Origin of the sequence: Rhizobium sp. YS-1r (genome assembly GCF_000757525.1) — a bacterium.
In the GTDB taxonomy this organism is placed as follows: Bacteria; Pseudomonadota; Alphaproteobacteria; order Rhizobiales; family Rhizobiaceae; genus Neorhizobium; species Neorhizobium petrolearium.
In genome coordinates this window covers 470,060-524,802 of sequence record NZ_JPYQ01000055.1, presented here as the reverse complement: position 1 = coordinate 524,802, position 54,743 = coordinate 470,060, and the positions used below count along the sequence as shown (strand labels likewise).

Genomic DNA, 54,743 nt, shown 5'->3' with positions numbered 1-54,743 from the left:
CAGGAGAAGCGCGATCCGGTCGCCACGCTTCAAACCGAGCGACAGGAAGGCGTTGGCGAGCGACGCAGACCGCCCCGAAAGCGCGCCATAGGTCAGCGCCAGATGTCGGCCGTTCGGGCTGAAATGCTCAAGACAGATGCTGTCTGGATGCTCCGCGGCCCAGGCGTCGCTGACCACTTCGCCCATATTGAACCTGGACGGAATCTCCCAGGCGAAATCGCGGATGAGGTCCTCATAGGAGGCGCCGGCAGGCAGTTTCATGGGCAATGTTTCTCATTTTGCTGCACCAGCTAACATGTTCGAAACTTGAAGCACAAGAGGACCGCCGGGGGGACCTAAGGGTGCGGAAGCCTGTTAACGCAATGGGCTATCGGGAACATGCTGCAAGGCAGTATCGGACTTGTCACAGTCTTTCGACATGGTAACCGGCACTTCATTCTTGCATCGGCTTGCAGCCCCGTGCTAGAGCGCTTGCCGTTACCAAAGTGCCCCGTTGGCGGAATTGGTAGACGCGCCTGACTCAAAATCAGGTTCCGAAAGGAGTGCTGGTTCGATTCCGGCACGGGGCACCATTTTCTGTTTTTTGAGCTTTGTCTTCAGAAAATCCGGGTTGGATCGGCCATTTATGGCAACAGGCCCCAGTCATTGTCTATCGTGGCTAGCCAAGCTGGGTAGACATGCGGGCCTTCAAATCTGAAATGATGATCCTGGCTTCATTCAAGTCCGCCTCCCACCAGCGGCTATCAAGTATCATCCCTCTTTGAGCTTCCTCGAACCGATAGCGGATAAGTTTTGCAGGGGAGCCGGCAACGATCCCAAAATCGGGGACATCTGAGTTGACAAAAGAATTTGCGCCGACAACTGCGCCGATACCAATCTTAACTCCCCTGCGGACTATTGCGTCGACGCCAATCCAAGCGTCGTGTCCTATGGAACATTCTCCGCTGGTCAGCTCGGCATAGGGATTGCGATAAAAAATACTATTTGTAGAAATCTCGTAAACATAGTGTTCTCCCGCACCTACAGTTACGTTATTTGCTATCGAGACATAGTTTCCAATTTCGCTCTTCGTGATGTCGCATCGCTCCCCTATGTAGCAATACCTGCCGACAGTCGAGTCTCGACTGACGCGACTGGATGGGCGAACCTCAGTCGTAACATCGAACCGTCGGTCGTTTCTTCTCTTAAAAAGTCGAATCTTCATCTTTAGCCTTTGTAGATGTCTGCCTGAGACGGCAGCGATCTTGTCGCTCTCAAAGTCGACATCGCAACGGATTTCTGCTGCCGGCAAGAAGTCAGAAGCGATCACGATTCAGAAAACTGAAAATCTTACGCGCTTGTTTTTTTGCCGAATTTGCGAGTTTAGCTCCGCGGGAAGACGTATAGACCTGTTCAGCCTCGAGAAAAGCGCCATGACTTCCTCTCTGGAGCACACCCATCTTTGCCACGTCCTTGGCGACCTCCGCGAGGATCGCAAAGAGGTTGTTCTCGTACAACACCAGACGACGAGCTTCTTCCAGGATGGGAATTGCGCGCTCAGCCAGATCCGATTCGATGATCTTCTTTATTTTGCCGATCGCACCCTCAATGTCCAAGATATTAATCGACGTCAAAGCACCGGTTGGAAAGTAATCAATAATATTCGGCGCGCCATAATAAATTGGATAAGTCATCGCCAAGAATGGATCTGACAATTTTTCTGTCCAATAGTGATTATATGTCGAATTCTCAATGGCGATATGATATCGATAGGGCGCCAGGACTTCGAATTTATCCGCAAAGCTGTTAACTCCACGCCCATAAAAATCTATCTCGTTGCCAAAATATTCTCTGACACGCTGTACGAATGTTAGCCTGCTACGATGCCCTTCTGCATAAGCTTTATTGGAGGAAACGATGGACGCAAGTTTTGTTTTGGCTGGGCGCCAGTTCTCAAATTCGTCAAAACACATCCCCCTTTGACGAATGGAACCATCGGAATTCCAGCCGCCGACGAGCCACGGCAATCCGATTTGAGAAAGTCTGAAATTCGGATGGACTGTCTGCGGATCAGTGGTCAGCACCATGTCGAACTGCGAGAGGAAACGCGGATCATAAGCCTTGATGGCCCGCGGCTCGGAAGCAACGAACACTCGATATCCGGCAGCCGCAGTGATGACCTTCGTCGGCAAGCCATCATAGACGAATATGACATCGCAGGCTTCAGTATTGCCGGAAAAGTCGAACCGGACTCCATCCCACTCGGGAACTGAATCGGGAAACTGACGTAGCCAGTCCCAATTTGGAGAACTTGAGATAAATCCGACACGTATCATGGAGCACCCGCCTGCAAAACGCAGCCCGTTCCAGCCAGTATACGGCGCATCATAAACGCTCCCAGTCCGCAGGCACGAGGTCCTTTTCGATATGAGCCGCGGATTTGAACCAGTTCAAAGGTGCTATCACGTGCTTTGCAGGCTCGGGATTGAGCCATGCCCCCCACCAGCTGAAGGTGCTGTTGGCAATGATGTGGTTGCGGCAGGCAGCCATCAAATGCATGTCCTGCGCATCCAGATCATCATCCTGGGGCTCAATGAATATGACCGGCCAGGTTTCAGGCAAATTGGCCCGCGCCCAGACCGGGTCATCCGAAAAGACAAAAAAAGTCGCATCGCCCACCCGATCCGCCACGCGTGACATCGCACTTTGATACCATGAAGGCTCCAACGTTCCATGCACTGCATTTGCATGAGGGTTGGTGAGATAATCGCCCCGCCGGACATGGACGGACACCGAATTTGTACTCTTGATCCTGTTGAGAACGGCCGCCCGTGGAGGAGTAAATGGAGAGGCAAGGTTGAAGTCGCGGCGGATCGTGTTCGAGATGGCGGAAAAGTATTTTTCGCTTTGCCAATACCCCTCTAGATAAACCGGACCCGTCAGGCCCAGCACCTCAGGATCAAAAGCCTGCCCTTTTTCCACGACATGCCGAACCGGGCTTCGAGATCTCCATATTTGCTGCATCCGGCGGACGACGCTCGACCGCTTGCGAGTTGCAGGCAGATCCCGAGAAGCGGCTGCAGTCGCCTTGATATCGAATTGGCCGAGCGCAAACCGCCGACGGGTGTATTTTTCCATCGAGGTAAGATCGAGTTTCAGTTCCTGATTGGTCGCGATGGATAGCGATCGGCCCACGGCATACTGGAACATCTGGTTGCCAAGTCCACCGACGATATGTGCGATAACGGCCATGGGCATAGATCTCGTCGTTTGGTTTGCCCGCCTGCAGCGCCGGCATGTCGTTGAACCCGCAGTCAGAAGGATTTGCGCCACGAATAGGGCAGGTTGGCAAGAAACCGCCCAACGTCGTCCCGCGCGCGATACAAGGCCCTCCAGCGACGAAAGCGCCGCGACTTCGGCGCCCGTTTTGTACCCTGCCAGATCTCAGACTGCTCCTCCGTGTCCGCAGCATGCCTTACCGGATACGGAAAGATTGCAAGAGAATTGACGCCATGTGTCCAGAACCGATCGAGATGGCAATCGACCGGCTCGAACCAGACGGAAGCTGTTGCGATCAACCGCGCCGCGGCCTTCGGTGAAACCGCATAGCAGGAGGTGCCATGCGGCCCCTTGAAGAAGCGCACGATGCTCCACTGATCGTCAATCGTTTCTTGGAGCGTGTAGGCTCTCTCTTTGTGCCCGGAAAAGCGAATGAGGCCGCAACGGCTGATCCGTTCCGAAGCCAACCTGTAGGCTTCAAGGAAGCCGTCGTTGATCGCGACATCATCCTCGAAAATAAGCAGCGGTCGATTGTCTTGAACACAGCGCTGCCAGAGAAGGTAATGGCTGGCGAAACATCCAAGTTCACCGGGGTTCAGGGTGAACCCTCTGCGGATTTCAGCAAGCTTCTGATCGGCCCGGTCAAAAAGAGGATGGTGGGCAGCTTTACCATCAACCGCTTGAAAAAAGCTGAATGGAAGGCCGAGCGGCGTTAAGAGGGCCGTCATTTGCTGGCGCCGCTCCCATGACCGCTCCAGGTTCACAACCACCACTTCCAAAGGGACTGCATCTCTCTTCAACTAGCACTCCGATACCTATTCCCGCCTTACGCAAGCGGTTCTGACTATTTTCCCTCTGTTGTCAATCTGCGCTACGGCGAAGATCAATGATGCAACAATATCAACAAATACTTGGTTGCCGTATTTCAGGTCATGCACTCGAAAACAGAAAGGCCGGACGTATCGATTAGCTGGCTTCCCAGAAAGAGCTGGAGTCCCTGATGATCTTTTTGATCCCTTTTTCCTCTCTCCAGTTCCGGCCGATGTCCTTGATCACCGGTTTGGTCTGAGGGGAAAAAATATAGTTGTCGTATTTGCAGACATAGGCCTGAAGGGGCAGGTTGACATCTGAATAGAATTGCTTTTCCGGATCTTTTGTCCCGTCCATAAGCCCCGCACATGCGCGGGCAAAGGGACCTCTCAGGATCGACGGCGAGGTCGTAAAGATCGGCCTGCGCGTAAATTTCGGAAGCTTCACGCCGGCGAGCCTGAAGTATTCGTTCTTCCGGTGAAGATGTCCGTTTTTCTTGACGTCCCAATTCTTCTCCTCCGTATGGAAGGAGACCTGCGCGACAGTAGGGTCGGAAAAGGGTTCGAAGGCTTCCTCACCGATGTCAGTCAAGGCAACCCAATCGTCCTCGAAATGCATGACGAAATCGGCAGTTGTCGCCAGCCACAGTCTCCGGACTGCATTGGCGAATCCGGGAGCCTCCGGCTCAAAAAGCACGCCCGTCGGAAAATGGCCCCGGAACAGCGAAACACAGGCCTCGTGATCCTTGGCATCGCCGAAGATCGGGTCAAGGTTCATGTAGACGTTGACAAGATCGAGGTTGCTGAAAATCCGTTGTGACAGGCTCGAAAGGGTATCGGAGAGCAGATCCGGCCGTCGGGCTGAAACTATGCAGACATCCGTCTTGAACATGAATTTTATCTTTACCGAGTGCATGGCTGCGGCTTGCAGCCGGGAACCGATCGCCGATCGTCGCGCTATTTCCGGATAGCCTTCTTTTGGAGAAATAACACCACAAATCCTCCGCAAACTCACGAAAAAGTGCCGGAATGGAGACGATGTGTCTCGCCCACAATCATTTACAGCCCTGCTTGATCTGCTCTAAGTGAGCCAGGAATGAAACAGGAGAAGAGCGCAATGGCGCTGACAGCTTCCACCCCTCGCTCCCGCGCCGGTATCGGCTACGCCGTTCTCGTCACGCTCGGCATGGCCGCGACCGTGGGTGGCGCGCTCGCCTTCCAGTATATCGGCGGCTATATTCCCTGTGCACTCTGCCTGCTGCAGCGCGACCCCTACTATTACGGGATTCCGGTCGGCATTCTGGCCATTGTCGCCGCCGCAATCGGCCTGCCCGCCTGGGTCACCCGTGCGCTGCTGGTCGTCATCGGCGTGATGATGCTCGTCGGCGCCGGCATGGGCGTCTATCACTCGGGCGTCGAATGGGGCTTCTGGGAGGGCCCGGCGAGCTGCGGAGGCGGCGCCGGCGTGACCACCAATGCCGGCAACCTGTTGTCGGATCTCAACGCGGTGCATGGCCCCTCCTGCACGGAAGCGGCGCTCCGCGTTCTGGGCTTGTCCTTCGCGGGCTGGAACGTCATCGCCAGCGTGATGCTGGCAGCCATAGCCTTTATCGGTGCGAAAAAGGCCGCCTGAACAGCCTTCGACGATGCCTGGGTTACGGCTGCAGTTCCGTATCCCAGTAGAGATAGTCCATCCAGCTTTCATGCAGGTAGTTCGGCGGGAAGAGCCTGCCGTTGTTGTGCAGGTCCTGCACCGTCGGCTGATAGGGCTTCTGGTGCGGGAACATGCCGGCCTGCTTCGGCAGCTTGCTGCCCTTCCTGAGGTTGCAGGGCGAACAGGCCGCCACGACATTCTCCCAGGTCGTTTCGCCGCCATGGGCGCGCGGGATGACGTGATCGAAAGTCAGGTCATCATGCTCGCCGCAATACTGGCACTCGAACTTGTCGCGCAGGAAGACGTTGAACCGGGTAAAGGCCGGGTTGCGGGTCGGCTGGACGTAAGTCTTGAGGCTGACGACGCTCGGCAGTCTCATCGAGAAACTCGGCGAGCAGACCGACTGTTCGTACTCCGCGATGATGTTCACCCGGTCGAGGAAAACCGCCTTGATCGCGTCCTGCCAGGACCACAGCGACAAGGGATAATAACTCAGCGGCCGGTAGTCAGCGTTCAGCACGAGCGCCGGCAGGGCCTGCGGGGAGACTGCAATCGTCAAGTGACGCTCCTACCCGATTCGGCATCTGTACTTTCTATATTAGGTCTGTTGTTACAGGATTGTGAAGCCCAATAAATGCAGTGAGATAACTCGACCCCGCCTTCATACCAGAGGCGTGACGGTGCGACGCATTTTCGCTGCGTAGTAAGCCCAGAAAAGTCGCGCCGCGACTGATCGCCACGGGCTCCAGATTTCCGCCATGGACGCCAGGCTTTTGGCCAAGGGACGAGCCTCCAGGCCAAAGGCATGCGCGACCGCCGCCTGCAACGCCACGTCACCGGCAGGAAAGATATCCCGATGACCGCTGCAGAACATCAGGTAGACTTCCGCCGTCCAAGGGCCGATGCCGGGAAGCGCGGTTATCCGCCGGATCGCTTCCGCCGTTTCGAACTTGCCGATGGAATCGAGATTGAAACGCCCTTCCGAAATAGCTGTGGAAAGATTGAGAAGTGTCGCCGCCTTTGCCCGCGAGAGGCCGAATGTCGCAACAACATCCGGGGAAAGCGCTGCATAATCGGCCGCCGTTACGGGCCCCGCCGCAGTGATTCGTCTCCAGATCGCTTCCGCGCTCGCTCTCGATACCATTTGGGATACGATGATCGAGGCAAGGCCTTCGAAACCGGGCCTGCTGAGACGCAGCGGCACCGGACCCGAGGCTTCGACGACCGCCCCAAGCCGCGGGTCGAGACGGACAAGCGCATCGAGGCCTGCCTCGATGTCCGAATGATCGCGGATGGCATTCATCAGTCCGTTCAACCTCTCCCATGGCCGTTTGTCGAAAAGCATGGCAGAAGAAGCCATGCCCGCCATGTCCTTTGATAAACCGGCCTATCGTTTTGCGCCAAGCCCGAACGGGCTGCTTCATCTCGGCCACGCGCTGTCGGCGATCCTCAACCACGACATGGCGAAGAAGACGAACGGGCGCTTCCTGCTGCGCATCGAGGACATCGACCTCGCCCGCTGTACGCCGGAATTCGAGGAGGCCGCCTATCGCGATCTTTCCTGGCTCGGGCTGGACTGGGAAAAACCGGTATGGAGGCAATCGGAGCATTTCGACGACTATCGCGCCGCGCTGGACCGGCTGATGGAAATGGGCCTTGTCTATCCCGCCTTCCTGACCCGCGGAGAGGTGAAGGCCAGGGTCGCGGAGCATGAGGAGAGCGGGAAGATCTGGCCTCGCGATCCCGACGGGTCGCCGCTCTATCCCGAGGACGACAGGCATCGCAGCGAAACGGAACGGCAGTTACTGATTGCAAAGGGCGTGCGGCACGCTTTCCGGCTCGATATGCACAAGGCGCTCCGGTTGACGGGCGATGCGTTGAAATGGACGGAGACGGGTGACGACGCACGCGGCGAAATCACTGCGCACCCCACGGCTTGGGGCGACGTGGTGCTTTCCCGCTCCGATGCGCCGTCGAGCTATCATCTTTCGGTAACGGTGGACGATGCGGCCCAGGGCATTACCCATGTGGTGCGCGGGCTGGACCTTTTCGAAGCGACCGCCGTGCATCGGTTATTGCAGGAATTGCTTGAGCTTCCGCAACCCGTCTATCACCACCACAGGCTGATCCTTGGGCCGGACGGCAAGAAACTCTCAAAAAGCGAGGGCTCAACGGGGCTCGCGGCGCTCCGCGACCAGGGGTTCGCTCCCCACGACATCCGCCGCCTCGTCGGTCTTTGAGAGCGCTTCCTCGCGCCGGCGACGCTCATTCCTCAACCGGGAGAATACCGAATAAACCCGGTACTTCATCAGGGCGGCGTTGAGTTCGGCCCCCAGCATGAAAATCACGCCGACCATGTAGAGAAAAATCAGCACGATCATGATCGACGCCAGACCCGCATAGGTCGCGGCGTAATTGGCGAAGGTCGAGAGATAGGCAGCAAAGCCGAGGCCGAAGCCGATCCACAAGGCGATCGTCATCAGCACGCCCGGCAGGATGTCGATGATCCGCCGATGCCCCGCCGGAAGCCATTTATGCGACAGCAGGAGACCGATCATCAAAAGCAGCCCCGTGCCGTAAAGGCCCCAGTTGGCGGCCCTTGCCAGATCGCTGATCAGCCAGGGAAAGCGCGTTTCAGCGAACCGCATTGCAACAGGCACGGCAAGCAGAAGGATACTGATCACGGCAAAGATCACGACCGCGATCACCACATAGCCGAGGCTGGCGAGGCGCGTCACATACCAGGGTCGGGTTTCGGTGACGCGGTAGGCTCGATTGAGTGAAATCCGCAGCGCCTCGACCCCATTCGAAGCGAAATAGGCTGCCGCCAGCACGGATACGGTCAGAAGGCCGCCGCGAGGCATGGTCAGGACGCGCTGGATTTCGGATGCGATAGGTGCCGCGATATCCGCCGGCCAGGTATCGAAAAGCAGATGTATCGCCGTTTCGGAAAAACCGCCCGCCCCGAGGAAACCGGCCAGCGCCGTGCCGAAGATCAGGAATGGAAAGAGAGCCAGCAGGCCCGAGAGTGCCACATGACTCGCCATCGCCCAACCATCGTCGTCGGAAAAGTGGCAATAGGCATCCCAAAGCACCTTGAAGGCGAGTTTGTACCACCTGTAGGGCCGGTTCTCTTCGGACAAGGGCAACTCCGTTGTGGCTTGGCGCAAAATATGTGAGGAACCCTTTCGATTGTGCAAGGGATGAGATCAAATGGATGACAGGAGAACGATCATCGTCACCGGCTGTTCCTCCGGCATCGGTGCCCATTGCGCCCGTGCCCTGAAGGCGGATGGCTGGCGGGTTTTCGCGACCGTGCGCAAGGAGAGCGATCTGGCTCCGCTCGAAGCCGACGGCATCGAGGCTCTGCTAATGGACTATACGAAGCCCGAAACGATTGCCGCACTTGTGGAAACCGTGAAGGAGCGCACCGGCGGCCGGATCGACGCCCTCTTCAACAATGGTGCCTATGGCCAGGCGGGCGCCGTGGAGGATTTATCGACCGACGTGCTGCGCGAACAGTTCGAAACGAATGTCTTCGGCTGGCACGAGCTGACGCGGCGGGTGATCCCGATCATGCGCGCAAAGGGCCACGGCCGCATCGTCAACTGCTCGTCGATCCTCGGCCTGCTGCCCTATCGCTATCGCGGCGCCTATACGGCTTCGAAACATGCGCTCGAAGGGCTCACCATTACGATGCGCATGGAGCTGGAAGGAAGTGGCATCCATGTGAGCCTCATCGAACCGGGGCCGATCGCCTCCCGTTTTACTGCCAACGCACTCGCCAAGATCAAAGAGAATATCGATCTCGAAGGCTCGGTGCATGCCCAGCAATACAAGCGGCAGCTCAAGCGCCTCGACGGGAGAGGTCCGATCAGCCGCCACAAACTCGGACCCGAAGCGGTTTATGATGTCTTGACGCACGCCTTGACCGCGCCTCGCCCGAGGCCACATTATCTGGTAACGAAGCCCGCCAGGCAGGGCGCCTTCCTGAAAAGAATACTTCCGGCCGACCTCTTCTACAAACTCATGCGCCGGCTCGACTGAACGAAAGCAATCCTAGAATGTCCACTTTCACCACCGTCCTTACCGTGATCGTCATGGGGCTTGTCGTGATCGTCCTGATCCGCGGGCTGTTCAACATGATGAAGGGTACGGATGCGAACAAATCCAACAAGCTGATGCAATTGCGTATCCTCTTGCAGGCAATCGCAATCGTCCTCATCATGCTCACACTGTGGATCACGGGCGGCGGTCGCCCGAGCTGATTCTGATGATGGCGGGATGGTAAAGCTCAACAAGATTTACACGCGCACGGGTGACAAGGGCACGACGTCGCTGGTTTCCGGCCCCCGGCGGGAGAAATACGATCTCCGGGTCGAGGCTTACGGCACTGTCGACGAAACGAATTCGGCTGTCGGTCTGGCCCGGCTCCATACCGCAGGCATGGCCGAGCTCGATGCCATGCTCTTCCGCATCCAGAACGACCTCTTCGATCTCGGCGCCGATCTTGCAGCACCCGATACGGGCGAAGCACTCGACTACGAGCCGCTGCGCATCATCGAAGCCCAGGCAACCCGCCTGGAGACTGAGATCGATGCCCTGAATGCCCACCTCGATCCGCTCACGTCCTTCGTGTTGCCGGGCGGATCCCCTGCTGCTGCCCATCTGCATCTCGCCCGCACGGTCGCGCGTCGGGCCGAAAGGCTGATGGTGGAGCTTTCACGCGGTGAAACCGTCGGTGCGGCGGCGCTGAAATACATCAACCGGCTTTCCGACTTCCTGTTCGTGGCGGCGCGCTTCGCCAACGATCATGGCAAGGCGGATATCCTTTGGGTTCCGGGAAAAAACCGCTGAAAGAGAAAGCGGGAGGGATTAAAGGCAAATGTTCATCCCGCTGCACGACGCCGTCGAACTGAAATATATCCGCGTCCAGTATGTGACGATCAGCATCATCGCCATCAACGTGCTGGTCTGGCTGTTCACGACCGTCGCCAGCCCGGCAATCGTCGAACACGCCTCGCTGGGCCTCGGCTTCATTCCGGCGGTGATATTCGATTACGCAGTGCTCGACCCGTCGCTCATCATTGTGCCGGACGATGCGACCTTCATCACCTACGCCTTCCTGCATCTGGATTTCTGGCACCTTGCCTCCAACATGCTGTTCCTCTGGGTCTTCGGCGACAATGTCGAGGACGCGCTGGGGCATGTCAGGTTCCTGATCTTCTACCTGGTTTGCGCTGCAGCCGGTGCCGCCCTTCACGGCCTCGTTGTGCCCTCATCAGAGGGCCCGTTGATCGGTGCTTCTGGCGCGATCTCCGGTGTCGTCGCGGCCTATTTCCTGCTTCATCCACGCGTCAGGGTCTGGGTGCTGGTTCTTTTCCGTATCCCGCTGCCGCTGCCCGCCTTCATTCCGCTGGCGCTCTGGATCGTGCAGCAATTCGCCATGCTGGCCCTGGACCTTGATGGCGCCGTTTCCTGGGGCGCACATGTCGGCGGCATCATCGCCGGCGCAGTCCTCGTCCTCTTCATGCGCCGCAAAGGCGTGCCGCTTTTCGACCGCGCCATCGTGACGCCGAAAGCGGTCGAACGGAAGTCGGGCGTGCCGCAGGTAATGGCCGTTCGCGAATAGATGTATGAGAAAACGGCAAGCTTTGACTGCAAATCCGCGTTGCAGTCGCGCGAAAAATGCGTATCCATGTCGCCCACTGACAAATGAGGAAGCGGTGAATGTCGCAATTTGCCGCCGGTGAGAAGTCGAGGAAGGACCCCATGAAGATCCTGGTGCCTGTGAAGCGAGTTGTCGATTACAACGTGAAGATCCGCGTGAAGGCGGACGGCACGGGTGTCGAGCTTCAGAACGTGAAGATGTCGATGAACCCGTTCGACGAGATTTCCGTCGAAGAGGCTCTGCGACTGAAGGAAGCGGGCAAGGCGGAAGAAGTGGTGGTCGTGTCGATCGGCCCGGCCAAGGCGGAAGAGACTTTGCGCACCGCGCTCGCCATGGGCGCCGACCGGGCGATCCTGGTGGAGACCGACGACGTGGTCGAACCGCTCGCCGTCGCCAAGATCCTGAAGGGTGTCGTGGAAGCCGAACAGCCGGGCCTGATCATCGTCGGCAAGCAGGCGATCGACGACGATTCCAACCAGACCGGCCAGATGCTGGCGGCCCTCCTCGGTTCGGCGCAAGCGACGTTTGCCTCGAAGATCGAGCTTTCCGAAGGCTCCGCAAAGGTGACCCGCGAAGTCGACGGCGGACTCCAGACGATCGAGGTCAAGCTGCCGGCGGTCATCACCACCGACCTTCGCCTCAACGAACCGCGTTATGCCTCGCTGCCGAACATCATGAAGGCAAAGAAGAAGCCGCTCGACAAGAAGACTCCGGGCGATTTCGGCGTCGATACCGCGCCGCGGCTGAAGGTCCTGAAGACGGAAGAGCCGGGCGGCCGCAAGGCGGGCGTCAAGGTAAAGTCGGTCGAGGAACTGGTCGCCAGCCTCAAGACCGCCGGCGTGCTCTAAGGGACGGATAGGGAGTAAACATCATGGCCATTCTTCTTCTGGCAGAACACGACAATTCGAGCCTGTCCGACCAGACCGCCAAGGCGCTGAGCGCTGCCTCCAGGATCGGCGGCGACGTGCATGTGCTGGTCGCCGGCTCCGGTGCCAGTGCGGCAGCCGATGCGGCGGCCAAACTTGCCGGCGTTTCCAAGGTCCTGCTCGCCGACAGCGCCGATTACGCCAACAAGCTCGCCGAACCGCTGGCGGCATTGGTCGTCTCGCTGGCTGGTGCCTATGACACGATTATCGCTCCGGCAACCGCTTCGGCCAAGAACATCATGCCGCGCGTCGCAGCGCTGCTCGACGTCTGCCAAGTCTCGGAAATCATCGAAGTGATCTCCGCCGATACGTTCAAACGGCCGATCTACGCCGGCAACGCGATCCAGACGGTGCAGACGACCGACGCCAAGAAGGTCATCACGGTGCGCACCGCCTCTTTCCAGGCGACTGGCGAGGGCGGCTCCGCTCCGGTCGAAACCGTATCGGCAGCGGCGAACCCGGGCGTTTCAAGCTTCGTATCGGATGCGCTCTCGTCGTCGGAGCGTCCGGAACTCACCTCGGCGAAAATCATCATCTCAGGCGGTCGGGCTCTCGGTTCGGCGGAAAAGTTCAAGGAAGTCATCCTTCCCGTGGCCGACAAGCTGGGTGCCGCCGTCGGCGCCTCCCGTGCCGCCGTCGATGCGGGCTATGCCCCGAACGACTGGCAGGTCGGTCAGACCGGCAAGGTGGTCGCTCCCGACCTCTACATCGCGGCCGGTATCTCGGGCGCCATCCAGCATCTCGCCGGCATGAAGGATTCCAAGGTCATCGTCGCCATCAACAAGGACGAGGAAGCACCGATCTTCCAGGTCGCCGACTACGGCATCGTCGGTGACCTTTTCGAGATCCTGCCGCAGCTTGAAAAGGCGCTGTGAGCGATTTGAAGGCCTGTTCATTTCGCAAGCGCGAAAAATGCTGGCAAAACCGCAAATAGCGGAATAACAATCTGCCGGACTGCATCCATGTAGTCCGGCATTTTCATAAGATCGGCGCACGCGAACGTTAGCGTCAGCGCCTCGGGAGCAGAAACCCAGGAACGGAACAATGAGTTCGGCCATGAAGAATATCGGCGTCATCGGAGCGGGCCAGATGGGCTGCGGCATTGCACATGTTTCGGCGCTGGCCGGCTACAGGGTGCAGATGTACGACCTTTCCAAGGACCGGATCGAAGCGGCACTTGCCACCATCAACGGCAATCTCGCCCGCCAGGTAAGCAGCGGAAAACTGAGTGACGAGGAGCGGAAGGCTGCGCTTTCCCTCATTTCCGGCTCCGCCGATCTGAACGACTTAGCCCCCATGGACATGGTAATCGAGGCCGCGACCGAAGATGAAAGCGTCAAGCGCAAGATCTACGCTCAGGTCTGTCCGGTCCTGAAACCGGATGCCCTGCTTGCCACCAACACCTCGTCGCTCTCCATCACGCGGCTCGCCTCCGCCACCGACCGCCCGGAACGGTTCATGGGCATCCATTTTATGAACCCGGTGCCGGTGATGAAGCTTGTGGAACTGGTGCGCGGCATCGCTACAGACGAGCCGACCTTCAGGGCCGCCAAGGACTACGTGGCCTCGCTGGACAAGACCGCGACGGTCGCGGAAGATTTCCCGGCCTTCATCGTCAACCGCATCCTGCTGCCGATGATCAACGAGGCGATCTATACGCTTTACGAGGGCGTCGGCTCGGTGGAAGCCATCGATACGGCGATGAAGCTCGGCGCCAACCATCCGATGGGTCCGCTCCAACTCGCCGACTTCATCGGTCTCGACACCTGCCTGTCGATCATGCAGGTGCTGCACGACGGCCTGGCGGATTCGAAATACCGCCCCTGCCCGCTTCTCGTAAAATATGTCGAGGCCGGCTGGCTCGGCCGCAAATCCGGCCGCGGCTTCTACGACTATCGCGGCGAGACGCCGGTGCCGACGCGCTGAAATGGGCATTGCCGGCCTTTGCCGGCGACAACCTGATGCCTCGCCGAATGCAACTTTAGGATTTATTCGGTAAGTAGACACTCGATGCATGTGATCCCTACATTGTCGCCATCGACTCGGGGGATCATCAATGCACAAATGCTCAATTCTCGTTCTGGCCGCTGCCTTGATCTGCGGGTGCACTTCCGAAAACCCAAGGACCATCGTCAGAAAGGCGGGCTACCTGACGACGGTCCCGCCCAGCACCAATTATGGCCCGGGTAACATTGTCTGGAAACGGGCGAACGCCTACAACGACAGGCAGGATGTCTCTCTTGGCTACATCTGCTCGCCGGAATTCGTGAAGTTTCCCGGAAACCCCGAAAAATCCGGTGCCGAGATCACCGACTTCGGCAGCGCGAAAAATTTTTCCTTCAGCGCGGACAATCTCAAGGCGCTGGGGCTCGGCGTCAGCGCCAGCTATGTCAGCAACCTGACGATGAAGTTCAGCAATATCGAATATCAGGAATACGGGCTGGACAAGCTCGAGATGATCGAGAGCAGCCTTGGGCCCGAATGCAGGAATATACTCAGGAAGCAGCGCGAGAAAGGCAATGCCCATATCGTCCGGGCTGTCTTCAAAGCGGATCTCGACTACAAGCTGACCTACAAGGCCAGTGCGGACGCCAATATCAAAGCCGCAATCGTCAGGGAGATCGCAGCCGAATTCGGCATCTCGGTCGAACGGAGCGAAGGCCGGGTTGGCCGCGGCCTCTTCTATGGAGTGGATCTGGCGCCGCTTTATTGAGCGGTGCCCGAAGACAGGATTATTTCGCGGCGGTGATCAGCGCCTTGGCGTCCGGGCTGTCCCAGGCGGCGGGACCGTTCATCGCCGAGATCAGGCAGCCCTTTTTGTCCATGATCAGCGTCACCGGCAGGCCGAAGGCGAGGCCCTCCTTCTTCAAGCTATTGAAGACGCCCATCGAACTGTCGCGATAATAGCCAAGCTGGTCGACACCATATTCGGCGAGGAACGCCTTCGGCTTTTCGTCACCGCCCGTGTCGATATTGACGGCCACCACCTCGAAATCCGCACCGCCCATCTCCTTCTGCAGTGCGTTCAGCGCCGGCATTTCTTCGCGGCAGGGACCGCACCAGGTGGCCCAGAGATTGAGAAGCACCGTCTTGCCGGCGAAATCGGCGGTCTTGAGGTCCCTTCCGTCAGGGCCTTTGAAAGCAAGATCGAGCGGCCGAGGCGGCTGTGCGGCGACCATGGCGGCAACCTGGCCCTTGGAGAACTGCGAGACGGACTTAACCTTCTCGACCGCGCCCTCGCAGGCGCCGGATGATCCCGCCAACAGGGCATCCTCACCATTGCCAGACCCCGTATTCCTCACGTATACCGCCACGGCGCCGGCAAGAATTCCGAGAACGGCGGCAATCACGATCAACCGGGCGGAAGGAAGGCCGAAAGGTCTTTTGGTCGTCATCAACTACTCCAGGACTTAGGCATCATGACCGAGGGCACGAAGGACGCGGCATCTTCCAACCAGATGTGGGGCGGGCGCTTCGCTTCGGGACCGGACGCGATCATGGAGGAGATAAATGCCTCGATCGGTTTCGACAAGAAGCTCTATGCCCAGGATATCCGCGGCTCTATAGCGCATGCGACCATGCTGGCGGAGAAAGGCATCATTTCCCGCGAAGATAAAGACAAGATCTTGTCCGGCCTGAACACGATCATGTCAGAGATCGAGAGCGGAAAGTTCGAATTCTCCAGAAAGCTCGAAGACATCCACATGAACATCGAGGCGCGGCTGGCCACCTTGATCGGTCCTGCCGCCGGCCGCCTGCATACCGCCCGCTCCCGCAACGACCAGGTGGCGCTCGATTTCCGCCTGTGGGTCAAGGAAGAGCTCGCCAAGACCGAGCGGATGCTGACTGACCTCATCGCCGCCTTTTTGGATCGCGCGGAAGAGCATGCCGAAACGGTCATGCCGGGCTTCACGCATCTGCAGACCGCCCAACCGGTCACCTTCGGCCATCACTGCATGGCCTATGTGGAAATGTTCGGCCGTGACCGCGCCCGCGTGCGCCACGCGATCGACCATCTCGATGAAAGCCCGATCGGTGCCGCGGCGCTTGCCGGCACGCCCTACCCGATCGACCGCCACATGACGGCAAAGGCGCTCGGCTTCCGCGAGCCGACCCGCAACTCGATCGACACCGTCTCCGACCGCGATTTCGCGCTGGAATTCCTGTCCGTCGCAGCGATCTGCGCCGTGCACCTGTCGCGCCTTGCCGAAGAAATCGTCATCTGGTCGACGCCGCAATTCGGCTTCGTGCGCCTCTCGGACGCGTTTTCGACCGGCTCCTCGATCATGCCGCAGAAGAAGAACCCGGATGCGGCCGAACTGGTGCGTGCCAAGACCGGCCGTATCAACGGCTCGCTGGTCGCGTTGCTGACCGTCATGAAAGGCCTGCCGCTCGCCTATTCCAAGGATATGCAGGAAGACAAGGAACAGGTCTTCGACTGCGCCGAAAACTTGGAATTGGCGATCGCCGCTATGACCGGCATGATGCGCGACATGACGATCCGTGCCGACAAGATGCGCGCCGCCGCCGGTGCCGGTTATTCGACAGCGACCGACCTTGCCGACTGGCTGGTGCGTGAAGTCGGCCTGCCCTTCCGCGACGCCCATCATGTGACCGGCCGCGTCGTGGCGCTTGCCGAAGAGAAGGGCTGCGACCTTTCCGAACTGTCGCTGGAAGAACTGCAGTCGATCAATCCTGCGATCACCGACAAGGTCTTCAACGTCCTGTCGGTCGATGCCTCTGTCGCCAGCCGCACCAGCTTCGGCGGCACCGCGCCGGCGGAGGTGAGGAAGCAGATCGCCTGGTGGCGCGCCCGCAACTGAGATCAATTGATGCCGGAATGACACTGCACAAGCGAGTGGAACTTCGCTATGACAGTTCCCTCAAGCCGTGCCGAAGAAGGTCAAGAGAATGTCGAAATCCCTGGTGAATATTGCCCGCATAGCGTTTGTGCTGAGCCTTGCCGGCATCGTCGTCGCGGGCTGCGGCCGCAAGGGCGATCTCGACCGCCCGAGCACGCCGGTGGAACAGCAGAACATCCGCAAGGTCACCAGGCCGGGTGAGCAGAAGAAACCGGAGCCTGTCGCCGACAAGCCCTTCGTGCTCGACCCGCTTCTTTAATTTTTTCGAGTTTTGACGTGAACCATTTTCACTATATCGACGGCGTCCTGCACGCCGAAAACGTGCCGATCCCAGAGATCGCAAGGGCTGTCGGCACGCCTTTTTATGTCTATTCGACCGCGACGCTGGAGCGCCATTACAAGGTCTTCGCCCAGGCTTTTGCCGACGTGGACACCATGATCTGCTATGCGATGAAGGCGAATTCCAACCAGGCGGTGCTGAAGACACTGGGACGTCTTGGCGCAGGTGTTGACGTGGTTTCCGGCGGCGAACTGCGCCGCGCGCTGGCGGCCGGCATTCCGGCGAGCCGTATCATGTTCTCCGGCGTCGGCAAGACGGTGCAGGAAATGGATCTCGCGCTGGAAGCCGGCATCTACTGTTTCAACGTCGAGTCGGAGCCGGAACTGGAAGTGCTCAACCTGCGCGCCCGGAAAATGGGAAAGAAGGCGCATGTCTCCTTCCGCATCAATCCGGACGTCGACGCCCGCACCCACGCGAAGATTTCCACGGGCAAGAAGGAAAACAAGTTCGGCATTTCCTACGAGCGCGCCCGCGCCGTCTACGCCCATGCCGCGACCCTGCCCGGTATCGAGGTGACCGGCATCGACATGCATATCGGCAGCCAGATCACCGAGCTTGAGCCATTCGACGATGCCTTCCGGCTGCTGCGTGAACTCGTCGACACGCTGCGGGCCGACGGTCATCGCATCGACCACGTGGATATCGGCGGTGGCCTGGGCATCCCCTACAAGGACGACAACAATCCGCCGCCGTTGCCGGACGCCTATGCAGATACGGTCAAGCGCCAGCTCCGCTCGCTGAACTGCAGGATCGTCACCGAACCCGGCCGCCTGATTGTCGGCAATGCCGGCATTCTGGTGACCGAGGTCATCTATGTGAAAGATAGCGGCGAGAAGAGTTTCGTGATCGTCGACGGCGCGATGAACGACCTGATCCGCCCGACGCTTTACGATGCCTATCACATGATCCGCCCGGTCGTCGTGCCCCCTGCCGATGCCCCCCGCATCAAGGCCGATGTCGTCGGTCCCGTCTGCGAAACCGGCGACTACCTGGCGCTCGACCGCGAGATGGCGGCACCGAAGCCGGGCGACCTGATCGCCGTTGCGTCGGCCGGTGCCTATGGGGCCGTCCAGGCGGGAACCTATAACTCCCGCCTGCTGGTGCCGGAAGTCCTGGTGAAGGGCAGTGAATTCCACGTCGTGCGCCCGCGCCGCACCTATGAAGAGCTTATCGGGCTCGATTCTGTACCCGCATGGCTGGCGTGACGGGTTAACATCCGTTCACTTTTCGGGGAAAGACCGGAAAATATGGGGGTGAAACGCCCCCTGCCCTCGTCTTCGCCACAAAGATCGTTATCGTTAAAGCTTGATTTGCGCCGCCACGACTGGAGACGGACCGCATGAGCTTCATCCGCAAAGGTGCCTTCGAATCGCATCCTGTGCTAGCGCGACGCGTCGCGCTGAAGCGTTCCTTCGCGCGGATCGTTCTGTTTTTCGAGCGGGTTTTGCCGCTGTTGCTGCCTCCCCTGGGAATTGCAGCGCTCTTCCTGTCGGTCGCCTGGTTCGGGATTTTCCGCATTGCGCCGGATTGGGTGCGCTGGGTTCTGCTCGGCGGCTTCTCTCTTGCCTTTCTCTACTCCATCCTTCCCTTCGGCCGGTTGCGCTGGCCGGCCTCGGAAGAGGCCGACCGGCTTCTCGAAGACCGCAACAACCTGCCCCACCAGCCGGTCGGCGTGCAGGAGGATGAGCCGGCCTTCGAGACGCCCTTCTCCAGGGCGCTCTGGAAGGAACACCAGATCCGCATGGCTGAACGCATCGCCGCCCTCGATGCCGGCCTGCCGCAGCCCGATATCGCCAGGCATGACCGCTTCGCCCTGCGCGCCATCCCGGCACTCGTCTTTGCAATCGCGCTCGGTTACTCCTTCTCGAACGGCGGCGGCTCGCCGGCCGATGCGTTCCGCGCGGCTCCGCCTGCACCGAGCGTCAATCCCGACCTGCGCATCGACGCCTGGCTGACGCCGCCTTCCTATACCGGCCGCGCACCGGTGTTCCTGACCGGTCGCGAGGTGAATGCCGCGGTCAATAGCGTATCCATCCCCCAGAACTCCGCACTCACCGTGCGCGTCACCGGCGGCGAAGGTGGCGAGGCCGTGATCTTCACACCGGAAGCCGGCGGGGAGGAAGTTACGCTCATCACCGAGGAGGCCAAAAAGGCCGCCGAAGCTTCGGCCAGACAGCCGCAGCCGAATGGTGCACAGACAGCGGAGCAGGCTCCGGTTCAACCGCCGCAACCGCAGATCAACCAGCAGATGCCGCCGCGTACCTACGCGCTCAACATCGCCGAGAGCGGCAACCTGACCGTAAACGGCCAGAGCTGGGCTTTCGAAGTCATTCCCGACCGTCCGCCGGAGATCGCCTTCGACGGGCAACCGCGACGCTCCGTCAACGGTGCTCTTGAAATCGGCTTCACCGGCAAGGACGATTATGGCATCCGCGAAGCGCATGCGCTGATCGAGCCGGTTGAACAACAGGATCCCGCTGCAACCCCGCTCTATCCTCCGCCGGATTACAGGCTGAACCTGCCACGCCAGAACAGCCGCGAGGTCAAGGGTCTGACGAGCCGGAACCTGACCGAGCATCCGCTTGCCGGCAAGCGTGTCAGGGTCACGCTCGTCGCCAAGGATGGCGCCGGCCAGACAGGCCGAAGCCCTCCCCATGAAATGGTGCTGCCGGCCCGCGGTTTCTCCGAGCCGCTTGCTGCAGCCGTCGCGGAGGAGCGCCAGGTCTTTGCACTCGACACCCGTCAGATGCCGCGCGCCATCGCGCTAAATGAAGCGCTGGCGATCCGTCCTGACGAGACCATCCCGAATCTCGCCCATTTCCTGCTGATCCGTTCGGCGCAGGAACGCATGAAGCTTTCCCGCACCGAGGAACAGCTCAAAGACACCGCCGATTATCTCTGGGAAATAGCGATCGGCATCGAGGATGGCGATCTGTCGCTCGCCGAACGCCGGCTGCGCGATGCGCAGCGCAATCTTGCCGAAGCACTTGAGAACAAGGCCTCGGATGAGGAGATCGCCCGTCTGATGAAGGAACTGCGCGAAGCCATGCAGCAGTTCATGAACGAGCTTGCCCAGCGGATGCAGAACGCCCCGCAGGCGCCGAACAACATGCAGGCCCAGAACGTCATCCGCCAGCGCGACCTGCAGAACATGATGGACCAGATCGAAAACCTCGCCCGGTCCGGCAATCGCGATGCCGCCCAGCAACTCCTCTCCGAAATGCAGCGGATGATGAACAATCTGCAGGCCGGCCGCATGCAGCGCGGGCAGCAGGGCCAGCAGCAGAACAGCCAGATGCGTCAGCAGATCGACAAACTCGGCGAGATCATGCAGGAACAGCAGCGGCTGATGGACCAGACCTTCAAGCTGGACCAGGCGCTGCGCGACCGTATGCAGCGCGGCGATCCGAACCAGCAGCCCAACGAGCAGGGCCAGCAACAGCAGGGCCAACAGCAAGGCGAGCAGCAGCAGCAAGGCCAACAACAGGGTCAGCAGGGTCAGCAGAATACCGACCAGATGACGGCCGAACAGCTTCGCGAGGCGCTGAAGAACCTCCGGGCGCAACAGGATAGCCTCGGCAAAAAGCTGGAAGAGTTGCAGAAGGGCCTGAAGGACCTCGGCATGCAGCCTGGCGAAGGCTTTGGCGAAGCACAGCGCGAAATGGGCAATGCCGGCCGCGCGCTTGGCGAAGGCCAGGGCGAGCAGGCAGTCCAGGGTCAGGGCAACGCGCTCAGTGCGCTGCGTCAGGGCGCCCAGAACATGATGCAGCAGATGATGCAGGCCATGCAGCAGGGCCAGGGGCAAGGTCAGGACCGTGGCCCGGGTGAGAGCATGTCGTCGCAAGGCGGCCAGAACGGCCGCGACCCGCTTGGCCGGCCCCGTGCCACGTCAGGCCCGGATTTCGGCGATCAGGTGAAGGTGCCGGACGAGATCGACGTGCAGCGCGCCCGCGAGATCCTTGAAGCGATCCGCGAAAGACTCGGCAACGCGCTCTCCGGCGAGGCCGAACGGCAATACCTGGAGCGGCTGCTGGATATAAGGTAGCGGAGAAGATTATCTCCTCACCGACAAAATCCACGGCTTAGCTTCGCCAAGATCATGATTTGTGAACGCGGCAGCCTACCTCTCCTCTTGCAGGAGAGGTAGCAAACTCAAAACTTTGGCTGAAAGCTAGGTGTCAGAAATGCAAGGTGAGGGGGCGAGCAGATCTCGACTGCGTCACCTCTTGCCGCCCTCAGGCCGCCAGGGCTGCGGCGACGGCCTTGCGGATGTCCGGAAGGGCGAACGGCTTTTGCACCACGTCGACGATCTTGGCGGTAAGGTCATCGGCGCGCTCACGCTGTTCGGCATACCCGGTCATCAGCAGGATCTTGAGGCCCGGGAACCTGACGGAAGCCTGATGCGCCAGCTCGATTCCGTCCATGACCGGCATGCGGATATCGGAAAGCAGCAAATCGAAAGGGCCCTGGCTCAGCTTTTCGAGACCCTCGGCGCCGTCACCTGCTTCATGTGTCTCATGACCGTCGAGACGAAGCGCCCGCGCGACGAAGCTGCGGAGCGTATCCTCGTCCTCGGTAATCAGGATCTTTGCCATAGCGATCATCGCTCCCTGTCGTGTTTCATATCGGGAGCAACTCACCAGAGTTTTCTTGTCGAGGAGTAAATATTAGCCTTTACTGGGCTGGGATGGTTAACACCTTGCCACCAGGTCTCACGCATCGCCGGTGACGACACCGACGAAAGGCAATTCACGGAAGGCATAGGCAACATCCATGCCGTAACCGACCACGAAATAATCCGGACATTCGAAGCCTACATAATCCGCCTCCAGCGCCTCCTTGCGCTTCACGCGCTTGTCGAGCAGCACGGCGATTGAGACGTGGCGGGCGCCACGCTCGTAGAGCATCTCCTTGGCGAAAAGCAATGTGCGGCCGGATTCAAGGATATCGTCGATTAGCAGCACGTCGCGATCTTTCACGTCGCTGTCGATGTCCTTCACGATGCGCACGCCCTGCGAAACCGTGCCGGCGCCGTAGCTCGACAGGGTGATGAACTCCACCTCAGGCGCAAGGCCGACATCATGCAGCGCCCGCAGAAGATCGGCAGCGAAAATGAACGAGCCCTTGAGGATGGCGATGACAAGTAGATCTTTGGTCGGGCCGACAGCGATTTCGGCAGCCATGGCCCGGTTGCGTTCGGCGATCTGTTCGGCGGTATAAAGCGGCTCAATGGTCTTGCCGCGCACGACGGGCATGAGGTTCTCCGTGTCCGTTAAAGCGCTGCGATAGCACAAACGGCCGGAAAATAAAAAGGCTTACGCGCCTCGTTCGGCAAGCGAAAGCCGGAGGTCCGGCAGTTTTCCACCAGGATGCGGCACGCGGGCCGAAAAGCCCCGGCTCTGACCGCCCGCGATGGCGGAGGCAGGGGGCGAGATCAATGTGCTCGCCACCAGCTCTTCGCCGGACATCAGATCAGCGCGGATCGATGGCATGACGCGGCTGTCGCCACTGCGGTTCTCGACAATTCCGTTGATCAGCAGCACGCGCATGCCGTTGGCGTCCTGTGGTGTCATGGTGACATGCGTGATGTCGAATGCCGGACCCGCCGGAGCCGCTTCCGATCCGTTTAAAAGGAAGGAGAAGCCGCCCGCGAGGCCGAAAACCGTGACGAAGACGACCGCAACCACAGCCGAGAAGAAATCGGCGGATAGGCGCGACAAGGCACGTTCGCCCGCCGCGACCATCCGCTGCAGGAGTGGTTCGGCATCGACAGCAGATTCTGGGTCGTTACGATTGTCGTTATGCGAGCGCGGCTTTGAAGCGCGACGGGAAACATCACGAACCGTGACGAACTGAGCGTCGATGACCTCGCCGCGACGTTGCATTACCCGTCCTGCCCGGCCGGGATGATCCGGCGGAAGGATGTCCATGCGGATGACCGTCTTGCCCTGCTGGCTGTGGAACGTGCTCATGGGGCCTCTTCGGCCCGTTTTCCCCGATGTTGAGGGTTGCGGGCATTGAAACGAATCCCGCTCAGTCGTAAATTTAAATGGTTAATGCTTCGCAAACGCGACCCGAAATTAGCCTTTTTTACGCGCGTGATTTACCGTCCGTTTACCCGGGTCGTTAAGAGATAACGAGCACCAGAAATCTGAAGGCGAGAGACTGGGTCACCCATTGATTCATTTCGAAAATGTCGGCCTGCGCTACGGGATGGGTCCGGAAATTCTCCGGGACATGACCTTTGACATCCCCAAGCGGTCGTTCCAGTTCCTGACGGGGCCGTCCGGCGCGGGCAAGACCACGCTTCTGCGTCTGCTCTTCATGTCGCTGCACCCGACCCGCGGCATCATCCATATGTTCGGCCGGGACCTGTCTCAGATCCCGCGTGCCGAACTCCCCATGTTGCGCCGGCGTGTCGGCATCGTCTTCCAGGATTTCCGTCTGCTCGACCATCTTACGACCTATGAAAACGTGGCGCTGCCGCTGCGCGTCCGCGGCAAGGAGGAAAATTCCTATCGCAACGATGTGATCGAACTCCTGAAATGGGTAGGGCTGGGTGAGCGTATCAATGTGCTGCCGCCGGTGCTTTCCGGCGGAGAGAAACAGCGCGCCGCAATCGCCCGGGCGCTGATGGACCGGCCGGAAATCCTGCTCGCCGACGAGCCAACGGGCAATGTCGATCCGCCGATGGCGCGGCGGCTCCTCAGTCTCTTCCTGGAACTCAACCGGCTCGGCACCGCGGTGGTGATCGCCACCCACGATCTAGGTCTGATGGATCAGGTGGATGCGCGGCGGATGATCCTGACGGAAGGGCGGCTCGACATCTATGAATGAGCTTGGCCAAAAAATCCTGAAGGCGGCGAAGGCGACCAGGGCCGGCAGGCAGCCGGAACCGGCGCCGCCAACCCAACAACAGCCACGCCGGGCGGAAATGCGGGTGAGACCCACCGCTCCGATCCTGCCGCCCTCCAATATCCAGGGCAATGCGCTGATGGTGGTGATCGCCATCATGGCATTCCTCGCCTGTCTGACATTTGGCGCTGTCACCATGGTCAGGGCGACCGCCGCAGGCTGGCAGAGCCAGATCTCCCGTGAGATCACCATCCAGATCAAGCCCGAAGAAGGGCTCGACATGGACGCGGCGCTGAAGAAGGCCCGCGAGCTGGCGCTCACCTTCGTCGGCACCCGCGAAGGCACGATCATGGACGAGGACGCGACCGCCCGGCTGCTCGAACCCTGGCTTGGCACCGGATTGAACCTCGACGAACTGCCGGTGCCGCGTCTTGTCATCATCACCATCGACGAACAAAATCCGCCGGATTTCGCGGCCATGCGCGACCTCCTGAAGACGGAGGTACCGCAAGCCTTTCTGGATGATCACCGCACCTGGGTGGACCGCCTGGTCTCCATGGCCCAGACGACGGTACTGATCGGAACCGGGGTCCTGATACTGGTCTTCACGGCAATGATCCTCACGGTCGTCTTCGCAACGCGGGGAGCGTTGTCCGGCAACCGCCATATCGTCGAGGTATTGCATTTCGTCGGTGCGGAGAGTTCCTTCGTGGCAGGCGAATTTCAGAAGCATTTCCTCAAGATCAGCATCAAGGGCTCGGCCGCCGGAGGCGTGCTGGCGGCGGCCTTGTTCGCCGCTGCCAACATGTGGCAGGCCAATTCGCTGGCGACACCGGAAAGCGATCAGGCGACCGCTCTCTTCGGCTCCTTCACAATCGGCATCACCGGTTATCTCGGCATTTTCGCCACGATGATCGTGATTGCGTTGCTGACAACGCTGACGGCCCGGTTCACCGTGATGCGAACGATCGACGAGATCGACCTCATACGGTCCGATCCGGCGCGTTCCGATGGAGCGCCATCTTCTTGAACCGGGCTTCTTCCCCTTATAGGTTGGCCCTGTTCTCGCCACGAATCTCCGGCTATGCACGATCATGACACCGGCTCAGATGACACCCGACAATGGAGCAGACGGCAAGCCGAACCGTCCGCCCGCCAGCTTGTTTTCACGCAAGGGCCGGCTGCGCTGGGTTGCACGCCGCGTCATCATGGCGGGCGTTTTGTTCATAGCCGTGCTGTTCGGCGGTTTCCTGTGGTTTGCGAATTCCGTCACATCGCTCAAGGCACCGGATGGCGTGAAGGCAGACGCGATCGTTGTGTTGACCGGCGGCTACCTGCGCATCGAGCAGGCGCTCGGTCTCCTGAGGGATGGCGCCGGCCAGCGGCTTCTGATCTCCGGCGCCCATCCCTCCACGACACCGAACCAGATCCGCAAGGTAACCCAGGCCTCGCTGGACCTCTTCGCCTGCTGCGTCGACATCGGCTATGACGCGATCGACACGATCGGCAATGCCAATGAGATCAACCGCTGGATCCACGACCACGGCTACAGGTCCGTGCTGGTCGTGACCAACAACTACCACATGCTGCGCAGCCTGCACGAGTTGCGCCGCGCCGATCCGGTGACCGAATTCATCCCCTATCCGGTGGTCAATTCCGACCTCACCCGCAAGGCATGGTTCGCCGAACCGGATGTGTTGCGCACCATGCTCGCAGAATATGGCAAGGTCGTTCTGGCGACCGTGCGCGATTGGATCGGCATCGAGCGGGGCACCGGGCTGCGCACGGAAGCGGCCACCAAGACGGCGGCCAAGCCGGAGCCCTGACAGTCAGTCGCGTCCATGGAGCCGCCGACACAAGGCGCTTTTTTCGAAAGCCGATCTCGTGTAGGCAACGGCTGTTCAAAAGGAACTTCCATTCATGCTTCTGATACGCTCGGTTCTTTTCAACACGGCTTTTTATACGAATCTCATTATTCGCATGATCGTGCTGAGTCCGATCTATTTTCTGATGCCGCGCAAGGCCGCCTATCGGATTCCGAAAGCCTGGGCCGCTTCCTGCAATTGGCTGATGGCGAAGATCGTAGGAGCCACGTTCGAGATCGAGGGTTTGGAGAACGTACCGGAGGGCGGTTGCATCTTCGCGCCGAAGCATCAGTCCGCATGGGATACGGTAGCCCTCCTGCCCTATCAGAGGGACCCGGCCTACATCCTGAAGCGAGAGCTCATGTGGATTCCGCTGTTCGGCTGGTACGCGATGAAGCAGCGCATGATTCCGGTCAATCGCGGCGCCCGCGGCAAGATCATGATCGACGTGATGAAGCGCACCCGGGAGGAAATGGCAAACGGCCGCCAGCTCATCATCTACCCCGAAGGCACACGTCGCCCTCCGGGGGCCGAACCCCAATACCGATACGGCATCGCCCGCATCTATCGCGACGTGCAAGTCCCCGTGGTGCCGGTCGTCGCCCATTGGGGCCTGTTCTGGGGCCGCCGCAAGCTGATCAAGCATCCCGGCCATTTCAAGGTGCGCATATTGCCGCCGATCGCGCCCGGCATGGATCCGGATGCCTTCTACGCCCATCTCGTCGAGACGATGGAGCGCGAGAGCGACAAGCTGCTGATCGAGACTGTCGAAGCCAATCCGCATCTGCCGCTGCCGCCCACGGCCGTAAGGCGCCTGGCAGAGCTGAAAGCTCAGACCGCGGCTTGAAGGCGTGCCGCCACGGAAGCTCCCACGCCTTCCAGCCAATGATCGCGGATGCGCATCTCCTTCAGATGCGCGAGCGTGTTGAAGACGTATGCATCGTTGGGGCCAGATTGGCCAACGGACGTCCGGACGATTTCGGCCGCCTCCTCGACGCCGAGCGCGCCGGCATATTGCACATGCTGACGGTCGACCACATAACCCACCGCCCTCGCCTGCCGCCCATCGCCGAGCAACACGGGCAGCATCTTTTCCCTGTAAACATTGGTAACAAGCTCGCGGCGTCGCAGGTAATCGAGGACATCCTCCCGATCTTCCCGGCTTATCCGGAAAGCGACGCCGCGGCAGGAGCCGCCACGATCAAGACCGAGCACCAGACCCGGCTTTTCCGGCGTACCGCGATGCACATACGACCATACACAGAGGGAACGGCGAAAGCCGAAGGCACGTGCGGTCAGTCTTTCCTCAAACGCAAAACCCGGATTCCACATCAGGGACCCGTAGCCAAACACCCAAAATTCGTCCATATCGCGCGCAACACCAATTCAATCAAACAGACTGGCCTTTCGTTTTCAGCACCATTGGAGAACATCATGGCAGCGTCAAGCCGAACTGGCGTCAGCGGAAAATTATGGCTACTCGCCTGCGGCGTTGTGCTGGTGATCGCACTTTACACCGCCGGCTGGTTCTATGCCGCATCGACCCTGAGGGAACGGACCCTGACGCTGCTCGGCAGCCAGGAGAGGAACGGCGTTTCCGCCGAATGCAGCGATGCGGAATATCGCGGCTATCCTTTCCGGATCGGCCTGTTCTGCTCGAAGGTCGCGATCGATGATCGGGTAAACGGGATCTCTGCCACCTTCGGCGCCCTGCGCTCCGCCGCTCAGGTCTACAATCCCGGCCATATCGTCTGGGAACTCGATTCGCCGGTGGAAGCCCGTACCGGCCACGGCCTTACGGTTTCGACCACCTGGGAGAACTTCCAGTCGAGCCTGATCACCAGACTTCGGGGCGTAGAGCGAACTTCGACGGTGATCGAGAATGCCAAGACCAGTGTCGTCTCATCTTCAACCGGCCAGGCTTTCGATATCAGCGCCAGCCATACCGAAATCCATCTGCGCCAGAACGGCAGCGATCTCGATGCGGCCATGACGCTCGAAGGCACGGATCTGATGATGAAGGACATGCCGCAGCTCCTGCCCCGGCTGACGGCCAATGTCGCTGTGACGCTCAATGGTCGCGCCGGCATGATCGATGGCAGCGATCCGAACGGACTGGTTCTTTACGGCACGCAAGGTGAGATGCGCAGCCTGTCTGCCGATCTCGGCCAAGGCCGGCTGATTACCGTTTCCGGACCCTTTTCCTTCGACGAACAAGGCTATCTCTCCGGCAAGCTGAGGCTCAGGATCGAGCAGATCGATGCCTGGCGAAACAGTCTCGGAGAGGCCTTCCCGGAGATCGCCTCAACGCTCGAAACCGTCTCCAGGATGCTGTCGGCGCTGGGCGGCGGCAGGAACGCTTCGCTCGACCTCACCATCACCCGCGGCAAGGTCTTTGCTGGCGGCTTCATCCCGATCGGCGAAATCCCGCCGATCTAACCCGGAAGCTCACTTCTTCTGATCCAGCGCGTGGCGGCCGAAATCCGGCGCATCGACATCCTGGCCGGCCTCGATGATCGAGCGACGGACGGCGCGGGTGCGGGTGAAAAGTTCGAACAGCTTGTCGCCCTCACCCCAGCGGATCGCCCGCTGCAGGGAAGCGAGGTCTTCCGAGAAGCGCGCCAGCATTTCCAGGATCGCATCCTTGTTGTGCAGGCAGACGTCGCGCCACATGGTGGGGTCGGAAGCGGCAAGGCGGGTGAAGTCGCGGAAACCGGAAGCGGAATATTTGATGACTTCCGATTCCGTCACCGTCTCCAGATCGTCCGCCGTGCCGACGATGTTGTAGGCGATGATGTGCGGCAGATGCGAAACGATCGCCAGAACCTTGTCGTGATGTTGCGGGTCCATCTCGTCGATGCGCGAGCCGAGCGCTGTCCAGAAGGCCTTGAGCCTGTCGAGCGCTGCCGGATCGGTGCCCGGCAGCGGCGTGAAGATGCACCAGCGGTCGCGGAACAGGCCTGGGAAGCCCGCGTCCGGACCGGACTTCTCCGTGCCCGCAAGCGGGTGGCCGGGAATGAAATGCACGTTCTCCGGCACATGCGGCGCCATCTGGGCGATGACGGAAGCCTTGGTGGAGCCGACATCGGTGACGATGGCGCCAGGCTTCAAGCTACCGGCGATCTGTTTTGCCACCGCCTCCGACGCGCCGACCGGCACCGAGACGATCACCAGATCGGCATCCTTCACCGCTTCCGCAGCGGAGGCCACATAGCGATTGCCAAGTTCCAGCTCCTCGGCGCGCTTGAGCGTTTCGGCGCTGCGGGTGGAGATCACCACCTCACGGGCAAGCCCGAGTTCCTTGACGTCACGCGCGATCGACGACCCGATGAGACCGATGCCGATCAGCGCGATCCGGTCGAAATGCGGCTCCGTCATGCGCTCCTACCCATGAATTCGCCGAGCGCCTCGATGACGCCGCGATTGGCTTCTTCCGTGCCGATCGTCATGCGCAATGCGTTCGGGAAACCGTAACCCTTCACGGCCCGCAGGATATAACCACGGCTCGTCAGGAATGCATCCGCCTCCGGCGCACGCTTGCCGTCCGCATCGGGGAAATGGATGAGGACGAAATTGGTGACGGACGGCGTTACCTTGAGGCCGATCGCCTCGAAAGCATGTGTGAGCTTGTCGAGCCACAGCGTGTTGTGTTCGACCGCCTTTTCAACGAAAGCCTGGTCGCGGATTGCAGCCGCACCCGCGGCAATCGCCGGTGCATTCATGTTGAACGGACCGCGCACGCGGTTCAGCGCATCGAGGATACCGGCGGGGCCATACATCCAGCCGATACGCAGTGCAGCAAGACCATAAACCTTCGAGAAGGTGCGGGTCATCACCACGTTGCGGTTGTTCGAAACCAGCTCAAGCCCCGCTTCGTAGTCGTTCTTGCGGACATATTCCGCATAAGCGGCATCGAGAACGAGAATGACGTTCTTCGGCAGCCCCGCATGCAGGCGACGGATTTCAGCGACCGGGACATAAGTGCCGGTAGGGTTCCCGGGGTTGGCGATGAAGACCATCTTCGTCTTCTCGGTCACGGCGGCAAGGATCGCGTCGACATCGACCGTACAATCCTTTTCCTTGACCTCGACCGGCCTGGCGCCTGCCCCCATGATCTGGATCTTGTAGACCAGGAAGCCATGTTCGGTGATGATCGCTTCATCGCCCGATCCGAGATAGACATGGCAGAGCAGGCCGAGCAGTTCGTCGGACCCGTTGCCGCACATGATGTTCGCGACATTGAGGCCGTGCACGGAAGCAATCGCCTCGCGCAGCGCCAGCGCCTGGCCGTCCGGATAGAGTTCGAGATTGCCGGCGGCCTGTCTGAACGCCTCGACCGCTTTCGGGCTCGGCCCGAGCGGCGTTTCGTTGGAGGACAGCTTGAAGACACGCGCCACACCGGGAGCATGTTCCTTGCCGGGCACATAGGCGGCAATATCCAGGATGCCTGGACGTGGAACGGGCTCACTCGTGACGATGTTCATCGGATCAACCTTTTCGGAAATGCCTCAAGCGGCGATGATCTGAGTGGCATTAAAGCCGAAAACGGCCTTTGTCGAGGGGCGAGGAATGGTCGATGCCGCCGACAAAACGCTCCGGTGGATCGTTTCGAAAGACGACCCTGATCCCAAAGCGAAGCGCCGTCAGCGGGGATGAACGTCACGCATCCGCATCGTCTGTACGCCCTGCGGCGCCAGCACCGGCACGAACACGCGGCGGGAGGCGCGCGCAGCGACCGGCAGGCCCTGGTAGAGCCGCTTTTGCGCTTCAAGCACGATGACACCTGAAAAGACCGGCCAGAAGCGCCGCCCCATACGCTCGAAGACATGCCGGAGCTTCAAGACGATGCGGATCTTCGACGGCGGGAAAAACAACGCCTCGGCACTGGCCCCGGGCGTGAAATTCGTCTCGCGAAGCAGAGAGGTGAGCTGGCTGCGCGAATAGGGCCGACCTGAACCGAACGGTGTATGTTCCATCCGCGCCCAGACGCCACGCCGGTTCGGTACCACGATGACGAGACGGCCGCCGGGCGCGAGCACCCGCCAGAGTTCCTTCAGCGTCTCGTGCGGATTTTCAGCAAATTCCAGCGAATGCACCATGAGCACGCGATCGACGGAGGAGTCCGGCAGCGGCAATTCCTCATCGAAGACCAGCGCCGTTGAGGAGAGTTCTCCAACCGGCCAGTTTACCGCGCCCTGGCCTGCCGGCATGAAGGCGAAGGTGCGCTCGGTATCGGCGCGGAACCGATCGAGATAGGGCACGGCGTAACCGAGCCCGACCAGCCGCTCTTCCGGCAGCCGCGCCCAAAGCGATGAAAGCGCCATCGCAATCGACTGCTCGGCGAGGTGGCCGAGCGGCGAGTGATAGAATTCGCGGAGATCAACGATATCGACGGACATCTGTCAGGCAAGTGGTTGGACTTCGAGGACGCAGCCTCTACATTGTCCCGCGAAGCGATTTGAGCAATAGGGGCGATGATATGAAACCACTGGAACTCGAAGTTTTTTCATGTCGAAGCGATAATTTCGGCGTCCTGGTCCACGATCCGGAAAGCGGGCTGACGGCTTCGATCGACGCGCCCGAAGAAAAGCCGATCCTCGACGCCGCCGAGCGCCGCGGCTGGAAAATCACCCATATCTTCACCACGCACCACCATACCGACCACGTCGAAGCCAATCTGGCGCTGAAGGAAAAATTCGGGCTCGACATAATCGGACCCTTCAACGAGGCGGTGGCGATCCCCGGGCTCGACAAGACTATGGCGGACGGCGACGAGTTCCAGTTCGGCGACCACTTCGTCCGCGTCATCGAGACGCCCGGCCATACCGCCGGCCACATCTGCTACCATTTCCCGGACGACAAGATCCTCTTTGCGGCCGACACGCTTTTCGCGCTCGGCTGCGGCCGCATCTTCGAACGCCCGGCGGCCGACATGTGGCATTCGCTGCAGAAACTCGCCGTCCTGCCGGACGAGACGGCGGTCTATTTCGGTCACGAATACACGCTGTCCAATGCCAGATTTGCGCTGACGATCGATCCGGACAATCCGCGCCTCCAGGCTCGAGCCGAGGAGATCGAGGAAAACCGCGCTGCGGGGAAATTCACGATTCCGACCACGATCGGGCTGGAGAAGGAAACCAATCCGTTCCTGCGCGCCGCCGATCCTGCCATCCGCCGCAACTTGCTGATGGAGGGCAGGTCCAATGAAGAGGTCTTTGCCGAAATCCGCAAGCGGAAGGATAATTTCTGAATGGATATCCAGGAGATAATCCGGGTGCTGGACATGCAGCCCCATCCGGAAGGCGGCTGGTATGCCGAGACCTTCCGCGATGACAATGGCGGCACCCGTGGTCATTCCACTGCGATCTACTACCTGCTTGAAGCCGGTCAGCGGTCCCACTGGCACCGGGTGCGCGACGCGGCGGAGGTCTGGCATTTCTATGACGGCGATCCGCTGCTTCTCTGCATTTCCGATGGCACGGCGACGGAAAAAGTGACGCTCGGCATCGATCTGGCAAAGGGCGAGCGGCCGCAGGCGATCGTGCCGGCGGATGCCTGGCAGGCGGCAGAACCGCTCGGCCGTTTCACACTGGTCGGCTGCACGGTCGCGCCTGGGTTCGAGTTTTCAAGCTTCGAAATGGCGCCACCCGGCTGGGAGCCGGGCTGATATCCCCCTTGGCCAACTGGCTACCTGGCTGATCTTCCTTCGGCCAGTCGGGAACTTTCGGCTCAATAGGGGAGCCCGGCAATCGCCAGCGTAAAGACAAGCTGCGCAGCATAGTAAGTGCCCCAGACGAAGGGCCTGAGTCTTTTCATCACAGGATCATCCGCCCTCACCAGGAATGTCTGGATGGCGAGCGCTGTATCCGACATCACAAACAGGATGGCGCCCGCCGATGGCGGGACAGGCTTCAGCGCGACGGCCGACAACGCCATGGCGATAATCGCCACAGCATAAGCCGCGACCGGGATTGCGAGCGGTCCGGCTGGTCGCCAGAGTACGAGAAGCATCATCGCCATCAGGGTGACGAAGGTCCAGGCCGCGGTGTAACGCCAGGGGCTGGCAACGACCAATTCCGGCATGATCGACGGCCAGAAGAGCGCGATATAAGCGAGATGTGAAAGGAGGAAGGCCGAAAGACCGGCAAGGAAGGCACCTTCTCGATCATAGGCAAGGAAGGCATCCCCCAGGGCGCCGAGCGCAAGCGCCGCGACCAGGAGAAGCGGCGCCTGGATGAGCAGCGCGTAGATCGCAAGCAGCAGGACGGGCGCGGTCTTCAGCGCAGCGCGCCAATGGCTTGAGCGCTTTTCAAGGCAACGGAAATAGAAAAGTGCAAGCGCAATCGACGCGGCAAGCACGACAGACAAAAGAACGGACATCTTTCCCCCCGACGCCTCCGGTTATTCGGAGACGCCTACTCAGCAACCGCCTCGCCGATCGGCTTCGGCCGGAACATGTCGCACGCGGCAAGCACCGCGCCCCCCGTAATCAGCAGGCAGGCCACCGCGATACGCCAGTCAGGCTCGGCAAAACCCGTGGCGACCAGGATCAGCGTCGACAGCAGCGGCGCTGCATAGCTCGCCGCACCGATGATCTGGATGTCGCCGTTCTTGACACCGTAATCCCAGGCATAGAAGGCCGCCCCCACCGGCAGCAGGCCAAGACCGACGACAGCCGCCCATTCACCGCCATTTGCCGGCCAGATTGTCGTCTCCAGGGCCAGATGGCAGATCAGCGACAAGGCCGAAGTCGCGAGGCAGAAGCCGGTCACGACATCGGTCGAAACCCGATCGAAGCGCCGCGTCAACAGTGAATAGCCGGACCAGGTGAAGGCGCAAAGGAAAGCCGCACCATAGCCGACCAGATAGGCCTCGTCGAACGACAGACCGTTGCGCGATACGATGGTGATCGTGCCGCAGAGGCCGGCGACGGCGCCGATCACATGATACCAGCGCAGTTTCTCGCCCGGCAGCAAGGCGGAGCCGACCACGATGAATAGCGGCCACAGATAGGCGATAAGGCCTGCCTCCACCGCCGGCGCATTCCGGAGCGCCGTGAAATAGAGGAAATGATAGCCGAACAGCCCGCCGATGCCGGTGATCCAGACCTTCGGCGGTTGCTTCAAAAACGCGATGCGCCGCGGTTTCAGGATGAAAAGGATGATGCCCGGCAGGCTGCCGATCGCGAAGGTGACTGCTGAAAGCTGGAACGGCGGCATCTTGCCGGACGCGGCCGTCATCAACGCAAGCAGCGACCACATCAGGATCGCTGTAAAGCCGATCAGAGTTCCCCGGATTTTCACCCCTGCCCCCTCGACGCCCTGCCGAGCGTCATTTCAGCCGCCATACTTGACGGCAGTCACATATACCGGCCCCATCCTGGTGGGGATGCGGGCGTAAACGGGAGCATATACATTCGCCGACTGTGCCTTGGCAAACCAGATTTCCATCGGCGTTTTCCTGAGATACTCGATATCGCTGCGCCCCCGACGGAAGCCGGATTTCGGCACATAGCGGATCGAGCAGGCGATCGCATCGCCCTTGAAGCCATCCGTCGAGAAGGGCCTTATGCCCTTCAGCGTCAGCACGAGATCCATGCGGGACTCTCCGTCATAGATCGGCAGGCGGCTCGGGCAGATTTTGGCATTGGCTGGGAAGATGAGCCCGCTCAGCGGATCGAGAACGGAATGCAGATCGTCCTCTGTCACCGGAATCCAGTTTTTCGGATTGCGTCTCGGCTCGGGCTTGACGGTCGTTTCGGTGACATTGCCGTTGCGATATTCGACCTCGTAGATACGCGTGCGCTTGCCGGCGCTGTAGACGAGATTGTAGCGATCGGCTTGCAGCTTGTCGGCCTGCATGCGCCCGCTCACATTGGTCTCGGCCGAGATGCGGCTGATGATGTTGACGATGCCGGCGGATTTGAAGATGCCGGTGATCTTGTAGTCCTTGCTGTTAAATTCGCTCGAAAAAGAGGCCTTGGCGATCGGCAGGATGCCGAGCGAAATGTCGTACTCGCTGACATGCCGGATCTCCTCGGAGCCGATCGGAACGGCGGTAAGTCCGAAGATGAACATGAATGCACTGACAAAACGGCCCCGAGGGATCATGATTCTGCCCTGAACGATGAGGACGCCGAAAGCGCCTTCCCACCCACATATAGACCGGGCATAATGGCAAGAAAATAGCGGCATAATCTCACCATAGGTGGAATCTCCGGGGTTTGGCCAAGGTTTGGCTTGACGCGGCGGACCTCACTGACTATAGAACCGCAACTTTCCAATCAGGACCAGTTGGATCGGGGTGCCGGGTATTGCCCGGAAAGACCATCCGATTGCAGAAGAACAAAGGTGTATCCATGTCTCGTGTGTGCGAACTGACCGGCAAAGGCGTTCAGACCGGCAACAATGTAAGCCACGCCAACAACAAGACCCGCCGCCGGTTCCTGCCGAACCTCTGCCAGGTCACGTTGATCTCCGACGCTCTCGGCCAGCGCTTCCGTCTGCGCGTTTCCGCGCATGCCCTGCGCTCCGTCGAGCATCGGGGCGGTCTCGACGCCTTCCTGCTGAAGTCCGACGAAAACGAACTGTCGATGCGCGCTCGCCTACTGCGCCGCCAGATCGTCAAGAAGACTGCCGAAGCCGCTTAATCGCCCGGCGACATATCATCCGGCTTTGAGGGAGGCTTGAACGGGTAAAACCGGACAAGCCTTTTCTCTTGCCTCAATATTTCTCCAACTGGTGGCATCACCCAGGATAAAAAAATGCAAGTGACGCGCTATACCCTCATCTATGCTCTGATCATGGCGGCCGTTGTCGTCGCCTCGAACTTCCTGGTTCAGTTTCCGGTCACGGGAACGTTCTGGGGCATCGCGCTCGCCGACCTTCTGACCTGGGGCGCGTTTATCTATCCCGTCGCCTTCCTGGTCACCGATCTCGCCAATCGACAGTTCGGCCCGGCAATTGCCCGCCGCATCGTCCTCGTCGGCTTCATCGTCGGTGTGACGCTTTCGTTCCTGGCCTCCGCGCCGCGGATCGCGATCGCATCGGGCACCGCTTATCTCATCGGCCAACTTCTCGATATCTCGGTCTTCAATCAACTCCGCCGCCAGACCTGGTGGCGTGCGCCGCTTGCGGGCTCCCTTCTCGGCTCGGCGCTCGATACTCTCTTGTTTTTCTCGCTGGCCTTCGCCGCGATCTTTGTCTTCATCGGCCCGAACGAGGATTTCGCAATCGCATCGGCTCCGATCTTCGGCGCCTTCGCCATCGAGGCTCCGCGCTGGGTCTCCTGGGCGCTGGGTGATCTTGTCGTCAAGATCCTGGTCGGTATCGTGCTGCTGTTGCCCTATGGCGCGCTGATGAACGTGCTGAAGCCGATGCCGCAGGTGGCCAAGGTCGCCTGACCGGAAGCTGCCTCGTCTCCACTTGAAAGTCGCACAAAAGCGCTGCAATTTGCGCGCGCCAGCGACGGTTCAAAAAAGGTGGACGCCAATGAAGATTCACGATGTCATCGACGTTGTTGAAGCGACGAATTCAACCTTTTCAGGTTCGTCATTTGAAAACGTCAACCTCTCCGGAACAAGGTTCAACGACATCAATTTTTCTGGGGCGACATTCACGGATAGCAATATGTCGGGCTGGTCCATCGATGACGTCAATCTCTCCGGATTGCGCCTCCAGAACGCAAACCTTTCAGGCGCGGAATTCACGGGATGCAGAATGACTGGAGCCAGGATCGACGGCATCCCTGTTCAAGACCTGCTTGATGCGTACAAGGCTGCGAAAAAGGACTGAAGCCGGAAACCGCTATTGGTTCAGCCGGAACTCCAACATGACGTTCCGCTGCAGGAGATTGCCGTTGTCGTCCGAGACCAGGATCAGATGCGGCTTTCCCTCTGGCCCTATAACGACGTCCAGCCCTTCCATATTGTCGATCGCATAACCCATGTCGGCGTCGATGAGCACCTCGCCGTCCACGACGGCGCCGGGACGGATGCTGTCGCCCCTGATCCGGCGGATGCGCATGCCGAGCCCACCGGTGAAGCTGAAGCGGCGTTCCAGCAGCAGGAAATCGCCGCTCGGCAGGAAGGCGCCATCCGTTACATCGTAGGGATCGTGGCGCGCGACCTTGAACACACCCCTCAGCGGCCCCTCAAGGATCGCTGCAAACGAATTGCCGTCATCGTCGATGCTGTGCTCCGTGACGACGACAAGCACCCCCTTGAGCGGGCTTGAGGAAGGCGAGACCGCCAAGGTCTCCATCCCGGCATTCATCCGAAATTCATGGCGGGGGATGACGGGATCGAGCGTCTTCAACGGAGCGGAAGTCTCAAAGCCTGGATCGGGATAGATATCGACGCGGTGGCGCTGCTCGAAACTGACGATCGCCTGTCCCCGGCGCAGAGCCAGCCCTTCGGCATCCGTATAATATTTCGAACCGGCACGCCCGCCTTGGATGAGGATCGGGCTGATCGAGATATCCGAGAGGCCGGAAAGCCGGCCGCCGCCATCCCGCTCGATCCTGCCCGTCAGCCAATTGCCGGTATCGAGGACGGATACGAAACCCTGGACATCGGAGCGAAAGCGTATGCTTGACAACGATTGCAGCCGGCTGTCGGATGACGAGAACTCGATACCGCCGAGGAATTCCAGCGGACCGAAACGCGTCTCGGCCGAACCCCGCTTGAACTCCGTGATCGCCCGCGCCCTCACCGAGACGCTCTCCGTCGCCGGCGCCACCGGAAAAGCCAGCGCGCTGAAAAGCGCGGAGCAGATGGCAAGACGGACAAGCTTCAAGAGAGTAAGCCTCAACCGGCCCGGCGCATGCGGCCCGTCGAATGACCGTTACTCTCTTCGAAGAGCGCCGCAAGCTGCTCGGTCATTGCGCCTGCAAGCTCGTCCGCATCGACGATCGTCACGGCCTTGCGGTAGTAACGCGTCACGTCGTGGCCGATGCCGATCGCCAGAAGCTCGATCGGCGAGCGCGTCTCGATCTGCTCGATCACCGCCCGCAGATGCCGTTCCAGGTAGTTGCCCGGATTGACCGACAGCGTCGAGTCGTCGACCGGTGCGCCGTCGGAAATCATCATCAGGATCTTGCGCTGCTCGGGCCGGCCGATGAGGCGCTGATGCGCCCACATCAGCGCTTCGCCATCGATGTTCTCCTTGAGCAAACCCTCTCGCATCATCAGGCCGAGATTGCGGCGCGAGCGGCGCCAGGGCGCATCGGCCGACTTGTAGACGATATGGCGCAGGTCGTTGAGGCGGCCGGGGGTCGGAGGCTTGCCGCCGGCGAGCCACTTCTCGCGCGCCTGCCCGCCCTTCCAGGCCTTGGTCGTGAAGCCGAGGATCTCGACTTTCACGCCGCAGCGCTCCAGCGTGCGGGCAAGGATATCGGCACAGGTGGCCGCAACCGTAATCGGCCGGCCGCGCATCGAGCCTGAATTATCGATGACCAGCGAAACGACCGTATCGCGGAACTGGGTGTCGCGCTCCTTCTTGAAGGAAAGCGGTTGCATCGGGTCGATGATCAGGCGCACGAGGCGGGCCGGGTCGAGATAGCCTTCTTCCAGGTCGAAATCCCAGGAGCGGTTCTGCTGCGCCATCAGGCGACGTTGCAAACGGTTGGCGAGCCGCCCGACCGCGCCCTGGAGATGAGCAAGCTGCTTGTCAAGGAAGGCGCGCAACCGGTCCAGTTCGGCCTCGTCGCAGAGTTCCTCCGCCGTGACCTCCTCGTCAAATTCCTGCGTAAAGATCTTGTAGTCGACCTTTTCGTTGAAATCGTCGAACGGGCTGTTCGGACGACGGGTTTCGCCCGGCGTCTCGGAATGTTCGTCGCTGTCGTCCGACATGTCCTCGTCAGACATCTCGGCTCCGTCCATCTCGCCGTCTTCGAGTTCATCGTCGGAAGCTTCGCTCTGCTCGGCGGGCGCGGCGTCGGCACCGGCTTCTTCCTCGACGTCCTCGTTGTCGGTCTCATTGCTGCGCGGCTGGTCTTCCTCGCTCGGATTCTCCATTTCCTCCGGCTCGGAGTCCTCCTCCGCGAATTCCTCCGCCATCTGCATGGAGGACAGCATGTGCCGCACGAGCTTGCCGAAAGCCTGCTGGTCCTCGATCACACCCTTCAGGTTATCGAGATCGCCGGATGCCTTTTCCTCGATGAAAGGCCGCCAAAGGTCGAGCACCTTGCCGGCACTGGCGGGCGGCCGCTCGCCGGTCAGTTTTTCACGCACCAGCATGGCGACGGCTTCCGCGACCGGCGCATCTTCCTGCCGCTCGATGCCGGAGAAATTCGCTTTGGCATATTTTTCGGCGTGCATCGAATTGAGGTTAGCCGCGACGCCGGCCATGCGCAGTGCCCCGATCGATTCCACGCGGGCCTGCTCGACCGCGTCGAAAACAACGCGGGCGTCGGAGCCCTGCGGCGACATATTGGCATGGACATTCGTATCATGGCAGGCAAGCCGCAGCGCCATGGAGTCGCCAAGACCACGGGTCACCGCAAGCTCGTGCGCCGTCGGTCGCTTGGAAATTTCCGGCAGGCGGATACGCTCGCCGGCAAGACCGGGGCGCTCGTTCGCGAACGAAACCTCGACCTCGTTGTCGCCGGCAATCGAGCGAATGCAGCCGGTGATCGCCTGCCGCAACGGCTCGGTATCCACCGGCCCGCCGGGTTTGGCCTTCGAATTGTCTCCGCGCACTGCCATGATGCCGCCTCCGTGCGTTTATGCCCCGAGAACGATGTTGGCTGCGCTTTCCTTCAGCTCGACACCGAAGGCGCGCTGGTACTGCTCGGCGACCAGCGTGCGCTCCAGCTCGTCGCACTTGTTGAGGAAGGTGATGCGGAAGGCAAAGGCGATATCGCCGAAGATCTCGGCATTCTCCGCCCAGGTGATGACCGTGCGCGGACTCATGACGGTCGAAAGGTCGCCATTCATGAAGGCCGAGCGGGTAAGATCCGCAACGCGCACCATCTTGGAAACCGTCTCGCGACCTTCGGCGGAAGCGCCGAAACTCTTCACCTTGGCGGCGACGATGTCGACTTCCTTCTCATGCGGCAGATAGTTCAGCGTGGTGACGATCGACCATCGGTCCATCTGCGCCTGGTTGATCTGTTGGGTGCCGTGATAGAGGCCGGTCGTATCACCGAGGCCGACAGTGTTGGCGGTCGCGAAGATACGGAAGGCAGGGTGAGGGCGGATGACGCGGCTCTGATCGAGCAGGGTCAAGGGCCGGAGGATTCCAGCACGCGCTGGATGACGAACATGACGTCCGGGCGGCCGGCATCGTATTCGTCAAAGACGAGCGCGACATTGTGCTGGTAGGCCCAGGGCAGGATACCATCCTTGAATTCGGTGACCTGCTTGCCATCCTTCAGCACGATCGCATCCTTGCCGACGAGATCGATACGGCTGACATGGCTGTCGAGGTTGACGCGCACGCAAGGCCAGTTGAGACGGGCTGCGACCTGCTCGATATGGGTGGACTTGCCGGTACCGTGGAAGCCGGACACCATGACGCGTCGGTTATGTGCAAAGCCTGCAAGGATGGCGAGCGTCGTATCGCGGTCGAACAGGTAGTCCGGGTCGAGATCCGGGACATAGGGGTCGCCATTGCTGTAGGCAGGAACCTTCCAATCCGTATCGATGCCGAAAACTTCCCGGACCGAAACAGTCGTATCGGGCAGATTGGAAATATCTAGATCAATCTTACTCATCATCTCTCCAAGGCACGGGCCGCCGCCCGTCCGTCATCCTCACTGACGCAATTTTTACGGCTTAGCAGAAACCCGCCTGCTTCAACAACTGATATGCTTGAACGACAGCGCGAAAACGTTCTTCCGAGCCGCGATCGCCGCCATTGGCATCGGGATGATGCTTCTTGACCAGTTCCTTGTAGCGGCTCTTGATTTCAGTCGCTGTCGCATTCCCCGTCAACCCCATCGTGTCGAAGGCCTTTGCTTCCAGCGTCTTCAGCTTGCGCTCCTGGGGTGGAAAGCGAGGGCCGCCGGCACGCGCCTGTGAAACGAAGCCGAACGGATCCCTGAACCGTTGCGCGTGGGCACCGCCGGATCGCACGGTCGAATGAAGTGGAGCCTGCTTGGCCGATTTGTTGACGCCGAGCGTCCAGGTCGGGCGATGGCCCGTCACCGCCTCCTTCTGGTACCGGGCGATCTCGCCGTCCGAAAGACCGGAAAAATAATTATAGCCCTTGTTGTATTCTTTGACGTGTTCGAAACAGAACAAGAAAAACTGGCCTTCCGCATTGCGGCCCACGGGAGCGCGGTGAACTCCGGGCTTGTCACACCCGTCCCACTGACAGGTCGGCGTCTGGGGGGCCGCTTCCTGCTGCCTGTTCCGGCGCGTCCGGATACGATCGAAATATTTGGAATCTAGCTTCATAAGGCCCTCATTATGGGATGGCCGGCAGGATGCGGCAAGAATTGACAAAGCGCTTTCTTACTGGTTTGTGGGATGCCCCCTTGAGGTCGCCGCCGCGACCTATGTTGTCATGGAGCCGAACATGTCCGTCAAAGCCCGGATCGAAGCCACGCTTACCGAAAACCTTGAGCCGGAACGGCTGGTCGTCATCGACGAAAGCCATCAGCATGCCGGTCATCAGCCGCACTTCACCGGCGCCGAGGGGACGCATATGCGTGTCCGTGTCGTCTCAGCCAAATTTTCCGGAATGAGCCGTATCGACCGACATCGAATAGTGAACGCGCTTCTGAAGCCGGAACTCGATGCCGGCTTGCATGCGCTGGCGGTGGAAACCGCAGCACCCGGCGAACCGACAAACTGGTAGCAGGGCTTAGATAGGAATAATCATGGGAGAGACCAAGGCCTAAGCGCTCGTTTTGAGACGCGTTGCCGGCCTGGATCACCGCTCCCGTGATTAGGGTGGATGCTGGTGGCTTTGCGTCAAAAGCGATCATCGCGCCATATCAATGCCGAGCGGATTGATGGGGCCTTGCCGGTGAGTTGCGGGGAAAAATGAGCTGTATTTCTTCTTCCGGCGGCGGCAATTAACAAGTTTGCCGTCGCCGGACCAGGCAGTGCCTATGCATATTTTCTGCGATAGGCTGCGACGACAAGCCAGATTGCCGAAAGCAGGAAATAAAAAGCGCCGAACCCGACATAGGGTACGACGTCCAGGATGGTCGGCGCCGCCGTGCCAAGGGATCGGCTGATCATGAAGCCGCCGGCGAGGGCCGACTGCGCACCGCTCAGGATCATCACCCATTGCGCGCCATAGGCACGCCAGCGCCTTACCCCCGTGTACAGTTGAAGCAGACCCGAAAGGATCGCCCAGACCCCAAACACGGCCAGGACGGCGTATGTACCATTACTGACCGCCACGATGACGGCGAGCGTCGTTATCATGCTGACCACGACATTTAATGACTGGGACGGGTTGACCTTTAGGCCGCCGTTTGTCCGGGCATCAACCAGATTGGCGAGCGCATCCCACAACGGGTAGATCACCAGCAGAAACGTGGCGGGGCCGGGTTGCGCACTGAAGAGAATGGCGGCGGCAATCCAGGCAATGGAGAATGTGGCGCGTACGAAATAATAGGATCGCAGCCAGTTGGATTGGGTGGGAGATTGGCTTTGCATTGACAGGCTCCTAATTGTTGACTACCTACTAGTAGGAAGATGAATCCTCTAGATCAACCCGACGCTCAAACACTTCCTTGTGAAAAGCGGGAGCGCCGCAACATTCTTGACAATATGCCTACCAGAAGGTAGGCATCGGTATGAAATCAATGACTTCGACTTCGGAAAAAATTCTCGACATCGCGCAGTCTCTCATTGTCACGGGAGGCTATAACGGGTTCAGCTATGCCGACATCTCGGCTGCGATCGGCATCAGGAAGGCGAGCATTCACCATCATTTTCCGACGAAGGCCGAGCTGGTCTCGGCGCTGGTGGATCGCTACAGGCACCAGGCGGAAGCGGGCTTGAAGTCCTTGCGCGAGCAGGTCTCAAACCCTGCCGAACAACTGCAGTCCTACATGAACTATTGGCAGTCATGCATTCGGGATGCCTCGTTACCCTTCTGCGTCTGCGCGATGCTCGCCAGCGAGATGCAGATGCTGCCGGAAGGCGTTGCATCACGCGTCCGCGCCCATTTCCATGGTCTTGCAGGATGGCTCACCTCGGTGCTGCAGGCAGGAGTGGAGCAGGACCTGTTCCGGCTGGACAACCGACCGGAAGAGGAAGCCCAATTGCTGATGGCCTCGGTTCATGGGGCAATGCTATCCGCAAGAGCTTTCGACGATACCCGATTGTTCATCGCAATCGTCGCCCCCCAGATCGCCAGGCTGCGAGCACCGGATTACGCGGAAACTGTCGCACAAAAGTAGCCAGCAGGCGAATACGCAGGGGCCGCCCCGACGACCCTCAAGATTACTGAAGGCTACTCCGCCGGCAATGTAGCCTCGTCCGCCGGTCGTATCCTCAGCCGTGTAATGCGGTTCTTCTCGCGCTTCATGACGATGAAGCGCTTGTCATAGAAGGTGAAGGCCTGCCGCTCCTCGGGGATGAGTTTCGATTCATGAATGACAAGGCCGGCAATCGTCGTCGCTTCGGCATCCGGTAAGTTCCAGTCGAGCGCGCGGTTCAAATCGCGGATCGGCACCGATCCATCGACGACGATCGATCCGTCCGCCTCCTGGCGCACACCTTGAATCTCGATGTCGTGCTCGTCGGCAATGTCGCCTACGATCTCTTCAAGGATGTCCTCCAGCGTCACGATGCCCTGTACCTCGCCATATTCGTCGACGACGACGGCAAAATGCACCTTGCGGCGCAGGAAGGCATTGAGCTGATCCTTGAGGCTGGTGCTGTCCGGCACGAACCACGGTTTTTGGGCGATCTTGACGATGTCGATATTGTCCAGCTGCGCATTCGGCTCGGCAAGCGCGCGCAGCAGATCCTTGGCATGCACGATGCCGATGATGTTCTCCGTCGAATTGCGCCAGACGGGCATGCGCGTATAGGGGCTTTCCAGGACGGTGCGAACAGCCACGTCCGGCGGATCGTCGGCATTGACCGCCCGCATCACGGTGCGATGCTTCATGACATCGGAGACTTCCAGCTCTTCCAGCTCGAAGAGGCTGCTCAATCGATCCCGGTCCGGCCTCTCGAAATTGCCCTCGCGATGGATCGCGTCGAGCGCAGCATGCAGGTCGTCGTGGTTCGAAAAAGCAAGCGTCTCAGGAGAGAGCGAAACACCGAACAGACGGAGAAGTCCGCGAATCAACGCGTTGACGGCACGCGACAACAGCCCTCCCATCGACGTCATTTCGGTCGCTTTTCCTCCAGAAAACTCAAGACTTCGGACGATGGCACGTCGTTCGCGATAAAGGACTGGCCGATGCCATGCGTGAGGATGAAGGTGAGCTTGCCGCCCTGGACCTTCTTGTCCTGCGCGATCGCCTCGAGCAATTTTTCAGTCGGCGGCAGCTTGCCCGGGATATCGCTCATCGAAGTCGGCAAACCGACGGCCTTCAGGTGGGCCTCGACCCGCCCGGCATCGTCCGGGCTTGCGAGATTGAGCCTCGCCGAGAACTGATGCGCCAACACCATGCCGATCGCAACACCCTCTCCATGCACGAGCCTCTTGCTATCATATTCGGTCGCCGCTTCCAGCGCATGGCCGAACGTGTGGCCGAGATTGAGAAGCGCTCGGCGGCCCGTTTCCCGCTCGTCCTCGACGACGACATCGGCCTTCGCCTGACAGCTCACCGCGATCGCTTCGATCCGCTCCGGACCGCCTTCGAAGACCTCTCTCCAGTGCTTTTCCAGCCAGACGAAGAAATCCGGCTTGTCGATCAGCCCGTATTTCGCGACTTCCGCATAACCGGCGCGGAACTCCCGCTCGGAAAGCGAGTCGAGCGCGGCGGTATCGGCAAGCACGAGGCTCGGCTGGTGGAAAACACCGAGCAGGTTCTTGCCGTGATGGGTGTTGATGCCGGTCTTGCCACCGACGGAGGAATCGACCTGCGCCAGAAGCGTGGTCGGGATCTGCACGAAACGCACCCCGCGGCGAACGATGCCGGCGGCAAAGCCGGCAAGATCGCCGATCACCCCGCCGCCAAGCGCAATCACGCAATCGTTACGCTCTATGCGGGCCGAAAGCACCATATCGGTGACGGTTGCCAGATGTTCGAGGCTCTTCGTCTTCTCACCCGCAGGCAGCGTCAGGGAGACCGCTTCGATACCGTCGGTCTGCAGGCTGTCCATCAGGGCTTCGAGATAAAGCGGATCCACATGTTCGTCGGTGACGATCGCCGCCTTGCGGCCCTTGAGCCGCGACGTGATCTCGCCCCCGGCCCGCGAAATCAGGCCGGGACCGATCAGAATGTCGTAGGCGCGGTCGCCGAGCGGCACATGCACAAGGCGCTCCAGGGATCGCTCGGGAGATCGGGAAGATACGTTCATCGCAGTTCACTTTCACTGGAATGATCGGCCATGCCGACAATGGCGGACAGCACTTCGTTGACCATGACATCCTTGCGGACATTCCCCGACTGGACGGTCAGATCCGCATCGGCATACACCGGATAACGCTGGATCATCAGGTTTTCGAGCGTTTGTTTCGGGTTCTCTGTCTTGAGCAACGGCCTATGGTCGCGTTTGCTGACACGCTCCCACAAGACATCCAGATCGGCTTTCAGCCAGATGGAAATGCCGCCGTTCTTGATTTGCCTTCGCGTATTCTCGTTGATGAAGGCGCCCCCGCCGGTCGAGATCACGCGCGGTCCATTCCTCAACAGGCGCTCGATGACGCGGGTCTCGAGTGAGCGGAACTCCGCCTCACCATAGGCCGCGAACAGCTCGCTGATGGTCATGCGGGAGACTTTCTCGATCTCCGCGTCCGTATCCACGAACGGGATGGAAAGGCTCTGCGCAACAAGCCGACCGATCACCGACTTGCCGGCGCCCATCAGACCGACAAAGACGAGATTGCGCTTGCCGAGAACGGCACGCGCCTTTTCGCTGAGGGTCGGTGCGGCGGAGGTTGCAGCTTCTGTCATCGTCAGGTCCGTTTCGAACACGGTATCGACAAATGCCGGGGCAGCGTCAAGCCGTCGCAATACCTAAAGACAGCGGAGGATTGTTTGTTCTTGTTCTTCCATAAACCTTTATCGATATAGTGCGACGCAACCTTGTGGAGTTCCGGATGCCCACCCTTTTTCGTTTCCTCTTCGTGCTGGCGGTGATCGCAGGCATCGTTTATGGAAGCATGGTGGCGCTCGTCATGCTGGTGGAGCCGCGCGAACGCGATGTGACAGTGCGCATTCCTTCCGAGCGGCTGAACCCGGCATCACCTCAACGATAACGGCAAACGGACATGGTCGATCTTTCCCGCGCCCATATCGAAGCCTTTCTCGAAATGATGAGCGCCGAGCGGGGCGCGGCCGGCAATACGCTCGCCTCCTACGAGCGCGACCTCGAAGACCTGCATTCCTTCCTTGCCTCGAGCCGGAAAACTCCGCTCACCGCCGAAAGTGCCGATCTTGCAGCCTATCTCGCTCATCTGAGCAAACAGGGGTTTGCGGCCTCGTCCCAGGCGCGGCGGTTGTCGGCCATGCGGCAATTCTACAAGTTTCTCTATGCGGAAGGCCTGCGCGGCGACGATCCGACCGCAATCCTCGAAGCGCCTAAAAAGGGCCGCCCGCTGCCCAGGACCATGAGCGAGGATGATGTGACCCGGCTGCTGGAACTTGCGGCGAAGGAGGCGGCAGAGCCTGGGCCGGACCAACTTTCCCGCCTCAGGATGCTGGCGTTGCTCGAACTTCTCTATGCCACCGGCATGCGCGTCAGCGAACTCGTTTCGCTGCCCATCAAGGTCCTGGACCAGGAAGGCCGTTTCCTGATAATCCGTGGCAAGGGAAACAAGGAACGGCTGGTACCGCTCTCCCGCTCGGCCATTGCCGCGCTGAAATCCTATGGCGAAGCCCGCGCTGCCATGGTTGCCAGAACCGGAGACAGCCCCTGGCTTTTCCCGTCGTCCGGCAAAGAGGGTTATCTTCCCCGGCAAGTCTTCGCGCGCCATTTGAAAAGCGTCGCCGCTCGGGCCGGTCTCAGAACCACGACAATCTCGCCGCATGTGATGCGCCATGCCTTCGCAAGCCACCTTCTGCAGAACGGAGCGGACCTCCGCGTAGTGCAGGAATTGCTTGGCCATTCAGACATTTCCACCACGCAGATTTATACGCATGTTCTGGAAGAACGGCTGCGCGAGCTTGTTGAAATGCATCACCCTCTTGCAAAACAGGCCAAAAACCGGGATTAGAGGCCCGACCGCAACGGGGAACTCCGCGTTCCTGAGCTAAGAAGTAACGGGAAACCGGATCTCATGCAGACTTATCTCGATTTCGAAAAGCCAATCTCGGATCTCGAGGGGAAGATCCATGAGCTGAAAAAGCTCGCCTCGGAAGACGAGAGCATCGATACGTCCGAGGAGATCACGAGGCTCGAGGCCCGCGTCAGGGAAGCGACCAGGGAGGTTTACGCCAAGCTCGGAGCCTGGGAAAAGACGCAGGTCGCGCGGCATCCGCAGCGTCCGCATTTCACCGACTATTCGACCCGGCTTTTTACCGATTTCACGCCGCTCGCAGGCGACCGCAACTTCGGCGAGGATGCCGCGATCCAGGCGGGTCTTGCCCGCTTCAACGGCATGCCAGTCGCAATCATCGGCCAGGAAAAGGGCCATGATACGAAGACGCGCCTCAAGCACAACTTCGGCAGCCCCCGTCCGGAAGGCTATCGCAAGGCGATCCGCGTCATGGAAATGGCCGGCCGCTTCGGCCTGCCGGTGATCACGCTGGTCGATACTGCAGGCGCCTATCCGGGCGTCGGCGCCGAAGAACGCGGCCAGGCGGAAGCCATCGCCCGTTCGACCGAAATGTGCCTGGCCTTGAAGGTGCCGATGGTTTCGGTCGTCATCGGTGAAGGCGGTTCCGGCGGAGCAATCGCGATCGCCACGGGTAACCGTGTCTACATGCTCGAACATGCGATCTATTCGGTGATTTCGCCGGAAGGTGCCGCCTCCATCCTCTGGCGTGATTCGACCCGCGCCCGGGAAGCCGCCACAAACATGAAGATCACGGCGGACGACCTGAAGGCGCTTGGCATCATCGACGGCATTATTCCCGAACCGCTCGGCGGAGCGCACCGCGAACCGGATACCGTGATCGCCGCGACCGGCAAGGTGATCGCTTCAGCCCTTGAAGATCTGGGGCAACTGTCCGGCGACGAACTCAGGTCCGCGCGTCGGCAGAAGTTCCTCGATATTGGCCGCAATCTCTAATCCGTGGACGGCTGCCGCTGAAATTGCCAAATTTGGCCACATTGCTGTAAACAGTGATGTTGGGCGGTTTTGCTGGACAGACGGATAGAAGCGGTTAAGAAGATGTAAAGATTACCGCTTTATTGATCGAAGTCCCGTACCGATCCCGGTCGGCTTTCGAAATCCATGTGGTCCGTTCCGATGCGTCTGATGAAACACATCGCCTTCGCTCTTCTCGTGGCAACCGCGCTGACGGGCTGCAATGACACGCTCGATTCGGCAAGCACCGACCTCAAGAGCGTCAAGAACAAGGTCGAGCAGCCTCTGCCTTCCCGCATCCTTGCGGAGATGCAGAAGAAGAACATGCCGCGCAATTCGCCGATCATGGTCCGCATCCTCAAGGAAGAGGGTAAGCTGGAGGTCTGGAAGGCAAGGGCCGACAATCGCTTCGAGGTGATCAAGAGCTACGACATCTGCGCCTGGTCCGGAAAGCTCGGTCCGAAGGTCAAGGAAGGCGATCGCCAGGCTCCTGAAGGCTTCTATAACCTGACGCCGGCGCATCTGAACCCCTACTCGAAATACTATCTCGCCATCAATACCGGCTTTCCGAACCGTTACGATCAGGCGAACAGCCGCACCGGTTCCAACCTGATGATCCATGGAGCCTGCTCGTCGTCCGGCTGCTATTCCATGACCGATGAGCAGGTTCTGGAAATCTATGCCTTCGCCCGCGACGCCTTCAAGGGCGGCCAGACGACTATTCAGCTCCAGGCTCTTCCCTTCCGCATGACCGCGGAGAACATGGTCCGCCACCGCGACAATTCGAACTATGACTTCTGGAAGATGTTGAAGGCCGGCTACGATAATTTCGAAGTCACCAAGCGCCCGCCGGAAGTCGCCGTCTGCGAAAAGAAATACGTCTTCAACCAGCAGGTGGAAGGCAACGGTACGTTCAACGCAGCGTCCGCCTGCCCGGCCATGTCGACCCCGCCGGCGCTGGTGGCCGCATTGGCCTCCTATGGAAAGACCTATGACCTCGCCTATCAGAAGGCCCTCGACAAGTTCGACGGCAAGGTCTGGTACGAGCCTTCCGAAGCGGAACGCAAGGCGGTTGTCGCCGAGAAACGCAAGGGCCGCGACCTGGCCTACGCGCCGACCGGTACCTCGCTCGAAGCCGGCAAACTGATGAGCCAATCGGAATTCAAGGCGATGATGGAGAAACGCATGGCTGCGCAGAACAAGCCGGCCAATACCATGCTCGCTTCCGCCGCTTCCTCGCCGCGTGCCTCCTCCGCCGCCGAGCGGATGAAGCAGGACCGCCTGCCGACAGCCAGCACGCCGCCTCAGACGCCGGCTCCCACCACAGCAACCGCTCAAGGGACGACAACCGTTCCGATCCCGGATCAGAACCCGCTCGCCTATGCAGCACCGCAGCAGGTCACGGAAGTCAAGAAGAAGCCGTTCTGGAAATTCTGGAGCACGGAATGAATTCCACCGCTGACGGCCTCTACGACCTGAGAGGCCTGAAGTGTCCCCTGCCCGTGCTGAAAACGCGGCGGCGGCTGAAAAGCATGGAAAGCGGTGCGGAACTCCTGATCGAAACGACCGACCCGCTAGCCGGCATCGACATCCCGCATTTCTGCACCGAGGAAGGTCATGAGCTCATCCGTTCGGAAAAGACCGGAGTCGGCCACCGTTTCCTGATCCGTAAAGGATAGGCGGATTTACATCCGGAGCCCGGGAACGGAGAGCGGATTCTCTTCCAGCGCCGCTCGATCCGGCCGGTCGATACGCGGTTGTCCGGTGAAAGCGGCGAATAGATCCGATACGAAAGCCTCCGGCAGGTCTTGCGTGATCAGCACCATGCGGGTGCGGCGATCCGAACCTTCCGGCCATTTCGGCAACCGTTGCGGGGGATGGAATACGCTCTGCACCCCGTGCAGCACCAGCGGTCGGTCCGGATTGTCCGAGAGCGCCACGACCGCCTTCATCCTGAGCAGCTTTTCCCCATGCGCCGAGCGCAGCAGATCGACGAACATCTCGATCGCCATCGGATCGATCGGCTTGTCGTGGATGATCGAGAACGAGCGGATATTCTCGCCGTGGCGGGTCACATCATGATGATGGTGGTGATGGTGCCCATGCCCATGATGATCGTGTCCGTGATGTTCATGGTCGTGATGGTGATCATGATGCTCTTCGGCATCGTTCGCTATCTCGTCGTGCAGCCAGCGATCCACGTCAGCGATCTTGGTCGCCGGATCGTAGAGCCCGTTTTCCAGAATCGACGCCGTACCGGCTTCCGCGCCGTCACCATCGACGACTGGCGCGCGCGGATTGAGCGTCGCGAGCCTGGATTTGAGGGCGGCAATCTGGGCTGCATCGGCCATGGAAAGCTTGGAGATGATGAGCCGGTCGGCGACCGCTGCCTGTTTCACCGCCTCCTGATGACGATCGAGCGTCGAGAGCCCGTTGACCGCGTCCACCACCGTGATCACGCCGTCAAGCTCGAAATTCTGCGCGATCACGGGATTGCCCATGACCGATTGCATGACAGGAGCGGGATCGGCTAGGCCGGTCGTCTCGATCACCACGCGGCGGAAGGGCTTCAGCCGGCCGGTCTGGATGCCATCCATCATATAGGCCAGCGAATCGACCAGTTCGCCGCGGACGGTACAGCAGAGGCAGCCGTTGGAAAGTTCCACCAGGGCGTCACCCGAAGCCTCGACCAGGAAATTGTCGATACCGACTTCGCCGAACTCATTGATGATGACGGCAGTGTCGCTTGTCCCCGGGTCCTTGAGGATGCGGTTGAGCAGCGTCGATTTCCCCGCACCGAGAAAGCCGGTGAGGATGGAGACCGGAATCCGGCCGCGGATAGAGGACATCAACTATTCCACTTCAGAATGTCGGGCGGGGCTGCGGAATCGGCACATTGGCGATCTCTTTCCTGCCCTTGGTGGATGCGACCTTGTCTTTGGCGGGTGCAATGTCCTCGCCTCCGAACAGAACGCCCGCGAAGCTGTAGACCGGCGGCCTGGTCATCTCGTGAATATAGGGCGAGTGCAGCACCATGCGGCCGGCATCGTCGCGATTTTCGCTGCGCACCTTGGCTGCCTTGGGATTGCAGATCTCCGCGCTGACATCGTTGACGGCGGCCGTGTCGCCATAAGGAGCCAGAGAGGCAAGCGGCACGCCCTGGCTCGGCGAAGATGTCAGTCCCAGTTGCAGAAGATTGGCCGTATCGTCCGCACGGCCGGCTAGGCTGTCCGACCCCAGCACGACGGAAATCACCGTGCGGCCGTCACGCGTCGCCGAGCCGACCTGGTTGAAGCCGGAGGCGCAGATGAAACCGGTCTTCATGCCGTCCGCGCCATCAAAACGGCCGATCAGCGTATTGAAGTTGGTATACTGCTTGTTGCCGGTATCGATGCCTTCCAGCGAGAAATAACCCTGGTATTCCGGAAAATCCTGTTTCAGCCGGAGAGCCAGCAGTGCAAGGTCGCGGGCTGTCGTATACTGGCCCTTTCCCGGCAGTCCATGCGGGTTGATGAAATGCGTCGACGTCATGCCAAGGGCCTTGGCCTGCGCATTCATCATCGCCACGAACTGGTCGGCCGAACCGCCAACGGTCTCGGCAACCGCGACGGCCATGTCGTTGGCCGATTTCACAAGCAGTATCTTCAGCGCGCTGTCCATGGTGAGCCTGGAGCCGGGCTTGAAATACATCTTGCTTGCCGGCTGCTCGGTCGCCTTCTTGCTCATGACCACCGGCGTATCGAGCGTGAGCTTGCCGCTCTTCAGCGCCGTGAAGGTGACATAGGCCGTCATGAGTTTGGTCAGCGAGGCGGGATACCACTTGAGGAAGGCATCCTCGTGGGCAATCACCCTGCCCGTCCTCACGTCGACCACCATCTTCGGGTTGGCAGCGGCACTTCCAGCCGACAGGAGCAAGCCGAAGGCCGTGAAAGCGGAAATCAGCCGGGCAGTGGCCCCAGGTCGAACGGGTGAAATCGGCAAGGTCGTCCCTCGTTGTTGCGGCTTAACGAGTGTGGCGCATATGCGGCCTATGTGGCCAAGCAATGGCAAAGAAGATTGATTGCGTCAATCAGGACAGGCACTATCTGCAGGGGAGGACGATTCATAACCGCGTGAGCAACAAAAACAGGGAACCCTATGCCAATCTTGAACCGGGCCGCCGAGCTTCAGACCGAAGTCAGCAGATGGCGACGATATCTTCACGAAAATCCCGAAATTCTTTACGACGTCGAGAACACCGCCTCTTTCGTTGAACAGAAGCTGAAAGAACTCGGTGTCGACGAGGTAATCACCGGCATCGGCCGGACCGGCGTCGTCGGCATCATCCGCGGCAAAGGCCCGGCTAGCCGCACGATCGGGCTTCGTGCAGACATGGACGCTCTGCCGCTCGATGAAATCACCGGCAAGGCCTGGGCTTCGAAAACACCCGGCAAGATGCATGCCTGCGGCCATGACGGGCACACGTCCATGCTGCTGGGTGCGGCGAAATACCTCGCCGAAACCCGCAACTTCAACGGCAGCGTTGTCCTCATCTTCCAGCCTGCGGAGGAAGGTGGCGCCGGCGCACTGGCGATGATCGAGGACGGCATGATGGAGCGCTTCGGTATCGAGGAAGTCTATGGCATGCACAACATGCCGGGCATTCCGGTCGGCCAGTTCGCCATCCGCAAGGGAGGCATCATGGCCGCGCCCGACCGCTTCACCATCACCATCAAGGGCCGCGGCGGCCATGCAGCCCAGCCGCACAAGACGATCGACCCGATTTTCATCGGCTCGCAGCTCGTCGGCAGCCTGCAGGCGATCGCCGCCCGGAATGCCGATCCGCTACGCTCGGTCGTCATCTCCGTGACGCGCTTCGACGCCGGTACGACGCACAACATCATCCCGGATGAGGCAACCCTCTGGGGTACGGTCAGGACGCTGAGCGAGGAGACGCGTGATCTTGCTGAGATGCGTATCCGCCAGATCGTGGAGGGTATCGTCAGTGCACATGGCGCGGAAGCGAACATCGAATATGAACGCAGATGTCCGGTCACCACGAATCATGATCAGGAGACGGAACATGCAATCAGTGTCGCGACCGGGGTTGTCGGCGTCTCCAACGTGGACACCAATGTCGATCCCGCGATGGCCGGCGAGGATTTTGCCTTCATGTTGAAACGGCGGCCCGGCGCCTTCATCTTCATTGGCAACGGCGATACGGCAGCTCTCCACAATCCGCATTACGACTTCGACGATGAGGCGATCCCTTACGGCATTTCCTATTGGGTGCGGCTCGCCGAGCAGCGATTGACGGAGTAAAGCTGCGGAAAAGACTTGGCTAAATCGGGCGGCTTTTGTATGGATGTCGCCTGAGTGGTCCCGTAGCTCAGCAGGATAGAGCATCAGATTCCTAATCTGGGGGTCGCGCGTTCGAATCGCGCCGGGATCACCAATCCAACCGGGATGTTCCCTATAGGCGCGGAGCCGGTGGAATTGCTAAAAAGGTTTGTCCCTACGAGCGCTGATGTGTCCCTGACGCTTTAATAGATTTGTCCCTGATGTTAAACGGGCCGAATTCAGGCGAAAAAAGCAACGCAACAGCCGGATTCAAGCCAACTCTGCACTTCCCGAAAGAAGGCATTGGCAGACCTAGCCGTGGAGCGGTGGCCTGCGCCGTGATCACCCCACCAGTCGGTAACGATACCCGTCGCGAATCCCTCGCCAATGGCGGCGATGAACCAAAGCTGGTTTGTCACGAGCTTGACCACGTTGCCTGTCCCCAATTCACCGCAATGGATAGGTGAGGCAGAATGCTGCCTGCGACGCAGTGCCGACAAGGGAGCCTACAGAGACCGTTACGGCGAAATCCCGCTCGTACTCGATCACTAGGAATACCGCCACAGGGCCCGATTACAAGCGAGGCAAGTTACCCGTCGACCGCTTGTTGTCGGGAACGGGAAAACTCGAAGACATCAACTCCGCGTTTGACCTCCTCAACGAAGGTAAGGTCATTCGGCACCTTATCGTGATGTGAATTCCAGGGGTATGTTTCCGGGTTCGATCGATGTTCCATGGAGGGAATACGTAGCATCCGGGAAGCTCGATTTCGGCCGGGTGGCGCTCGCCTCTTTCAGAGCCTAGTCGAAACATGGGAAAACCATGTTGATTATCGGCCGCAAACGCA

General features: G+C 60.1%; 61 protein-coding genes, 2 tRNA genes and 3 pseudogenes (1 of these 66 cut by a window edge). 35 read left to right on the top strand and 31 right to left on the bottom strand.

Features of this window, described 5'->3' with window-relative positions; translation table 11 throughout:
- Nucleotides 1-261, bottom strand: the 5' portion of a protein-coding gene (locus JL39_RS25300; protein WP_037157136.1) for an AMP-binding protein. The gene continues 1,374 nt to the left of window position 1, outside the view; the window shows 261 of its 1,635 coding nt (coding positions 1-261); the start codon lies at nt 259-261; the stop codon falls past the left edge of the window.
- A 226-nt stretch (nt 262-487) separates the two neighbouring features.
- Between JL39_RS25300 and JL39_RS25295 the strand changes: the two genes are divergently transcribed.
- Nucleotides 488-572 (top strand) — tRNA-Leu (locus JL39_RS25295).
- An 86-nt stretch (nt 573-658) separates the two neighbouring features.
- Here JL39_RS25295 and JL39_RS30640 read toward each other — a convergent pair.
- The 5 genes from JL39_RS30640 to JL39_RS25270 form a co-directional block, all read right to left on the bottom strand.
- Nucleotides 659-1,204, bottom strand: a complete 546-nt coding sequence (locus JL39_RS30640) for a CatB-related O-acetyltransferase (RefSeq protein ID WP_152601262.1) — start codon at nt 1,202-1,204, stop codon at nt 659-661.
- A 91-nt stretch (nt 1,205-1,295) separates the two neighbouring features.
- Entirely contained in the window at nt 1,296-2,315 is a 1,020-nt protein-coding gene (locus tag JL39_RS30635; protein WP_081952980.1) for a glycosyltransferase family 10, read from the bottom strand.
- A 49-nt stretch (nt 2,316-2,364) separates the two neighbouring features.
- A complete protein-coding gene (locus JL39_RS25280) occupies nt 2,365-3,231 on the bottom strand; it encodes an alpha-1,2-fucosyltransferase (protein ID WP_037157133.1) in 867 nt (288 codons plus the stop codon).
- A gap of 62 nt (nt 3,232-3,293) precedes the next feature.
- On the bottom strand, nt 3,294-4,058 hold the full coding sequence (locus JL39_RS25275; RefSeq protein WP_152601261.1) for a glycosyltransferase family 25 protein: 765 nt from the start codon (nt 4,056-4,058) through the stop codon (nt 3,294-3,296).
- A 166-nt stretch (nt 4,059-4,224) separates the two neighbouring features.
- The gene (locus JL39_RS25270) at nt 4,225-4,959 is read right to left on the bottom strand and encodes a hypothetical protein (protein WP_037157129.1); all 735 of its coding nucleotides are present in this window, start codon (nt 4,957-4,959) and stop codon (nt 4,225-4,227) included.
- Between the two features lie 225 nt (nt 4,960-5,184).
- Between JL39_RS25270 and JL39_RS25265 the strand changes: the two genes are divergently transcribed.
- On the top strand, nt 5,185-5,700 hold the full coding sequence (locus JL39_RS25265; RefSeq protein ID WP_152601260.1) for a disulfide bond formation protein B: 516 nt from the start codon (nt 5,185-5,187) through the stop codon (nt 5,698-5,700).
- 22 nt (nt 5,701-5,722) lie between these two features.
- Here the strand turns inward: JL39_RS25265 and JL39_RS25260 are convergent, their stop codons facing one another.
- Together JL39_RS25260 and JL39_RS25255 are read right to left on the bottom strand one after the other, a co-directional pair.
- A complete protein-coding gene (locus JL39_RS25260) occupies nt 5,723-6,280 on the bottom strand; it encodes an HNH endonuclease (protein ID WP_037157127.1) in 558 nt (185 codons plus the stop codon).
- Between the two features lie 102 nt (nt 6,281-6,382).
- On the bottom strand, nt 6,383-7,081 hold the full coding sequence (locus tag JL39_RS25255; RefSeq protein WP_244446961.1) for a DNA-3-methyladenine glycosylase: 699 nt from the start codon (nt 7,079-7,081) through the stop codon (nt 6,383-6,385).
- On the opposite strand from JL39_RS25255, the gene gluQRS reads away from it, so the two are divergent.
- Nucleotides 7,065-7,961, top strand: coding sequence for a tRNA glutamyl-Q(34) synthetase GluQRS (gene gluQRS, locus JL39_RS25250; RefSeq protein WP_037157123.1), 897 nt, complete (start codon nt 7,065-7,067; stop codon nt 7,959-7,961). The two genes, JL39_RS25255 and gluQRS, sit on opposite strands and share 17 nt — an antisense overlap.
- On the opposite strand, the gene JL39_RS25245 is transcribed toward gluQRS, so the two are convergent.
- On the bottom strand, nt 7,890-8,864 hold the full coding sequence (locus JL39_RS25245) for a YihY/virulence factor BrkB family protein (protein WP_052183099.1): 975 nt from the start codon (nt 8,862-8,864) through the stop codon (nt 7,890-7,892). The two genes, gluQRS and JL39_RS25245, sit on opposite strands and share 72 nt — an antisense overlap.
- A gap of 70 nt (nt 8,865-8,934) precedes the next feature.
- On the opposite strand from JL39_RS25245, the gene JL39_RS25240 reads away from it, so the two are divergent.
- The 8 genes from JL39_RS25240 (at nt 8,935) to JL39_RS25205 (ending at nt 15,031) form a co-directional block, all read left to right on the top strand.
- Complete coding sequence (locus tag JL39_RS25240) at nt 8,935-9,768, top strand: SDR family oxidoreductase (protein WP_037157121.1); 834 nt, start codon at nt 8,935-8,937, stop codon at nt 9,766-9,768.
- Nucleotides 9,769-9,785: 17 nt separating this feature from the next.
- A complete protein-coding gene (locus tag JL39_RS25235) occupies nt 9,786-9,989 on the top strand; it encodes a twin transmembrane helix small protein (RefSeq protein WP_037157119.1) in 204 nt (67 codons plus the stop codon).
- A gap of 16 nt (nt 9,990-10,005) precedes the next feature.
- Nucleotides 10,006-10,578, top strand: coding sequence for a cob(I)yrinic acid a,c-diamide adenosyltransferase (locus JL39_RS25230; RefSeq protein ID WP_037157117.1), 573 nt, complete (start codon nt 10,006-10,008; stop codon nt 10,576-10,578).
- A 28-nt stretch (nt 10,579-10,606) separates the two neighbouring features.
- Entirely contained in the window at nt 10,607-11,353 is a 747-nt protein-coding gene (locus JL39_RS25225; protein ID WP_037157115.1) for a rhomboid family intramembrane serine protease, read from the top strand.
- A gap of 140 nt (nt 11,354-11,493) precedes the next feature.
- On the top strand, nt 11,494-12,240 hold the full coding sequence (locus tag JL39_RS25220; RefSeq protein ID WP_037157342.1) for an electron transfer flavoprotein subunit beta/FixA family protein: 747 nt from the start codon (nt 11,494-11,496) through the stop codon (nt 12,238-12,240).
- Between the two features lie 23 nt (nt 12,241-12,263).
- Nucleotides 12,264-13,193: an electron transfer flavoprotein subunit alpha/FixB family protein gene (locus JL39_RS25215; protein ID WP_037157113.1), complete on the top strand. Its 930-nt coding sequence runs from the start codon at nt 12,264-12,266 to the stop codon at nt 13,191-13,193.
- Between the two features lie 169 nt (nt 13,194-13,362).
- Nucleotides 13,363-14,244, top strand: coding sequence for a 3-hydroxybutyryl-CoA dehydrogenase (locus tag JL39_RS25210; protein ID WP_037157111.1), 882 nt, complete (start codon nt 13,363-13,365; stop codon nt 14,242-14,244).
- 130 nt (nt 14,245-14,374) lie between these two features.
- Nucleotides 14,375-15,031 (top strand): hypothetical protein, encoded by a 657-nt coding sequence (locus JL39_RS25205; RefSeq protein ID WP_037157110.1) that lies wholly within the window; start codon nt 14,375-14,377, stop codon nt 15,029-15,031.
- Between the two features lie 19 nt (nt 15,032-15,050).
- On the opposite strand, the gene JL39_RS25200 is transcribed toward JL39_RS25205, so the two are convergent.
- Entirely contained in the window at nt 15,051-15,713 is a 663-nt protein-coding gene (locus tag JL39_RS25200; protein WP_037157107.1) for a TlpA disulfide reductase family protein, read from the bottom strand.
- Nucleotides 15,714-15,737: 24 nt separating this feature from the next.
- On the opposite strand from JL39_RS25200, the gene argH reads away from it, so the two are divergent.
- The 4 genes from argH (at nt 15,738) to JL39_RS25180 (ending at nt 21,565) form a co-directional block, all read left to right on the top strand.
- The gene (argH, locus tag JL39_RS25195) at nt 15,738-17,141 is read left to right on the top strand and encodes an argininosuccinate lyase (protein WP_037157105.1); all 1,404 of its coding nucleotides are present in this window, start codon (nt 15,738-15,740) and stop codon (nt 17,139-17,141) included.
- An 88-nt stretch (nt 17,142-17,229) separates the two neighbouring features.
- The gene (locus JL39_RS25190) at nt 17,230-17,439 is read left to right on the top strand and encodes a lipoprotein (RefSeq protein WP_037157103.1); all 210 of its coding nucleotides are present in this window, start codon (nt 17,230-17,232) and stop codon (nt 17,437-17,439) included.
- Between the two features lie 17 nt (nt 17,440-17,456).
- Complete coding sequence (gene lysA, locus JL39_RS25185; RefSeq protein WP_037157101.1) at nt 17,457-18,725, top strand: diaminopimelate decarboxylase; 1,269 nt, start codon at nt 17,457-17,459, stop codon at nt 18,723-18,725.
- 134 nt (nt 18,726-18,859) lie between these two features.
- Entirely contained in the window at nt 18,860-21,565 is a 2,706-nt protein-coding gene (locus tag JL39_RS25180) for a TIGR02302 family protein (RefSeq protein ID WP_037157099.1), read from the top strand.
- A 190-nt stretch (nt 21,566-21,755) separates the two neighbouring features.
- Here JL39_RS25180 and JL39_RS25175 read toward each other — a convergent pair whose 3' ends face one another.
- The 3 genes from JL39_RS25175 to JL39_RS25165 all read right to left on the bottom strand — a co-directional run bounded on the left by JL39_RS25175 (nt 21,756) and on the right by JL39_RS25165 (nt 23,492).
- The gene (locus JL39_RS25175; protein WP_037157340.1) at nt 21,756-22,115 is read right to left on the bottom strand and encodes a response regulator; all 360 of its coding nucleotides are present in this window, start codon (nt 22,113-22,115) and stop codon (nt 21,756-21,758) included.
- 117 nt (nt 22,116-22,232) lie between these two features.
- Nucleotides 22,233-22,775, bottom strand: a complete 543-nt coding sequence (hpt, locus tag JL39_RS25170; protein ID WP_037157097.1) for a hypoxanthine phosphoribosyltransferase — start codon at nt 22,773-22,775, stop codon at nt 22,233-22,235.
- A 60-nt stretch (nt 22,776-22,835) separates the two neighbouring features.
- The gene (locus JL39_RS25165; protein ID WP_081952978.1) at nt 22,836-23,492 is read right to left on the bottom strand and encodes a hypothetical protein; all 657 of its coding nucleotides are present in this window, start codon (nt 23,490-23,492) and stop codon (nt 22,836-22,838) included.
- Between the two features lie 205 nt (nt 23,493-23,697).
- Between JL39_RS25165 and ftsE the strand changes: the two genes are divergently transcribed.
- From ftsE to JL39_RS25145, 4 genes are all read left to right on the top strand, one after another.
- Nucleotides 23,698-24,357: a cell division ATP-binding protein FtsE gene (gene ftsE, locus JL39_RS25160; protein ID WP_037157095.1), complete on the top strand. Its 660-nt coding sequence runs from the start codon at nt 23,698-23,700 to the stop codon at nt 24,355-24,357.
- A gap of 97 nt (nt 24,358-24,454) precedes the next feature.
- Complete coding sequence (locus tag JL39_RS25155) at nt 24,455-25,405, top strand: ABC transporter permease (RefSeq protein ID WP_152601273.1); 951 nt, start codon at nt 24,455-24,457, stop codon at nt 25,403-25,405.
- A gap of 79 nt (nt 25,406-25,484) precedes the next feature.
- Nucleotides 25,485-26,201, top strand: coding sequence for a YdcF family protein (locus tag JL39_RS25150; protein WP_052183112.1), 717 nt, complete (start codon nt 25,485-25,487; stop codon nt 26,199-26,201).
- Between the two features lie 94 nt (nt 26,202-26,295).
- Nucleotides 26,296-27,087, top strand: a complete 792-nt coding sequence (locus JL39_RS25145; protein WP_037157089.1) for a 1-acyl-sn-glycerol-3-phosphate acyltransferase — start codon at nt 26,296-26,298, stop codon at nt 27,085-27,087.
- Here the strand turns inward: JL39_RS25145 and JL39_RS25140 are convergent.
- Nucleotides 27,072-27,608 carry a gamma-glutamylcyclotransferase gene (locus JL39_RS25140; RefSeq protein WP_037157087.1) on the bottom strand — a complete coding sequence of 179 codons (537 nt, stop codon included), beginning with the start codon at nt 27,606-27,608 and terminating at the stop codon, nt 27,072-27,074. The two genes, JL39_RS25145 and JL39_RS25140, sit on opposite strands and share 16 nt — an antisense overlap.
- 66 nt (nt 27,609-27,674) lie before the next feature.
- Between JL39_RS25140 and JL39_RS25135 the strand changes: the two genes are divergently transcribed.
- Nucleotides 27,675-28,679, top strand: a complete 1,005-nt coding sequence (locus tag JL39_RS25135) for a DUF2125 domain-containing protein (RefSeq protein WP_037157084.1) — start codon at nt 27,675-27,677, stop codon at nt 28,677-28,679.
- A 9-nt stretch (nt 28,680-28,688) separates the two neighbouring features.
- On the opposite strand, the gene JL39_RS25130 is transcribed toward JL39_RS25135, so the two are convergent.
- The 3 genes from JL39_RS25130 to JL39_RS25120 all read right to left on the bottom strand — a co-directional run bounded on the left by JL39_RS25130 (nt 28,689) and on the right by JL39_RS25120 (nt 31,639).
- The gene (locus JL39_RS25130; RefSeq protein WP_037157082.1) at nt 28,689-29,618 is read right to left on the bottom strand and encodes a prephenate/arogenate dehydrogenase family protein; all 930 of its coding nucleotides are present in this window, start codon (nt 29,616-29,618) and stop codon (nt 28,689-28,691) included.
- On the bottom strand, nt 29,615-30,724 hold the full coding sequence (gene hisC / locus JL39_RS25125; RefSeq protein WP_037157080.1) for a histidinol-phosphate transaminase: 1,110 nt from the start codon (nt 30,722-30,724) through the stop codon (nt 29,615-29,617). The genes JL39_RS25130 and hisC overlap by 4 nt, the downstream gene beginning before the upstream one ends.
- A gap of 159 nt (nt 30,725-30,883) precedes the next feature.
- Nucleotides 30,884-31,639 carry a class I SAM-dependent methyltransferase gene (locus JL39_RS25120; RefSeq protein ID WP_037157078.1) on the bottom strand — a complete coding sequence of 252 codons (756 nt, stop codon included), beginning with the start codon at nt 31,637-31,639 and terminating at the stop codon, nt 30,884-30,886.
- 80 nt (nt 31,640-31,719) lie between these two features.
- Here JL39_RS25120 and gloB point away from each other — a divergent pair, with 80 nt between their 5' ends.
- Together gloB and JL39_RS25110 are read left to right on the top strand one after the other, a co-directional pair.
- Nucleotides 31,720-32,490: a hydroxyacylglutathione hydrolase gene (gene gloB / locus JL39_RS25115; RefSeq protein ID WP_037157076.1), complete on the top strand. Its 771-nt coding sequence runs from the start codon at nt 31,720-31,722 to the stop codon at nt 32,488-32,490.
- The gene (locus tag JL39_RS25110) at nt 32,491-32,907 is read left to right on the top strand and encodes a cupin domain-containing protein (RefSeq protein WP_037157073.1); all 417 of its coding nucleotides are present in this window, start codon (nt 32,491-32,493) and stop codon (nt 32,905-32,907) included. It abuts the gene before it with no gap.
- Nucleotides 32,908-32,969: 62 nt separating this feature from the next.
- On the opposite strand, the gene JL39_RS25105 is transcribed toward JL39_RS25110, so the two are convergent.
- From JL39_RS25105 to JL39_RS25095, 3 genes are read right to left on the bottom strand one after another with little or no spacing between them, the layout of a single operon-like run.
- On the bottom strand, nt 32,970-33,620 hold the full coding sequence (locus JL39_RS25105; RefSeq protein ID WP_037157070.1) for a lysoplasmalogenase family protein: 651 nt from the start codon (nt 33,618-33,620) through the stop codon (nt 32,970-32,972).
- Between the two features lie 35 nt (nt 33,621-33,655).
- Nucleotides 33,656-34,543, bottom strand: a complete 888-nt coding sequence (locus tag JL39_RS25100; RefSeq protein WP_037157067.1) for an EamA family transporter — start codon at nt 34,541-34,543, stop codon at nt 33,656-33,658.
- A 33-nt stretch (nt 34,544-34,576) separates the two neighbouring features.
- Entirely contained in the window at nt 34,577-35,350 is a 774-nt protein-coding gene (locus JL39_RS25095) for a DUF3108 domain-containing protein (RefSeq protein WP_037157065.1), read from the bottom strand.
- 248 nt (nt 35,351-35,598) lie between these two features.
- Here JL39_RS25095 and rpmB point away from each other — a divergent pair, with 248 nt between their 5' ends.
- The 3 genes from rpmB (at nt 35,599) to JL39_RS25080 (ending at nt 37,033) form a co-directional block, all read left to right on the top strand.
- A complete protein-coding gene (gene rpmB / locus JL39_RS25090) occupies nt 35,599-35,889 on the top strand; it encodes a 50S ribosomal protein L28 (protein ID WP_037157063.1) in 291 nt (96 codons plus the stop codon).
- Nucleotides 35,890-36,003: 114 nt separating this feature from the next.
- The gene (locus JL39_RS25085; RefSeq protein ID WP_037157062.1) at nt 36,004-36,642 is read left to right on the top strand and encodes a queuosine precursor transporter; all 639 of its coding nucleotides are present in this window, start codon (nt 36,004-36,006) and stop codon (nt 36,640-36,642) included.
- Nucleotides 36,643-36,730: 88 nt separating this feature from the next.
- Nucleotides 36,731-37,033, top strand: coding sequence for a pentapeptide repeat-containing protein (locus JL39_RS25080; protein ID WP_037157060.1), 303 nt, complete (start codon nt 36,731-36,733; stop codon nt 37,031-37,033).
- 12 nt (nt 37,034-37,045) lie between these two features.
- Here the strand turns inward: JL39_RS25080 and JL39_RS25075 are convergent, their stop codons facing one another.
- The 4 genes and pseudogenes from JL39_RS25075 to JL39_RS25060 form a co-directional block, all read right to left on the bottom strand.
- Nucleotides 37,046-38,014: an esterase-like activity of phytase family protein gene (locus tag JL39_RS25075; RefSeq protein ID WP_037157336.1), complete on the bottom strand. Its 969-nt coding sequence runs from the start codon at nt 38,012-38,014 to the stop codon at nt 37,046-37,048.
- 32 nt (nt 38,015-38,046) lie between these two features.
- A complete protein-coding gene (gene cobT / locus JL39_RS25070; RefSeq protein ID WP_037157058.1) occupies nt 38,047-39,945 on the bottom strand; it encodes a cobaltochelatase subunit CobT in 1,899 nt (632 codons plus the stop codon).
- Nucleotides 39,946-39,963: 18 nt separating this feature from the next.
- Nucleotides 39,964-40,958 (bottom strand): annotated as a pseudogene (gene cobS / locus JL39_RS25065) (cobaltochelatase subunit CobS).
- Between the two features lie 58 nt (nt 40,959-41,016).
- Nucleotides 41,017-41,640 (bottom strand): J domain-containing protein, encoded by a 624-nt coding sequence (locus JL39_RS25060; RefSeq protein ID WP_037157057.1) that lies wholly within the window; start codon nt 41,638-41,640, stop codon nt 41,017-41,019.
- Between the two features lie 121 nt (nt 41,641-41,761).
- Here JL39_RS25060 and JL39_RS25055 point away from each other — a divergent pair, with 121 nt between their 5' ends.
- Complete coding sequence (locus JL39_RS25055; RefSeq protein WP_037157335.1) at nt 41,762-42,043, top strand: BolA family protein; 282 nt, start codon at nt 41,762-41,764, stop codon at nt 42,041-42,043.
- Nucleotides 42,044-42,297: 254 nt separating this feature from the next.
- On the opposite strand, the gene JL39_RS25050 is transcribed toward JL39_RS25055, so the two are convergent.
- The gene (locus tag JL39_RS25050; protein WP_037157055.1) at nt 42,298-42,855 is read right to left on the bottom strand and encodes a DUF308 domain-containing protein; all 558 of its coding nucleotides are present in this window, start codon (nt 42,853-42,855) and stop codon (nt 42,298-42,300) included.
- A 140-nt stretch (nt 42,856-42,995) separates the two neighbouring features.
- Here JL39_RS25050 and JL39_RS25045 point away from each other — a divergent pair, with 140 nt between their 5' ends.
- A complete protein-coding gene (locus JL39_RS25045; RefSeq protein ID WP_037157053.1) occupies nt 42,996-43,604 on the top strand; it encodes a TetR/AcrR family transcriptional regulator in 609 nt (202 codons plus the stop codon).
- Between the two features lie 53 nt (nt 43,605-43,657).
- Here JL39_RS25045 and JL39_RS25040 read toward each other — a convergent pair.
- From JL39_RS25040 to JL39_RS25030, 3 genes and pseudogenes are all read right to left on the bottom strand, one after another.
- A pseudogene (locus tag JL39_RS25040) lies at nt 43,658-44,539 on the bottom strand (transporter associated domain-containing protein); the annotation flags it as partial.
- A gap of 2 nt (nt 44,540-44,541) precedes the next feature.
- Nucleotides 44,542-45,684 (bottom strand): 3-dehydroquinate synthase, encoded by a 1,143-nt coding sequence (gene aroB, locus JL39_RS25035; protein WP_037157049.1) that lies wholly within the window; start codon nt 45,682-45,684, stop codon nt 44,542-44,544.
- A complete protein-coding gene (locus tag JL39_RS25030; RefSeq protein ID WP_037157333.1) occupies nt 45,681-46,280 on the bottom strand; it encodes a shikimate kinase in 600 nt (199 codons plus the stop codon). The genes aroB and JL39_RS25030 overlap by 4 nt, the downstream gene beginning before the upstream one ends.
- A 146-nt stretch (nt 46,281-46,426) precedes the next feature.
- Here JL39_RS25030 and JL39_RS32230 point away from each other — a divergent pair, with 146 nt between their 5' ends.
- The 5 genes from JL39_RS32230 to JL39_RS25005 all read left to right on the top strand — a co-directional run bounded on the left by JL39_RS32230 (nt 46,427) and on the right by JL39_RS25005 (nt 50,256).
- The gene (locus tag JL39_RS32230) at nt 46,427-46,585 is read left to right on the top strand and encodes a hypothetical protein (RefSeq protein WP_037157047.1); all 159 of its coding nucleotides are present in this window, start codon (nt 46,427-46,429) and stop codon (nt 46,583-46,585) included.
- Between the two features lie 12 nt (nt 46,586-46,597).
- Nucleotides 46,598-47,542, top strand: coding sequence for a site-specific tyrosine recombinase XerD (gene xerD / locus JL39_RS25020; protein WP_037157046.1), 945 nt, complete (start codon nt 46,598-46,600; stop codon nt 47,540-47,542).
- A gap of 63 nt (nt 47,543-47,605) precedes the next feature.
- Nucleotides 47,606-48,559, top strand: a complete 954-nt coding sequence (locus tag JL39_RS25015) for an acetyl-CoA carboxylase carboxyltransferase subunit alpha (RefSeq protein ID WP_037157044.1) — start codon at nt 47,606-47,608, stop codon at nt 48,557-48,559.
- Between the two features lie 180 nt (nt 48,560-48,739).
- On the top strand, nt 48,740-50,026 hold the full coding sequence (locus tag JL39_RS25010) for a murein L,D-transpeptidase family protein (protein WP_244446960.1): 1,287 nt from the start codon (nt 48,740-48,742) through the stop codon (nt 50,024-50,026).
- Nucleotides 50,023-50,256 (top strand): sulfurtransferase TusA family protein, encoded by a 234-nt coding sequence (locus JL39_RS25005; protein ID WP_037157042.1) that lies wholly within the window; start codon nt 50,023-50,025, stop codon nt 50,254-50,256. The genes JL39_RS25010 and JL39_RS25005 overlap by 4 nt, the downstream gene beginning before the upstream one ends.
- Before the next feature lie 6 nt (nt 50,257-50,262).
- On the opposite strand, the gene JL39_RS25000 is transcribed toward JL39_RS25005, so the two are convergent.
- A complete protein-coding gene (locus tag JL39_RS25000; protein ID WP_037157040.1) occupies nt 50,263-51,426 on the bottom strand; it encodes a GTP-binding protein in 1,164 nt (387 codons plus the stop codon).
- Between the two features lie 13 nt (nt 51,427-51,439).
- Complete coding sequence (locus JL39_RS24995) at nt 51,440-52,519, bottom strand: D-alanyl-D-alanine carboxypeptidase family protein (protein WP_037157329.1); 1,080 nt, start codon at nt 52,517-52,519, stop codon at nt 51,440-51,442.
- Nucleotides 52,520-52,714: 195 nt separating this feature from the next.
- Between JL39_RS24995 and JL39_RS24990 the strand changes: the two genes are divergently transcribed.
- Both JL39_RS24990 and JL39_RS24985 read left to right on the top strand, forming a co-directional pair.
- Nucleotides 52,715-53,878, top strand: a complete 1,164-nt coding sequence (locus JL39_RS24990; protein WP_037157038.1) for a M20 aminoacylase family protein — start codon at nt 52,715-52,717, stop codon at nt 53,876-53,878.
- Nucleotides 53,879-53,934: 56 nt separating this feature from the next.
- Nucleotides 53,935-54,011: transfer RNA gene (locus tag JL39_RS24985), tRNA-Arg, on the top strand.
- A gap of 124 nt (nt 54,012-54,135) precedes the next feature.
- Here the strand turns inward: JL39_RS24985 and JL39_RS31820 are convergent.
- Complete coding sequence (locus tag JL39_RS31820) at nt 54,136-54,327, bottom strand: hypothetical protein (protein WP_152601258.1); 192 nt, start codon at nt 54,325-54,327, stop codon at nt 54,136-54,138.
- A 143-nt stretch (nt 54,328-54,470) separates the two neighbouring features.
- Between JL39_RS31820 and JL39_RS32875 the strand changes: the two are divergent.
- Nucleotides 54,471-54,593, top strand: a pseudogene (locus tag JL39_RS32875) (alcohol dehydrogenase); the annotation flags it as partial.
- Nucleotides 54,594-54,743 lie beyond the last annotated feature (150 nt).

Coding starts and splice junctions, on each gene's coding strand:
- JL39_RS30640 (WP_152601262.1), bottom strand. CDS start 1,204: ATGAAGATTCGACTTTTTAAGAGAAGAAACGACCGACGGTTCGATGTT.
- JL39_RS30635 (WP_081952980.1), bottom strand. CDS start 2,315: ATGATACGTGTCGGATTTATCTCAAGTTCTCCAAATTGGGACTGGCTA.
- JL39_RS25280 (WP_037157133.1), bottom strand. CDS start 3,231: ATGGCCGTTATCGCACATATCGTCGGTGGACTTGGCAACCAGATGTTC.
- JL39_RS25270 (WP_037157129.1), bottom strand. CDS start 4,959: ATGTTCAAGACGGATGTCTGCATAGTTTCAGCCCGACGGCCGGATCTG.
- JL39_RS25265 (WP_152601260.1), top strand. CDS start 5,185: ATGGCGCTGACAGCTTCCACCCCTCGCTCCCGCGCCGGTATCGGCTAC.
- gluQRS (WP_037157123.1), top strand. CDS start 7,065: ATGGCAGAAGAAGCCATGCCCGCCATGTCCTTTGATAAACCGGCCTAT.
- JL39_RS25255 (WP_244446961.1), bottom strand. CDS start 7,081: ATGGCTTCTTCTGCCATGCTTTTCGACAAACGGCCATGGGAGAGGTTG.
- JL39_RS25240 (WP_037157121.1), top strand. CDS start 8,935: ATGGATGACAGGAGAACGATCATCGTCACCGGCTGTTCCTCCGGCATC.
- JL39_RS25235 (WP_037157119.1), top strand. CDS start 9,786: ATGTCCACTTTCACCACCGTCCTTACCGTGATCGTCATGGGGCTTGTC.
- JL39_RS25230 (WP_037157117.1), top strand. CDS start 10,006: ATGGTAAAGCTCAACAAGATTTACACGCGCACGGGTGACAAGGGCACG.
- JL39_RS25225 (WP_037157115.1), top strand. CDS start 10,607: ATGTTCATCCCGCTGCACGACGCCGTCGAACTGAAATATATCCGCGTC.
- JL39_RS25220 (WP_037157342.1), top strand. CDS start 11,494: ATGAAGATCCTGGTGCCTGTGAAGCGAGTTGTCGATTACAACGTGAAG.
- JL39_RS25215 (WP_037157113.1), top strand. CDS start 12,264: ATGGCCATTCTTCTTCTGGCAGAACACGACAATTCGAGCCTGTCCGAC.
- JL39_RS25210 (WP_037157111.1), top strand. CDS start 13,363: ATGAGTTCGGCCATGAAGAATATCGGCGTCATCGGAGCGGGCCAGATG.
- JL39_RS25205 (WP_037157110.1), top strand. CDS start 14,375: ATGCACAAATGCTCAATTCTCGTTCTGGCCGCTGCCTTGATCTGCGGG.
- JL39_RS25200 (WP_037157107.1), bottom strand. CDS start 15,713: ATGACGACCAAAAGACCTTTCGGCCTTCCTTCCGCCCGGTTGATCGTG.
- argH (WP_037157105.1), top strand. CDS start 15,738: ATGACCGAGGGCACGAAGGACGCGGCATCTTCCAACCAGATGTGGGGC.
- JL39_RS25190 (WP_037157103.1), top strand. CDS start 17,230: ATGTCGAAATCCCTGGTGAATATTGCCCGCATAGCGTTTGTGCTGAGC.
- JL39_RS25180 (WP_037157099.1), top strand. CDS start 18,860: ATGAGCTTCATCCGCAAAGGTGCCTTCGAATCGCATCCTGTGCTAGCG.
- JL39_RS25175 (WP_037157340.1), bottom strand. CDS start 22,115: ATGGCAAAGATCCTGATTACCGAGGACGAGGATACGCTCCGCAGCTTC.
- hpt (WP_037157097.1), bottom strand. CDS start 22,775: ATGCCCGTCGTGCGCGGCAAGACCATTGAGCCGCTTTATACCGCCGAA.
- JL39_RS25165 (WP_081952978.1), bottom strand. CDS start 23,492: ATGAGCACGTTCCACAGCCAGCAGGGCAAGACGGTCATCCGCATGGAC.
- JL39_RS25155 (WP_152601273.1), top strand. CDS start 24,455: ATGCGGGTGAGACCCACCGCTCCGATCCTGCCGCCCTCCAATATCCAG.
- JL39_RS25150 (WP_052183112.1), top strand. CDS start 25,485: ATGACACCCGACAATGGAGCAGACGGCAAGCCGAACCGTCCGCCCGCC.
- JL39_RS25145 (WP_037157089.1), top strand. CDS start 26,296: ATGCTTCTGATACGCTCGGTTCTTTTCAACACGGCTTTTTATACGAAT.
- JL39_RS25140 (WP_037157087.1), bottom strand. CDS start 27,608: ATGGACGAATTTTGGGTGTTTGGCTACGGGTCCCTGATGTGGAATCCG.
- JL39_RS25135 (WP_037157084.1), top strand. CDS start 27,675: ATGGCAGCGTCAAGCCGAACTGGCGTCAGCGGAAAATTATGGCTACTC.
- JL39_RS25130 (WP_037157082.1), bottom strand. CDS start 29,618: ATGACGGAGCCGCATTTCGACCGGATCGCGCTGATCGGCATCGGTCTC.
- hisC (WP_037157080.1), bottom strand. CDS start 30,724: ATGAACATCGTCACGAGTGAGCCCGTTCCACGTCCAGGCATCCTGGAT.
- JL39_RS25120 (WP_037157078.1), bottom strand. CDS start 31,639: ATGTCCGTCGATATCGTTGATCTCCGCGAATTCTATCACTCGCCGCTC.
- gloB (WP_037157076.1), top strand. CDS start 31,720: ATGAAACCACTGGAACTCGAAGTTTTTTCATGTCGAAGCGATAATTTC.
- JL39_RS25110 (WP_037157073.1), top strand. CDS start 32,491: ATGGATATCCAGGAGATAATCCGGGTGCTGGACATGCAGCCCCATCCG.
- JL39_RS25105 (WP_037157070.1), bottom strand. CDS start 33,620: ATGTCCGTTCTTTTGTCTGTCGTGCTTGCCGCGTCGATTGCGCTTGCA.
- JL39_RS25095 (WP_037157065.1), bottom strand. CDS start 35,350: ATGATCCCTCGGGGCCGTTTTGTCAGTGCATTCATGTTCATCTTCGGA.
- rpmB (WP_037157063.1), top strand. CDS start 35,599: ATGTCTCGTGTGTGCGAACTGACCGGCAAAGGCGTTCAGACCGGCAAC.
- JL39_RS25085 (WP_037157062.1), top strand. CDS start 36,004: ATGCAAGTGACGCGCTATACCCTCATCTATGCTCTGATCATGGCGGCC.
- JL39_RS25080 (WP_037157060.1), top strand. CDS start 36,731: ATGAAGATTCACGATGTCATCGACGTTGTTGAAGCGACGAATTCAACC.
- cobT (WP_037157058.1), bottom strand. CDS start 39,945: ATGGCAGTGCGCGGAGACAATTCGAAGGCCAAACCCGGCGGGCCGGTG.
- JL39_RS25060 (WP_037157057.1), bottom strand. CDS start 41,640: ATGAAGCTAGATTCCAAATATTTCGATCGTATCCGGACGCGCCGGAAC.
- JL39_RS25055 (WP_037157335.1), top strand. CDS start 41,762: ATGTCCGTCAAAGCCCGGATCGAAGCCACGCTTACCGAAAACCTTGAG.
- JL39_RS25050 (WP_037157055.1), bottom strand. CDS start 42,855: ATGCAAAGCCAATCTCCCACCCAATCCAACTGGCTGCGATCCTATTAT.
- JL39_RS25045 (WP_037157053.1), top strand. CDS start 42,996: ATGAAATCAATGACTTCGACTTCGGAAAAAATTCTCGACATCGCGCAG.
- aroB (WP_037157049.1), bottom strand. CDS start 45,684: ATGAACGTATCTTCCCGATCTCCCGAGCGATCCCTGGAGCGCCTTGTG.
- JL39_RS25030 (WP_037157333.1), bottom strand. CDS start 46,280: ATGACAGAAGCTGCAACCTCCGCCGCACCGACCCTCAGCGAAAAGGCG.
- JL39_RS32230 (WP_037157047.1), top strand. CDS start 46,427: ATGCCCACCCTTTTTCGTTTCCTCTTCGTGCTGGCGGTGATCGCAGGC.
- xerD (WP_037157046.1), top strand. CDS start 46,598: ATGGTCGATCTTTCCCGCGCCCATATCGAAGCCTTTCTCGAAATGATG.
- JL39_RS25015 (WP_037157044.1), top strand. CDS start 47,606: ATGCAGACTTATCTCGATTTCGAAAAGCCAATCTCGGATCTCGAGGGG.
- JL39_RS25010 (WP_244446960.1), top strand. CDS start 48,740: ATGCGTCTGATGAAACACATCGCCTTCGCTCTTCTCGTGGCAACCGCG.
- JL39_RS25005 (WP_037157042.1), top strand. CDS start 50,023: ATGAATTCCACCGCTGACGGCCTCTACGACCTGAGAGGCCTGAAGTGT.
- JL39_RS25000 (WP_037157040.1), bottom strand. CDS start 51,426: ATGTCCTCTATCCGCGGCCGGATTCCGGTCTCCATCCTCACCGGCTTT.
- JL39_RS24990 (WP_037157038.1), top strand. CDS start 52,715: ATGCCAATCTTGAACCGGGCCGCCGAGCTTCAGACCGAAGTCAGCAGA.